Annotated in this window: 28 protein-coding genes and 1 pseudogene; 9 read left to right on the top strand and 20 right to left on the bottom strand. The window is 60.8% G+C overall.

Going from position 1 to position 40901, the window contains the following annotated elements; all coding sequences use genetic code 11:
• Positions 1–83: 83 nt before the first annotated feature.
• Positions 84–779: a hypothetical protein gene (locus J2751_RS13150; protein ID WP_209486666.1), complete on the bottom strand. Its 696-nt coding sequence runs from the start codon at positions 777–779 to the stop codon at positions 84–86.
• Positions 780–1138: 359 nt separating this feature from the next.
• Complete coding sequence (locus J2751_RS13145; protein ID WP_209486670.1) at positions 1139–4177, bottom strand: BGTF surface domain-containing protein; 3039 nt, start codon at positions 4175–4177, stop codon at positions 1139–1141.
• Positions 4178–4521: 344 nt separating this feature from the next.
• Here J2751_RS13145 and J2751_RS13140 point away from each other — a divergent pair, with 344 nt between their 5' ends.
• Positions 4522–5991, top strand: a complete 1470-nt coding sequence (locus tag J2751_RS13140) for a hypothetical protein (RefSeq protein ID WP_209486664.1) — start codon at positions 4522–4524, stop codon at positions 5989–5991.
• A gap of 57 nt (positions 5992–6048) precedes the next feature.
• On the opposite strand, the gene J2751_RS13135 is transcribed toward J2751_RS13140, so the two are convergent.
• A complete protein-coding gene (locus J2751_RS13135) occupies positions 6049–7710 on the bottom strand; it encodes a PKD domain-containing protein (RefSeq protein ID WP_209486661.1) in 1662 nt (553 codons plus the stop codon).
• Positions 7711–8384: 674 nt separating this feature from the next.
• On the opposite strand from J2751_RS13135, the gene J2751_RS13130 reads away from it, so the two are divergent.
• Both J2751_RS13130 and J2751_RS13125 read left to right on the top strand, forming a co-directional pair.
• The gene (locus J2751_RS13130; RefSeq protein WP_209486660.1) at positions 8385–12584 is read left to right on the top strand and encodes an InlB B-repeat-containing protein; all 4200 of its coding nucleotides are present in this window, start codon (positions 8385–8387) and stop codon (positions 12582–12584) included.
• 175 nt (positions 12585–12759) lie between these two features.
• Positions 12760–13419: a hypothetical protein gene (locus J2751_RS13125; RefSeq protein ID WP_209486658.1), complete on the top strand. Its 660-nt coding sequence runs from the start codon at positions 12760–12762 to the stop codon at positions 13417–13419.
• On the opposite strand, the gene J2751_RS13120 is transcribed toward J2751_RS13125, so the two are convergent.
• The 5 genes from J2751_RS13120 to J2751_RS13100 form a co-directional block, all read right to left on the bottom strand.
• A complete protein-coding gene (locus J2751_RS13120) occupies positions 13412–16288 on the bottom strand; it encodes a S8 family serine peptidase (protein ID WP_209486657.1) in 2877 nt (958 codons plus the stop codon). The genes J2751_RS13125 and J2751_RS13120 overlap by 8 nt on opposite strands.
• A 237-nt stretch (positions 16289–16525) precedes the next feature.
• Positions 16526–17515 (bottom strand): COG1361 family protein, encoded by a 990-nt coding sequence (locus tag J2751_RS13115; RefSeq protein WP_209486656.1) that lies wholly within the window; start codon positions 17513–17515, stop codon positions 16526–16528.
• 234 nt (positions 17516–17749) lie between these two features.
• Positions 17750–22747, bottom strand: coding sequence for a right-handed parallel beta-helix repeat-containing protein (locus J2751_RS13110; protein ID WP_209486655.1), 4998 nt, complete (start codon positions 22745–22747; stop codon positions 17750–17752).
• A gap of 113 nt (positions 22748–22860) precedes the next feature.
• The gene (locus tag J2751_RS13105) at positions 22861–23019 is read right to left on the bottom strand and encodes a hypothetical protein (RefSeq protein ID WP_209486654.1); all 159 of its coding nucleotides are present in this window, start codon (positions 23017–23019) and stop codon (positions 22861–22863) included.
• Between the two features lie 388 nt (positions 23020–23407).
• Positions 23408–24124, bottom strand: a complete 717-nt coding sequence (locus J2751_RS13100) for a helix-turn-helix domain-containing protein (protein ID WP_209486652.1) — start codon at positions 24122–24124, stop codon at positions 23408–23410.
• A 246-nt stretch (positions 24125–24370) separates the two neighbouring features.
• On the opposite strand from J2751_RS13100, the gene J2751_RS13095 reads away from it, so the two are divergent.
• The 3 genes from J2751_RS13095 to J2751_RS13085 all read left to right on the top strand — a co-directional run bounded on the left by J2751_RS13095 (position 24371) and on the right by J2751_RS13085 (position 26861).
• Positions 24371–24520: a hypothetical protein gene (locus J2751_RS13095; RefSeq protein WP_209486651.1), complete on the top strand. Its 150-nt coding sequence runs from the start codon at positions 24371–24373 to the stop codon at positions 24518–24520.
• Between the two features lie 229 nt (positions 24521–24749).
• A complete protein-coding gene (locus J2751_RS13090) occupies positions 24750–25259 on the top strand; it encodes a TRAM domain-containing protein (RefSeq protein ID WP_209486650.1) in 510 nt (169 codons plus the stop codon).
• 327 nt (positions 25260–25586) lie between these two features.
• The gene (locus tag J2751_RS13085; RefSeq protein ID WP_209486649.1) at positions 25587–26861 is read left to right on the top strand and encodes an RNA-guided endonuclease InsQ/TnpB family protein; all 1275 of its coding nucleotides are present in this window, start codon (positions 25587–25589) and stop codon (positions 26859–26861) included.
• 626 nt (positions 26862–27487) lie between these two features.
• Here the strand turns inward: J2751_RS13085 and J2751_RS13080 are convergent.
• Positions 27488–27820: a ribbon-helix-helix domain-containing protein gene (locus J2751_RS13080; protein ID WP_209486648.1), complete on the bottom strand. Its 333-nt coding sequence runs from the start codon at positions 27818–27820 to the stop codon at positions 27488–27490.
• A gap of 219 nt (positions 27821–28039) precedes the next feature.
• Between J2751_RS13080 and J2751_RS13075 the strand changes: the two genes are divergently transcribed.
• On the top strand, positions 28040–29320 hold the full coding sequence (locus J2751_RS13075; RefSeq protein ID WP_209486646.1) for an RNA-guided endonuclease InsQ/TnpB family protein: 1281 nt from the start codon (positions 28040–28042) through the stop codon (positions 29318–29320).
• A 66-nt stretch (positions 29321–29386) separates the two neighbouring features.
• On the opposite strand, the gene J2751_RS13070 is transcribed toward J2751_RS13075, so the two are convergent.
• The 9 genes from J2751_RS13070 to J2751_RS13030 all read right to left on the bottom strand — a co-directional run bounded on the left by J2751_RS13070 (position 29387) and on the right by J2751_RS13030 (position 36824).
• Positions 29387–29554, bottom strand: coding sequence for a hypothetical protein (locus J2751_RS13070; protein ID WP_209486644.1), 168 nt, complete (start codon positions 29552–29554; stop codon positions 29387–29389).
• Positions 29555–30097: 543 nt separating this feature from the next.
• Positions 30098–30625, bottom strand: coding sequence for a hypothetical protein (locus J2751_RS13065; RefSeq protein WP_209486642.1), 528 nt, complete (start codon positions 30623–30625; stop codon positions 30098–30100).
• Positions 30622–30924 carry a UPF0175 family protein gene (locus tag J2751_RS13060; RefSeq protein ID WP_209486641.1) on the bottom strand — a complete coding sequence of 101 codons (303 nt, stop codon included), beginning with the start codon at positions 30922–30924 and terminating at the stop codon, positions 30622–30624. Before J2751_RS13060 ends, J2751_RS13065 begins: the two co-directional genes overlap by 4 nt.
• A gap of 88 nt (positions 30925–31012) precedes the next feature.
• Positions 31013–31300 carry a hypothetical protein gene (locus J2751_RS13055; RefSeq protein WP_209486640.1) on the bottom strand — a complete coding sequence of 96 codons (288 nt, stop codon included), beginning with the start codon at positions 31298–31300 and terminating at the stop codon, positions 31013–31015.
• A 597-nt stretch (positions 31301–31897) separates the two neighbouring features.
• Positions 31898–32518: a DUF7342 family protein gene (locus J2751_RS15610; RefSeq protein WP_245202793.1), complete on the bottom strand. Its 621-nt coding sequence runs from the start codon at positions 32516–32518 to the stop codon at positions 31898–31900.
• Between the two features lie 50 nt (positions 32519–32568).
• Positions 32569–33231 carry a restriction endonuclease gene (locus tag J2751_RS13045; protein ID WP_209486639.1) on the bottom strand — a complete coding sequence of 221 codons (663 nt, stop codon included), beginning with the start codon at positions 33229–33231 and terminating at the stop codon, positions 32569–32571.
• Entirely contained in the window at positions 33224–33463 is a 240-nt protein-coding gene (locus J2751_RS13040) for a hypothetical protein (RefSeq protein ID WP_209486638.1), read from the bottom strand. Before J2751_RS13040 ends, J2751_RS13045 begins: the two co-directional genes overlap by 8 nt.
• Positions 33460–36300: a plasmid replication protein RepH gene (locus J2751_RS13035; protein ID WP_209486637.1), complete on the bottom strand. Its 2841-nt coding sequence runs from the start codon at positions 36298–36300 to the stop codon at positions 33460–33462. The genes J2751_RS13040 and J2751_RS13035 overlap by 4 nt, the downstream gene beginning before the upstream one ends.
• 44 nt (positions 36301–36344) lie before the next feature.
• Positions 36345–36824, bottom strand: a complete 480-nt coding sequence (locus tag J2751_RS13030; protein ID WP_209486635.1) for a hypothetical protein — start codon at positions 36822–36824, stop codon at positions 36345–36347.
• Positions 36825–37547: 723 nt separating this feature from the next.
• Here J2751_RS13030 and J2751_RS15600 point away from each other — a divergent pair.
• Both J2751_RS15600 and J2751_RS13025 read left to right on the top strand, forming a co-directional pair.
• Entirely contained in the window at positions 37548–37868 is a 321-nt protein-coding gene (locus tag J2751_RS15600) for a MarR family transcriptional regulator (protein ID WP_245202790.1), read from the top strand.
• A gap of 153 nt (positions 37869–38021) precedes the next feature.
• Positions 38022–39134 carry a glycosyltransferase family 4 protein gene (locus tag J2751_RS13025; RefSeq protein ID WP_209486633.1) on the top strand — a complete coding sequence of 371 codons (1113 nt, stop codon included), beginning with the start codon at positions 38022–38024 and terminating at the stop codon, positions 39132–39134.
• Positions 39135–39301: 167 nt separating this feature from the next.
• Here J2751_RS13025 and J2751_RS13020 read toward each other — a convergent pair whose 3' ends face one another.
• Together J2751_RS13020 and J2751_RS13015 are read right to left on the bottom strand one after the other, a co-directional pair.
• Positions 39302–40279, bottom strand: coding sequence for a hypothetical protein (locus J2751_RS13020; protein ID WP_209486631.1), 978 nt, complete (start codon positions 40277–40279; stop codon positions 39302–39304).
• Positions 40280–40616: 337 nt separating this feature from the next.
• A pseudogene (locus J2751_RS13015) lies at positions 40617–40901 on the bottom strand (ISH3 family transposase); the annotation flags it as partial.

Genomic DNA, 40901 nt, shown 5'->3' with positions numbered 1-40901 from the left:
AGAAGGCATTCCCGATTCCTGCTGACGGACCATGTGTCCCCCGCGTGTCTCTATCTACGAGACAGTGACGAAATCAGCCCGGGCTAAACACGTACCTCATAAGTAACAAAGAGAGTAGTATTAGTGTTTGCGTGAACGTCCTCAACGGTCACGGATTGTCGCATAAATCCAGATGGATTACTGGATATCGTGGCCTGCGTTCGGAACTGAAGGGAGCCATCCACGATATCAAACGGCTTTGAAACCGTAGTTTCGGCCTCATTTATAAATGGCTCATCAGCTGCAGTTTTGTGCTCTCCAGTAACAGCAAGTTGATATCGGACATCGGAGTGTGGTCCCGTCTTCTCCGTGGAGATGTCTCCGAGCTCGATCTGTTCGATGCGGAGTAGATCATCCGATCCGGTCTTCTCAACCACGAGTTGAATACTTATATCCCCATCCGTCGATTCCTGCCTTTCTACGCGATCCACGGCTCCATTATCAATAGAGATGTCCGTAATGTCGGTTTGAGATGTATTAACACCTCTATCCGAAAGTGGAGAGAGATCGATGCTCAGTCGGAGTTTGTTATCGGAGAGTGTTGAGTTAGAGGTATTTATATACAGATCGGAGATCGTGTGACTGCGATCTCCTGAAACGAGGTCTGTCGGAGTACCGGGTTGTTGGATATAAATTGTATCGTCCGTATCACCCCCCACCGAAACGGAACCCAACCCGATCAGGAGGGTCACGAGCACGAGGGCGACGACGATCGGGGCGAGAGCGCGAGCGGGGGTCATGATCGAGTGCGGCGGAGCCGTCGCTGGGCGCGGGGCCGCCGTCGACGCCGACGAGCCCCGCAACCACGTGCGGATCACGCGCCGCGGAACGTGTGAATTCTGTCGGAGAAGTATATAAAGAAATTACGGAGCGTGACGTTTCGCGAGCGTGAAACCACCGGACTACGACGACATCGAGCCAGTACCGCGCTCGAACGAGAGTATATAAACCACGGCGCTATCGCTTCGCGGACGAGGGGAACACCCCAGCGCCGCCGCTGGTCGGTGTGAACGCGAGCGCAGCGGCTCGGCGGTCGAGCGCGCGATAAAGAAAGCGAGGCGGGAAAGCCGGCTGAAAGCCGGTGGTTGCGAGTTAGCCGTTAGTTGCTGCGGCGACGGGTCGCGAGCAGCGCGGCGGCGATGAGCGCGACGAGGGCGACGACAGCGCCGAAGCCGGGCGTGTCGTCCTCCGCGTCGTCGTCGACGGCGTCGTCGTCGTCAGCTGCGTCGTCGTCGTCAGCTGCGTCGTCGTCATCAGCTGCGTCGTCGTCGTCAGCTGCGTCGTCGTCGTCGTCGGCGTCGTCGTCATCGACGTTGACAGTCAGCGTTGCCGTCTGGCTGTCGTCGTCGGTGAAGACGCCGTGCTCGTACTCGCCGTCGAGGCCGTCAGTTTCGATGTCGGAGAACTCGACTTCCGTGTCGTCTCCAGCATCGAGGCCGACGTCCTCGTCGGCAACTGCGTCACCGCCGACGCGGAACTCGACCGTCTGGTCGCCGTCCTCGTCGCCGGTGTTCGTGATGGTCGCGGTGACGCTGATCAGGTCGCCCTGGTCAACGGTCACGTCCATCGGGTCGAGATCCGAGACCTCGAAGAACGCGGGTTCGAGGTCGGATTCGACGATCTCGCCGTCAACTTCCGGACGCTCGTCTGCGCCGGTGTTGCGGAGCGAGAGCGTGTACGTGTCGCCCACGCTCGCCTCGCTCAGGTCGAACTCTTCGGTCTCGAAGACGCGGTCCTCGTCAACGGAGAACTCCTCGTTGATGTTGAACCGCGGGCTGGTGTCGCCGGTCGACCGGACACGCGCGTCGAACTCACTGCCGGGCGCGACCGTCGTCTCGCCGCTGAAGGTCGCGTCGTCAGTGTTCGTCGCGTTGTACGGGTCCTGGTCGAAGTCGAACGTACGCTCGAGCAGGTCGTACTCAGTGTCGAGCTGCTCGCGGACGTCCGAGAGCTCCTCGTCTTCGTCCTCAGCGGGGTCGAAGTCGAGCAGGCGGTAGTCGTTGTTGCGGAAGCGGACCTCGAACTCGTAGTCCTCGGTCTCGTCGAACTCCTCACCGGCGAGTTCGCCAGTAGCGCCCATAACGTCGCTCATCTCCTGAACGACGTAGACGCTGTTGGCGTCCTCGTCGACGATGACCGTGTCGATGTTAACGGTCTGAACGGTGCGCTCAACGTTCGGGCCGGCGCTGTCGCGAGTCTCGCGAACGCGCAGGTCGAAGGAGTTCACACCGCTCTCCTGGTGGCTGAAGTCATCGCTGAAGACGGAAACGAACTGGTCCACAGCGTCGTCCTCACCGGTTGCGGCGAGGATACCTGCCACGCCGGTCGCGTCGAGTTCGTGGACGAGGTAGTCGTCGTGTGCGACCTGGTCGGTCTCGGTGAGGATGCCGTCCTCGACCGCGTCGACCACGTCGTCGCCGTCCTCGAGGTCGTCGACCTCGTCAGCACCGCCGGGGGCGGTCCAGAGGTTCCACGCGTCGGTGGAGCGGTCGTCGAGGAACAGCGAACCGAGGTCGTCGGCGTCGTCGAAGACGTCCTCGAAGTCGCTCACGTCGTCCGCACCGGCGCGGACGTTGATCTCGTAGTCGCCGGAGTCGAGGATGCCCTCGATGTCAGTGTTCTGCTCGTACTCCATGACTTCGGCGTCGTTGTCGCCGTCCTCGACGAGGACGGGTCCGTCGAACTCGTCGGAGCCGGCAGCGTACGTGTTGAACAGCAGCGTGACGCTGTCCTCACCGTCGAAGTCGACGGTGGCGTTGAGCTGGTAGCCGATGTCGTCCTCGTCGCCGATGGCGATCGAGGCCTCGTCAGCGCCGCCAACGGTTTCCAGTTCGATCTCAGCGACGGAGCCGACCTCCTCGTCGAGCGTCGCGTCAACGAGGTTCACTTGACCCTCGTCACCCTCGACGACTTCGATCGAGTCGGAGTCCTCCGCGGTGGAGTCGTAGACCTCGAACTCGAACTCGTACTCGTCCTGGTCGATGTCGGTGAAGTTCAGGACGTGCTCGTCACCCTCGGCGTTGAGGAGGATGATCGACTCATCGTCCTCGTCGAGGAAGTACTGTCCGTCACCGGCCGAGCCGCGGTCAGCGTGCAGCTCGCTGCGGTCGAGACCGTCAGTGCGCTCGGTGTTCCACGTGGACTCGGGGTCCTGCGTGAAGACGTCCTCGAGTTCCTCCTCGTCGAGACCGTCGGCGGTCACCTCGACGATGTAGCTGTTACGGATGTCGGATTCGATGTCCAGTTCGACCTCGGAGTCGCCTTCGACGTCACCGACCTCGTCCTCGTCGAACTCGACGCTGAGGTCCTGCACGGCGACCTCGAAGGTGAGGAGACCGGAGACATCGGTGTTGCGCGACTCGGTCGTCAGCACGTAGCGGTCCGCGTCACGGTTCTCGGTGTCGAGGATGTAGTACTGGTCACCGTCCTCCTCGATCACGCTCGGGGTGGAGACGAGTCCAGCGACCTCGCCGTCGTCGACGCGGCGGAGCTCGACTTCGTCGTCACCGAACGGACCACCAGCGTCGATCTGGTCGGCGCTGACCTGAACGAGCTGACCCTGGAAGACAGTGTCGCCTTCCTGGAGCATGCGGTCGTAGTCGTCGGCGTCGACGGCGCCGTTGCCGTTGCCGTTGCCGTTGCCGTTGTCAGCTTCGGCGACGGTGATGGTGGTGTCACCCTCGATGTCGATGACGTTACCCTCATCGTTGTCGCGGTCTTCCGCGGTGCCGGAGAGGGTGAACTCGTCACCTTCCTCGGCGTCCTCGGAGACCTCGACCTCGTAGGTGAGCGTCACGTCCTCAACGCCACCCCACGAGGCGGCGAGCTCGTCGTTGGCGTCGGTGACTTCGGAGATCGTCGCGTCGCTGTCGTCGATAACCGTGACGTCAGCGAACGCGGGATCGAAGTTCTCGATCACGCGAAGGTCGTTGCTTTCTTCAGTTGCCGATACGCTTACTGTGACCTCGGTTGTTTCACCGGGCTCAAGTTCCACTTCGTCGATGGTACGATCGGTCGTGTCCACTGCGGCGGCCGCGCTGCCCGCGAAGGCCGCGCCCGCAGCAACCATGGATACGACCATGATCGCAGCAAGGAACACTGCACGTCCCTTGGTTCGATATGATGTGTCGTCTGTCATTGTTGTAGTTTCCAGTAGCACGGACTTTCACACGGTGTTACTCGCCGATGCCAACGGGTATGACGCACTCGTTTATTGAGTAAGGCTTGTTAAATACTTTGTGTGATATGGTCGATACACCGTGCTACGTCGAGCCCCGGCAGGTCCGGAAGACCGACGCAAGCGACCGATTCGTTCGGGCGTCGAGAGATACGCTCTTCGGAACGGTGGCGGGGAACTCGTAGACTGGACACCCGGGGAACGGCGAGCGCGCAACAGACCCGATCTTGTTCTCGATCGCGTGGACACGCAAGTCGCTGATAGCAAGGAAATGATTATATTATTAGAAGACAATTCACAGTCGAATGTCACGCGACAGTAACTGGCGAAGTAACTCGAAGGGAGCGCATTTCAGTCGTCGTCGAGTGATGTCGACGACGGCTGGCCTTGCGCTTGCCGGGGCGGTCGGGAGTGCGAGCACGGTATCGGCGGCCGCACACGACGTCGAAATCGAGTACACGGGTTTGGGCGTCGGTGCTACGAGCACGGGCGATAACAACGTCCGCAGTTCGATGAGCATCGACATCGCCGTCTCCGGTGAACTCGACCTCGGCGGCGACACGGAGACGGCCATCCGTGTGCACAATCTCACCGCGGGAACCGATCTCACCGTCGTTCCAGAAGGTGACCGTCTGGAGAACGTGGAGAGCATCGACCTCCAAAACCTGTACAACCGCGGCGGAGAGCTGTATCCCGACGGCGACAGAGACCTCCAGATCCGGGTCGCTGGCGAGGAAGCGCCGATCGAAGAGGTCCCACACGAGGTCGATGGTGACGAGGACACGTTCATTGGAGAGGAGACGTTCTCCTCGTACCGAGTCGAGCTCATCGAGAGCGTCGATGACCCGACGACTATCGCCGCCACCGACGACCAGACCTTCGCGATCGGGTTCGATCGACCACCGATAGAACAGAGCGGAACCACCGGCGAAGTCGAACTGACGCTCACGCTGCCGGACCCGGTCGACGAGTCGTGGTACGTCGAGTTCGGGCCCAGTCTTGGCGCCGACGAGGGATTCGACGTCGACACGGCCGAGGTCCCGAACGACGGCGGCTCCGTCCTCGAGTGGACCGTGGATCTGACCGACTCGGAGCCGGGGGAGTACGATGGATGGCAAGTCGATATCTACCCGAGCGAATCGGAAACGAGCACATCCGACGGGATCCTGCGAATGTTTGGGTACTTCGCCATCGACGACGACTACATCGTCGTCGAGGAGGGACCCGTCGACGAACCCGGCCAAGAGATCCGGACTGCCGAGCGAGAGATCGACGCGACGACGGTCCCAGCAGGCGAATCCACTGAGGTGACGGTGACGGCCGAGCTGAACGAGGAAACGGAGGATCTGCGCATCGTGGAGACGTTCGAGCCGGCGGAGTTCGCCGAGATCTCCATTCTCGACGATTCCGGCGCCACGATCTCGCAGGTCACGGATGACAGCGACGAGCTCGCCGCCTCGTGGGGCGGCGTTGAGGACGTGACGATCACCTACGAGGTCGCGATCCCCGAGGACGCCGAGGACGGCGAGACGGTGGAGCTTTCCGGCACGGTCGAGGACGAAGTCGCCGGGCTCGAGGAGACGATCGGCGGCGACGACACGATCGAGGTCGGCGAGGTCGACGACCCGGTCGCCGAGTACGCCGACCCGGACACCGGCGAGGTCGACGCCAACGGCATGCTCGAAGCGGCCGCCGACTTCCGTGACGGCGAGGCGGACACCAACACGCTGCTCGACGTCGCGGCTGCGTTCCGCTCCGGAGCACCCGTTTTCTGAACGACTGGCTCCGTTGCGCGTCGCCCGTACCGTCACCGGCTCCGAAAGCCGTTCCAGTCAGGTAACCGGCTCGCCGGTGCGGAACGCGGCAGCGACTTCGAGCAACACGCCGGAATCGATCTCGTCGCTCCGGAAGTCCGATGTCGCATCCAGTAGCCCGCCGGACCGAACGATCCCTTCGTCACCAGCGTAGTCCGCAACCGATGGTTCGTCACTGACGGTAAGGGTGGTAGTTACCGTTTCAGTTACTCCCTCTACATCAGTAACAGTCAGCGAAACGTTATACTCTCCCGGATCGGACACCGTGTGTGAGATGACTGGCTCGGAGGTGTCAACCGGTTCGTCGGACGATATCTCCCAGTCGTACCCCTCGAGGAGGAATCGGGGCTCGGATTCGGATGCGTCGAGACGGAACTCTTCACCGACGCGTGGTACCGGCGGGTCGATGTCGAAGGTGGGCTGCGGCTCGTCGATAACACGGATCTCACGACCGCTATCAGTAAATGTGATCGTGTTGTCGAGCTGATCGTCCGGGTCGCCGTCCTCATCGACCGTATAGATGTTGATCGTGTTCGGCGGACTACCGATGTCTCTAGGGCGATCGAGTTCGATACGTTGTCGGTAACTGATCTCCCCGGCAGGGATCGGACCGAGTACGTCCAGCGTGTCATCGAAGAGCTCATACGTAACGATCAGCTCATGCGGAGTGCCTATTTGACCGATGGTGAGGTGCGTATCATACGTTTTTTGGGAAGGAACGTGGATCATTACGTCCTCAAACTCGAACTCATAGTGGCGGTCGAACGGCTCCGGAACGTCCGGAACGTCCGGAAATTCAGTACCGAACACGTACCGGTCGAAAAACGACTCGAACCGATGGTCCGTGGCTGCCTCGACCGCATTGAGGAACTCCTCGTGAGTAGCAATGTCCTGAGCATTCATCTCCGCGAAAACCGCATCGAACGTCACGTCCCCGCTGGTACGCTCACGGATCAATCGGTCTAACTCGAAGATCACGAAGCTACCCTTGAGATAGTCAGGCGTCGCGTAGGTCTGGTGAGAACCCCACGTCGACGGGTCCGCAAGGATCGCGTCCGGGTAGTGCTCGCGTGCGCGGTCGACATCTCGAACGATGGGTCGAAACGAGGTGTATCCTCGGCGATAAGAGAACAGCCGCTGGTAGAACCTCGCTACGGCCTCGATCAACCACTGGGTCTCGAAGGTGCGCGAATGCACCTGTTGCGTGTGGACGTACTCGTGACCGATCGTGTTATGCTCAAGCGTCGCACACACGCCATCCCCGATCTGATACCGTCCATGTCGAGCGATTCCACACGGACCATCGAGTTCACTGCGTGGTTCAAGCGTTCCAGGAACGGTATCAAACGCGGCAAGCCCGAGCTCAGTCGCCTGCCATGCTAAAAACTCGAGCAGCACTTCGGGGTCGTCGTCGGGATCGGAATCTGGATTGACCAGAAGAATCAAGTCGGAATACGGGGTTTCACGTTCGTACTCCTCGTACTCGACTTCGTCAAGAGGTTCAGCGTCTTCAACCGATCCGCTGCAGCATTTCGAGAACTCATCAACGGGTGTGGGATCGGTTCCGGAGCCGTTCGAATCGCTCGCACTTCCTCTACTCGATGCGGCGGCGGCCAGAGTAAGCGCAGAACTGACCAAGACGGTTCTGCGACGAACCGTAGCGACAGGGTCATTTGACATGATACTCGAAGAGATGAGTTTCAATTGTATTGAACATTTCTCTTGGCTAATCATTCGTGTGCGGGTAGTCTGAAACGGCCGAATTACTACGATACAAACACTGAATACGACAGCGCAGTTGTCGATTTCAGGCTCGACACGGGGAGTTCGGACAAGCTTCCAGCCGCCTTAGGCAAATCATCGCAGAATCGGCCAGCATTGAACGACTTCACGAGATCCGTTCCCCTGATCTGTTCCGCACGACCAGAACCGGGTTGGCCGTCGCCTTCCGTCCGTCGTCAGAGATAGCGGTTACCGTTAACTTTTCAACTGAAGACCACGAGATTCAGTTTAAAATGTCAGATGGGCCTAACATAGGTCGACGGAAGATACTACAGGGGGGGATCGCAGCAGCGATCGGACTTGCCCCATCTGTGGAGCACGAGGCGACTGATCGGACAGTCGCATACTACGCTAATGACGACGGGTATATCGACGCTAACGGACTTGCTGACGCTGCTAGGGATTTTCGACGAAGCATTATCGATGCAGACGTACTCATCGATGTTGCCAACTACTGGCGGACCGGTGAACGAGTCACCGATCCCGGAAGTATCAATCCTGCGAGGTTGATCGATGCCCACGTCTCGACACTCGGTGCCACGGATTATACGCTCGGACTCGAAGAGTTCGAGGTGGCTGATCGAGATGAGATCGTGGATCTATCCGATGAAACGCCGGTGAAGGAGATCGAGTTCCAGTGGGATGACCAGCAGGAACAGTCGGTGCTCGACGAACGGACCCACAGTGAACTGTCGGCAAGCGTCTCTCAGAGCTTCACGCCGGAATCACACCACGTCGAGGTCGACATCGGTGGTGAACGTACGAACGACGCGCTCCTTCCGGTCGACGAGGGACCACTGTATGTCGATGGGAGAACGCTGCTGGACCGCTTGCTGATCGGTGCGGCGCTGTCATATGATCGCGACGTAACCAGGGACGGTCGGAGTCTGCCCCGCTACGTGATCGACTCTCACCGACGGCTCGAGGACGCGACCGGACACGTGGTGGGTAGTCAAGAAACCTACGTGGCGGAACTCGAGATCGAATGGCGGGAGGACGAAGGGAAGACCCGGGCGCTCAGCCTGTGGACCGAACCCGCCGTGACAAGCGTGGACGCCGAGATCACCCCACAAAGCGCCTCGATCAGTTGGGACAACGCTCCGCCGTTCGTCGTGGAGCATGGCGAGACGATACACGTGTCAGTTAGCGGCTCGATCGGCGACGCCGGGTCGCTCGTCCTGGAAGACGTCTCGGGATTTCTGTTCGACAGTACGGTCGTCAGCGAAAGCATCGGTTCGTGGTGGACACGCTCCTCCTGGGATGTCGAAATCGGGTCGGATATCGACGTCGACCCGGGAGACGAGATCGAGCTTCGGGCCGAGATCGAAGAGGACGGATTCTTCGGAGCCTCCGATACGACGATAGCCCGTCGTGTTACCGTACAGGAACCGACACACGTGCTCGAGGTCACGTCGGAGGCGAACGGATCGATCGGCGTCGACCCCCCGGGTGTCAGCACGAACGACTGGACGGACACGTACGACGAGGGAACGACGGTCGAACTGACAGCGTTCCCGGACTCCGACTACGAGTTCGACCGATGGACCGGCGACGTGCCGTTTGGCTCCGAGACGGATCGAACGATGACGGTGACGATGAGCCGAGCCCATTCACTGTCAGCGACGTTCGAGCTGGAGGAGGATATCGACGGTGCGGTCCGCTGGAGCAGTCCCGCGTCGGGAACCTACCACGAGGATGAGACCGTCACCACGACCGCGCGCGTCGAGAACACGGGAACCGTCGAACACACCTTCTTCGTCGGGTACTCGGTGTACGACCCGTCCGACACCGAATACACCAACGACGACCGAACGGGAAGACCGGTAACGTTGGGTGCCGGGGAGTCGACGACTATCGATCTGAACTGGACCGTCGAGACGGCCGCTCCTGCGGGACGTTACGACGCCGTCGTTGCGATCTGGGAGGAGTCCGATCGCGACACGCTGCATACGCGGCTGGACGACGAACGGACGACGGACGCCTTCGAGGTAGCCGAAGAACCGGTGGAACACGAGTTGTCAATAGAGACGACCGTCGGTGGTGCAGTCCACGTGACGCCGCCGGGAACGGTGACGACCGGGATCACCGAGAGTTACGATGAAGGGATGGAGGTCGAGATCGCCGCTGAATCCGACGACGATCACGAGTTCGACCGGTGGCATGGAGACGTTCCGTCGGGACGCGCGAGCGACGAGAGGATCACGGTGACGATGGACGGCGACAGGAGCCTCACGGCCGAGTACACCGAGTCGGACTTCCCGGACCTCACCGTCGATGATATCGAATGGACGCCGTCGTCGCCAACCGGTGGTGACGACGTGAGCTTTACCATCACCATCAGCAACGAGGGGGCTGCTGCGGCGGCCGATTTCGGCGTGCAACTCGAGGCTGGAGCGGAAACGTTCCGTGAGTGGGACGTGGGGCGACTAGCACCCGACGAAACGCGATCCATCTCTCTCGGCGACTGGTCGGCAGTGACTGGAAGCACACCCGTCGAGGCCGTCGTCGATTTCACTGACGTGATCGAAGAGCGTGGACGCCACTCGAACAGTCGTTCGGAGACGATACACGTTACCGACATCGCTGCCGTCGAGTTCGGATCGATATCCGCCGAGGAGTACACGTACCGACCGGGAGACACCGCGACGGTCACCGCCGAGCTCGAGAACGGTGCCGATGACCGTACCACGGCAGTGGTTGAGTACGAGATCATCGGTCCTTCCGGCGGAGTACGCCAGAAAACCGATAACGTACCGCTCGACGGGGGAGAGATCGCCTCCTCGAACGTGGACCTGGCGATCGATGAAACCGATCCTACCGGAGAGTACGACGTCATCGCAGTGGCCGCCACTGAACGCGATCCGGACACCGTAGTGGATCGGAAAGACGTCTCAGGGGTGTTCGCGGTCAGCGACCGTGACCGAACGGGATCTCTCACCGTCCGGACGCTCGATGCACGAGGTGTACCGATCGACGGAGTGGAGGTCGTCGTCGCGGCGGACGAAGGAGGGTATCGGTCGTCGAACGTTTCGGTCGACGGAGCGGTCCAGTTCCGGAACCTCGATGTCGGAAGGTACGCCGTGATTGCGACGTCGGACCGGCTCCATCAGGAGGTCGAGCGAGCGGCGTTCGTCGACGGAGCCGACGACGCGACCGTCGAGGTACGGTTCGGTCCTGCGGAGCCGGTTCGCGGCGTCGTGCTGGATGCGGATGACGAACACGTCGTCCCGGAGACGACCGTGTCGCTGCCGGAACTACACCGGAGCGCCCGCACCGACGAGGCCGGCCGGTTCGAGCTCGACGAACGGATACCCGACGGCGAGTACGAGGTTCGCATCTCTCCTGACGACGGGACTGAGACCACGGAAACCGTGGAACTGGGACTGAACCGCGACGTGCGTCTGAACACGTCCGAACCCACTGACCAGGGGGACGACGAGGCACCCGAGGTGCTTTCCGAGGAGAATCTGTTCGTCACCCTGATCGTCAGGAACCTGGAACGGACGGCGATTCCAGATCACGCCGGAGTTCCACTCGTTCACAAGTACGGCCTCGTCAAAGGAGCCTCGACCGCACTGTTGGACTTCCTGGAGGGACTTCGAGACCTGTTCGATATCAACATCGCGGAGTTTGTCGAGGCGATGAAGGAGCTCTACGGGCTGTTGGCGGAGGATCTCGGAGTGATAAAACAGCTCGTGGTGATGATGGTCGAGGAGTTCCACGCGAAACAGCAGGCGGACAATCCGTTCGAGCCGGGGACGGTGAACTACCGCACGTTCCAGGCCGGCTGGATCGCTGGATTCGGCGTGACGACGATCGTCGTCGGGTTCCTCATCGGCAAAGGCGTCGGCCACGCAGGCCGGATCGCCGGGAGTAGTACCCGGGTGAAGAACGGTATCAGCGATCTGAGATCGCGGATCAGTTCGTCACGGAACGTACCCGACGAGTTCGTCGTGTCCTCGCGTGCGGGAGACATACTGCGGGACAGAGAGGGGATCCCTCCGCGCCCGCTCGCTTCCACGACGGCTGCCGGCGTCGTGAACGCGGCCCCCGACGCCGCGTTTTTCGACCGACTTCTCCGGTCGTACTACCACTTCAACCACAGACAGAGCGGGGCGAGTGACATCGAGAACCCGTTCGAGAGACAACGAGGCGGGACGACGGGTGAAATCGCGAACGTCGCGGGCGAGTTCGCCGAGGTGTACCACCTGCAGCGGGTCATGAACCGAAACGAGGACGTGATCGGCGTGGTGAAATCGCTCCGTTCGGGAAGCGGATCGCCGATCACGAGAGACGATCTGCCGGTCGGCCGGACCGTCGCAGTGAAACAGTGGGAGATGAGCATCGACGGCGATCAGTTCGAGTTCGACAACGTGCTCGTCACGAAGGAGGTGATCGACGGCGAGGAAGTCCTGAACGTCCGGACGATCTGGTCCGTGACAAAAAGCCGGAGCCAGGGACCGGACAGCAAAGTCAACGAGAAGCAGAACAAGATCGACGATCTCCAGCGAAAGCTGGATCAGGGGGATGTACATCCCTCCAACGAGCAGTCGGGGATTCCAGTCGGGGCGTTCGTTCGAGGCAGCGACGCTGACGGCCACGCGACGGTGAAAGGAATAGCGCCGAGAGACAACACGAGAACCGACGACGACGGAAACGGGTTCGACGAACACTTCGAGGAAACGTCCCACGACTTCGAGGATGCCGCCGGACACGCACTCGAGCACGAGTCCGAGTTGGATCTCTTTTTCGATCCGGAGTCGGCGTCGTAAGCCGGCAGTCCGTCTTCGTATCGAGCGAGCGGGCCGCCTCGAGCCGTCGACGGGCGGCATCAGAACGGCGACCCGCTCCGCCCGCGGCTCGAGAGCGGTGTCGACGCTGCCCCGGGAGACGAGTCCATCACGGATGGGACAATTCCTTTACCGGTGGGACGACCGTCTATGACTGATGGATATCGAGGAACGAATACGGGAGGCACAACGGGCCGTCACGCGTGGCGAGTTGACCCCCGAGGAATTCGCCGAACGACTGGGTGAGATCGAAACGGAAGCGAACCGTGCGGAGGAGGAGACGACGGCGGAATCCGATGCGACGACCACGTCGTCGAGCGATCGGGGCCCCGACGCCGACGACGGTACGCAGGAGCAGTCGGTGTCGGATTGGACCATCGAGAGCGTCGAGCGTCCCGACGATATCGGGCCGACACAGGAGCGGATCGAGCTGACGGTGACGGTCGTCCCGGAGGCTGCGGCGTCCGAGACGGCCACCGTCGGGGCCGGGGAGGCGACGACGACGGTCGAGCGAGGCGGTCCCACGACGGCGGCGTTGACGGTCGAGGCTCCGAAGCCCGGCGGCGAACGGACGTACGACGTCTTCGTCGAGACGCCGACCGGACGCGAGGAGCGTTCCGTGACCGTGGCGAACGACGGGATCGCTCCCGACGACCTGATCGGCGAGCGGATCACGGCCGACCTCCTGGGGCTCGCGGCGCGATGGAGTCGGGAGGGACGGATCAGCGACGAGCGGCGTGAGGCGTTCGAGGCAGCGTACGGTTCCGGCGAGCCGCTTTCCCCGGACGAGGGGCGGAACTCGGACGACCTCAGCTGACGGGGAAGGGGTCGCCGGATCGGAACAGCGCGGCGAGGTCGAGGAGCAGTCCCGACCGGATCTCGCCGCCGCGGAAGTCGGCGGCCGCGTTGAGGAGTTCGTTCGCTCGAACGTGGCCGTCGTCGGTCACGTACTCGGAGAGGTCGACGTACACCGGGTCCTCGCGGCTGTCGGTGCTGGTTCCGACGCGGTGGGCGTAGCCGCCACGGTCGGCGGGAGCGACGCCGGACAGCGTCACCGTCGTGGACTCGCCCGGTGAGAGTTCGACGCGCTCGGCCGCGTACACCGACCCGTCTATCTCGGCCCACACGAGGTCGTCGAACGGCTCACCGCCGGCGTTTTCGACGGTCACGTCGGTGGTCAGCGTCTCGCCCGCCGCCACGTGTGTGGACGCGTTCGTCTCCGTGACGTCGAGACCGGCGGGCGCGTCGACGAGCTCGGTCGTCGGCGTCGCGACGACCGTCCGGTCGGTCGTGCCCGGCTCCGTCACCGCGACCCGATGCGTCATCGTTCCGGGCGGTTCGTCGTGGGCGACGCGCTCCCGGACGGTCAGCCGCTCGCCGGGAGCGAGTTCCGTGCCCCCGCCGATCGTCGTCCAGTCATCGCCGTCGCTCGACCACTCGACGACCGGCGTTCGCGGCACGTCGTCGTCGTTCCGGATCGTCGTCTCGACGAGCGGGGTGCCGCCAACGGGGATCCGGTCGGGGACCCGGGTGTCGGTCGCGGAGAACGCCTCCGTGTCCGGAGCGACCACCGTCGTCGGGCCCGTCGTCCGAACGACGGGGTCGGGCGAGCCGTCGAAGACGTGTTCGAGCGACAGCTCCCCCTCGCCGTCGACGGTCACCGTCACCGAGAACGTGCCGGAGAACCGGTCGAACTCACGCGTCTCGCCGACCGGGAGCGGCTCGTCGTCGACCGTCACCGACACGTTCGCGGCGGCGACCGTCGAGTCGTCGGTCGGCGTCACCGTGTAGCCGTCGAGGTGGTCGACGTCGACGGTGAGCGTCATGGCGTCGCCGCTGGAGAGCGTGTCCGGCTGGTCGGTCGTGACCGTGGCGGTCACGGTCCGGTCGAGGTCGAGCTCGACGGACGTGCGGTCGCCCGCCGTCGCCTCGACCGACTCCGTGACGGTGCCGAACGTCGCGGTGTCCGCGGAGAGGGTTCGCGTCCCGGGTTCGACCGGAAGCGCGAACGAGCCGTCGGCGGCGGTGGTCACCGTCGTCCCGCTGTCGCTGTCGATCCGGACGCCGCCGGCGGGGTCGCCGTCGAACGTCGCCGTCCCCTCGATCCACGTCCCGTGTTCGGCGGCGAGCGCGGCGGCGTGGACGTCGACGACGCCGGTGCCGTGTCGGGGGTCGGGGTCGGTGGTGTAGCCGTCCGGATGGACGGCAGTCTCGCGGAGCACGGCGGTCGCCGCGGGCTCCGTCAGGTCGGGGTCGTCGGCACGGAGCAGCGCGAGCGCGCCGGCGACGTGCGGGGCCGCCATGCTCGTGCCGCTGGCCTCGCGGGTGCCCCCGCCGACCGCGGCGCTCTCGACGTCAACGCCGGGCGCGGAGACGCCGGGAACGACGTACTCGTCGGGCCAGTCGGCGGGAGCCTCCGAGCCCCACGCGTCGTCGGTGTCGACGCGCTCGCCGCTGGAGAAGGCGGCGACCTCGCGGTCGGGGTCGACCGCGCCGACGGAGACGGCCGACCGGACGTTGCCGGGCGAGGTGGTGACGTTCTCGCCGTCGTTGCCGGCGGCGGCGACGACGATCGTGCCCGCCTGGCGCGCGTTCTCGATCGGCTCGACGAACGCCGGTTCGTACACCGACTCGTCGTCGGTCGCGAGGCCGAGGCTCATCGAGACGACGTCCGCGTCGTTGGCGACGGCCCACTCGATCCCCGCGATCACGCTCGCGGTCGAGGCCGACCCGTCGGGGAACACGAGCCCGTGCATCAGTTCGGCCTCGGGCGCGACGCCGATCGCCGTGCCGCTGGCGTCGCCACCGGCGACGGTGCCGCTGACGTGCGTGCCGTGCCCGTTGCTGTCCCGGGGCTCCGAGCCCTCGACCTCGGAGCCGTCGAGGTCGAACTCGGCCCAGCCGCCGGGGTACGTCGGATCGTCGGGGTCGTCGCTCCGGAGCGTGATGTCCGGGTGGTCCGCGTCGACGCCCGTGTCGAGGACGGCGACGCGCGCGCCCGAACCGCGCGTGCGAGACTCCCACACGGTCGGCGCGTTCACCATCGAGACGCCGTACGTCGCGTCGACGCCATCGGCGTCGAGCGTGGGGCCCGCGGTGTCGACAGCAGGGCTCGCGGCGCCGATCACGGGGCTCGTGGCGTGAGTCGTGACGCCGTCGGTTCCGTGGCCGTCGACTGCGGGCAGGTCGTCGAGGGTCGCGAGCTCGTGGTTCGGGTGGATCGCCTCGGCGTTCGGCGTGGCTTCGAGGGCGGCGTCGACGGCGTCGGTGTCGGCGTCCGCGTCGACCGTGACGACGAGCGCGTTGGTGATCCAGAACGCGTGGTCGACGGTCACGTGTGGCGTCGCTTCGAGGTGGTCGACCGCGGCTCGCTGCGAGTCCGCGACGGCGGCGCGACGGATCTCGGGGGTCGTCGCCGCCGGGCCACTCGCCGTGGCGGCCGCCTCGATCGCCGCGTCGTCGGGCTCGGCGAGCCGGACGAACAGCGTCGTGGGGCCGTCGAGGTCGTGGTCGTCGACGGTGACGTTCACCGCGACGTCACCGGTTCCAGCGGCTCCGGCTCCAGCGGCTCCGGTTCCAGCGGCTCCGGTGTCGGCGGCACTCACAGCGACGGGGGCGAGCGCTCCAACGATCAGCAACAGGAGAAGCGCACCGACGATCGAAGCGACTCGGATACGGGATGACACGATCCGTGGAACGAGATCGGAACGCATAGCCTTTATGTTCCGGACGACGTCCCGGCACGTCCGACCACACGGTCCGTCGGGCGGCTCGATCGGACGGGGGAGAACCCGGTGTGGACGGGAGGAACCCGGTGTGGACGGGAGGAACCCGGCGTGGACGGGAGGAACCCGGCGTGGACGGATGGAGGACCGGAAACGGGAGGACGGGTGCGGAGTGGGGGCGAGCGGGTCCGGTGGCGGTTAGAACACGGGGTCGTCCGAGCGGAACCCGGCGGCGGCGTCGAGCAGGGTGTTGGCGTCGACGTCGTCGCGTTCGCGGAAGTCGGAGGCGGCGTCGAGCATCCCGTTCGCGTCGACTTCGCCGGTGTCGGGGTCGGCGTACTCGACCGCGCCGGGGACGTCGGAGATGACGATCTCGTGGCTCTCCGTCGTGGTCTCCGCGTCGGCGGCCACCGTGGTGGTGATCGCGTAGCTGTCGCCCGCCTCGACGTCGTCCTCGGGGAGGGTGAGTTCGTAGACGAGCGTGACGTTCCGGACGTCGCCCCACGAGGCGGCCAGTTCGTCGTTGGCGTCGGTGGCTTCGGAGACGGTCGCGTTATCGTCGTCGACGATCGTCAGGTCAGCGACCGGGGTCTCGAACTGGTCGGTGATCGAGACGTTGGTCGTCGGCTCGTCGAGCTCGGCGGTGGTCGTCACTTCGACGGTGTCGCCGGCGGTCGCGCCCGCGGGCACGTCTCGGGTGACGTTCTCGATCGTCTCGTCGACGACGGTGATCGTGTCGGTGGCCTCGCGCTCGAACGCCTCGTCGGCCTCGACGTCGGCGACGAGCTCGACGGTGTCGTCCTCGGCGGCGTCCTCGGCGATCGCGACCTCGTACTCCAGGGTCACCTCGTCGACGTCGCCGTACGAGGCGACGAGTTCGTCGTTGGCGTCGGTGACCTCGGAGACGGTCGCGCCGTCGTCGTCGATCACGGTGACGTCGGCGACCGCGGGCTCGAAGGTCGTGACGACGTCGAGGCGCTCGATGTCGCCGTCGATGGCGATCGTCAGTTCGACGGTGACGGTGTCACCGGGGTCGGCGGTGTCGGGGACAGACTGGGTGACGGATTCGATCGGGTCCTCGTCGGACGGGGCAGCGTCGGCGGCGGCCGGTGCGGCCAGGCCGACGGCGGCGGCCAGCAGCACACAGGCGACCACCAGCGCAACACGCGTGCGTGTCCAGGATGACATGGCCGGACTCACGGCGTGGGTCTACTTAACTCACCGGGGCGCGTGGCGCGGGCGGGCGGCAGTCGCCGGTGCGGTCGCCGGAGCGGTCGCCGGAGCAGTCGCCGGAGCGGTCGCTCGTCGGATGAGCGCGATAAAAAAAGCCCGCAAAGCGGGTGGGCCGCACGGGAGTGCGGTGGTTCGAATCGAGCGGTCGGTGAGCGCGGTCACCCGGGCGGTGACCGGGGGCTCACGCGACTACTGGATGACTTCGTCGGTGCGGAACGCGGCAGCGACGTCCAGGAGGAGGTCGCTGTCGATGTCGTCCTGGCGGAAGTCGGCGGCGGCGTCGAGGAGGCCGTCACCGTCGACCACACCGTCCTCGTTGGTGTAGGCGGCGCGCGGGTCGTCGAGCTCCTCGACGACGCTGACGTTCTCGATCGTGAGCGTGTCGTCGTCGGTCTCGAAGACGTGTGCGTAGTCGTCACCGAGTTCGAGCGCGTCGGTGTCCTCGGCAGCGACCTCGAAGGTCACTTCCGTGGAGTTGCCAGCGTCGAGTTCGACGTCCGCTTCGGTGGCGTCGATCTCGACCGTGTCGTCGGTGGCGTTCTGGAGCTCGTACACGACGTCCTGCGTACCGACACCGTCACCCTCGTTGGTGACGTTCACGCTGACCTCGTAGGACTCGTTCTGGACGATCTGATCCGGTGCGTCCAGATCCGAGAGCGTGAAGTTCGCCTCGGTGGGCTCGACGGAGGTCACAGTGACACTGTCCTGAGAGTTCACCGCGATTGCGCGAACGGTGATGTCGAATCCAGCTTCCTCAGCCGTCAGACCAGTTACAGCCTGACCATCCGAGTCAGTGTCGACGCTGGTTTCTGTGAGGGCTGCACCAGCATCCTCATCAGTATTGATGATCTGGAAGGTGACTTCCTCACCGCCTTGCGCAACAGGTTCTCCATCTGCCGTGAGCTGAGCCGTAATGTTAGTCGTCGTCTCGCCGTCAGCGACGACCTCATCGGACTCGGCCGTGACTTCAACACCATCAGCAGTGGCGATGAACGTCTGGACGCCGAATCCATCACTAACTGCCGCATCTCCGGTGTTTAGCACCTCAATGTCGTAGTCACCGGGTGCGTCATCATCAACATTAGCGTCGAGTTCCAGCAGCGGGTTGTCCGCACTGACTTCGTCATCTTCGAGATATTCTGGATCATCATCGAAGTCGACATCATCGATATCGGTCAGGGTAGTTAGATCCTCACTGACATCGATGTCACCCGCGAGGTCATCGTCAAGCACAGCCACAACGAGCTGCGCCCTATCATCTTCCGGGAAGTCATAACCATTGTCCTCAGCGAAGATGTTCCGCTCGTCAGTCACCACGATCAGTTCGTCTTCGGGTAGCTCAGTGACGGACTGGTTGAGCCACGGGACGAAGTACTCAGCATTGACATCAGCATCTACTTCGTCACCGCTACCGGTGAACTCATCACCGCTAGCTTCGCCGGATGGACCAGTCTCGTCGCCGTACCAGTTGGCGAGAGCACCTTGGTCGTCAAGGCCGTCGTTGTCTTCGATGCCAACTTCGTTGTCGACGATGTCGTTGAAGTTGACTCGGGTCTCACCCCCAACACTACCGTCTATGTACACACCAGTTTCCGTGCTGTTCAGGATCTGGTTGCGGACGAGAACGTGGTTGTCACCGTCGTCCAGTTGCACAGCAACGTCGTTGTCGTAGACGACGCTGTCAGACACGTCGAGGTTGTTGTGGTCACCGTTGACGTGCACGCCGAGACCATCAATTGCCTCGGTCGTGATTTCCGCATTCTCTACGTCAAGGTCAGCCCCGTCCATCTGGACACCTACATCCTCAACCTCGATCACTGTCCCGTTCACCGTGATCTGGTCGTCATCAGCGGCGACGATGCCAGTGTCTGTGTACGTGACACTGCCATCGACGATTTCGAGCGCTTCGTCAACGTCTACGTCAGTCACATCGACGCCGGTATCAGTGCCGTTGATATCGGTATCGACGATCAGTAGATCGCTACTGCCGTCGTGGCCATCAACGAGAATACCGGTCTCGTACTGGTCAATAGCCGAATTATTGAGCTGGGTATCACTCCCGTCACCTTTGAACTCGACAGCTGTCCGGTCCGCGTCATCGCCCGGACCGATGAATTCCGAGTTCAGGATCTGCGCATCGGATACGCTCGTATCTTCGACGAGAATGTCGACCTCGTCACCAGCGTCCTGAGAGTCAAAGGTGAATCCATCTATGACAACCTCGTCGGCTCCCGAGGAGAGGACGATCGTGTCCTGTTCGTGTTCATTCACGATCCCCGTTTCCTCTGCGCCTTCGAGGCTCTCGAATGTGACCTCAGATTCAGTTACGTCGATAACTTCTGCACCATCGTCAGCTTCGACGTACTCACCTGCACCGACGAAGACGTAGTCGCCGTCACCAGTTGACGGGACACCCTCGACACCAGCGAGGAGGCCGAAGATCGTGTCCTCTCGAAGGTCGCCGTCTTCGACGGCATCATCGAAGTCGTCAACCTCCTCGGTGACGATCAGCATCGTCTCAAACGTGTTGTCTTCGAGTAGGTCGTCGACCTCGTTTTCAGCAGACGTGAAGTCGATATGTTCCTCGTTGTTGTCGAAGACGTTATCCTCGACAGTCGGCGCGGGCTCGGCTTCATCATCGTCCAGTACCAACGCAGTACCTTCATCAAGACCAACGACGGTGTTGGCCGAGACATCGACGTCCTCACTCTGATCGTCGAGAGCAAGGTCGATACCCGTCGCATCACTGCCGTCCTCGTCGCCAGCGATATGGTTGTTCGAGACCTCTAGACTATCGATCCCATCTTCGACGTCGAACTGGATACCGTCTCCGGATGCAGCAGTCACGTTGAGCAGGGAGTTGCCGCTAACTTCAATCGAGAGGTCATCAGCGTCAATTGCGCCCGTGGTGAGTCCGTTATCCGCAGACTCAATCACGTTGTTCGTGATGTCAGCACTCGCTGAACCATCGTCTTCAAGCACGTCGATGTTGATCGCGTCATATTCGTCACCCTCATCTTCGGGCTCGAAGGTGTTACTGTCAATTTCAACGTCGATGACATCGTTACTCTGATCAAGGTCAATGGCAGCAACGTCATCGTCGCCTTCAAGCACGAACACGTTATCCGAGATGACAAGATCGCGGATCTCGTTGGTGCCACCATCCGTGATTGCACGAGCGTCGGATCCACCGTCATCAGCCAGAATCGTAAGCCCGGACACTTCAAGATCATCAACACCGTCGTCAATCACGATAACATCCGTATCACTATCACCGATGATTTCGACGTCTTCAGCGTCGACATCAGTGGGTGAAGTGATAACTACATCGTCTGCGCTACCCGCAATGTTGATGGTCGAGCCGTCGAGCTCGTGCTCACCAGTAATGGTGACGGTCTCTTCATCGAGATCGTCTGCCGTGTCCTCGTCAACGGCGGTATCAAGGTCGCCGTAGATACCGTCGATTATTTCATCAGCGATATCTTCGACGATGACGTACTGATCGAACGTGTTGTCGTCGAAGGCAGCATCGAGGTCGATGTTGTCACCGTCGTCATCGATATGGAAGTCGTTTGCGTTGAACTCGTTGTTCTCGACGGTAATAGCGTCAATGTCACTGAGATCTTCGGACAGATCGAGTGCAGTATCAGTCTCGTTCAGCGTGCTGTCAGTGACACTCAGAGAGCCCTCATCGCCGGTTGTACCGACGGAGACTGCGGATTCAGCTTCATCCTCGCCCTCAAAAGTACTCCCATCAATGTCAAGATCAGCACCTTCCTGGGACACGATGTAGTCTTCGCTGCCATCCATACCCTCGAAGGTGCTGTCCTCAACGCTTAGATCAGCCTCGTCAAGGAGGTTGAGCGCGATCTCGGTTTCCTCGTTCTGGTCGAATGTGACGTTGAAGATTGTTACATCTTCAGCATCAACGTCGAACGTCGTATCAGGCGCTCCCTCATCGGTGAGGAACGTCACGTCGTCATTCTCAACCGGACGGATTTCGAGTTGATCGTTGTCAGCACCGATCGTTTCACCACTGAACTCGTAGGTACCGCCCGCGAAGCGTATGACGACGTCCTCGTCGTTATCGTGCAGGTTGCTCGTGAGTGCATCATTCACATTCGTGAAGACTTCACGATCCTCTTGAGCAAGGTTTTCAACCTCGATGAACGCGAGGTTGAACGTACCAGTCCGAGCGACGTCATCAGTGTCGAAGTCTGCGAAGACGTCAAGGTTCTGGTAGTCGATCGTGACACGGTAATCGAGTCCAGTCTGAGTGCTCACGTCACTCGTGTCAAGACCGTCCAGTTCGAGCTGTGAGAACTCTATTTCGCTACCATCCTGTTCGACAACGAAACGGAGTGTCTCGTCGTCCTCGTCAACGTTCGAGTCGATGATCGTGTCACCGGTAGCAGAGTAGTCACCAAGCTCGGCCTCGCTGATATCTACACCGAGGTCAGTGAGCGTGTTGAGGTCGTACCGAACCTGCGTGCGGTCGCCATCTTCGGGAACGGTGATCTCAATATCTTCCTCCGCAGCGAGGTCTTGAGTCACATCATCGTCACCAGCTGCAATGTCCGCAGGAGTGCCTGCGTTATCGATCGACACACCATCATTGGCTAAGACATTAATAGCACCGACAAATACCTGGTCGGATGGACCATCATTATCTTCGTATGAGACGGTGATGTCAACGTCATCGGTGTTATCTGCGTGATCTATATCTACAGAGTCAACAGTCAGAGTGATGTCCTCGGAGCCGCCAGTAATGTCACCACCGCTTACATCGGAGTCATAATCAACGCGGAGTGTACTTTCACCGGCCTGTAGGCTAATGTCGTCAACTGCAGCATCGGTGCCTTCTACAGTATCTCCCCCACTTGTCAGCGTAACATCTTCCTCGGCAGGCGCTGAGTCGAATTCTCCATCACTAAGTGTAACTTCAATTCTTACGTCAATACTACTGGCGACCTCACCGGTATCAACATCAATCTCATCTGCAAAGGTTTCAATTTCGTGATCAACTGTTTGATCCTGGACAACCTCATCAGGATCAACATCAACAAGATCAACATTTTGTGGTGTCGCAGCAGCACTTCCAGCAAATGCTCCTGCCATGGCAACTACAGACAGTACCATGATCATCGAGAGGAAAGCTGCACGAATCTTCTGCTTCCGACCACTCATGCTCTCACCTCCTGCGGGCTGGCCGCTCCCGCATCACTGTTACCTGTCATAACTCTACGCCTCCGTCGTACCGGTCGTTCCGGTCGTGTGTTTTCGATTGCATCTGTGTGATCTCAGGCATCGTCCTCGAAGTACTCGCGGAGTATCTCCTCGAGCTTCTCCGAGATGTTCTTGCCCTCGCCGACTGCCTCTGCACGGACCTTCCGCCAGACCTCGCGGTCTACCTCGATCGTGGTCCGGGCAGTGTCGTCTGTACTGTTGTTCTCTGTCATCGCCTGACTCATAACGGTCTCATGGTGTCTCGTGATCCGTGGGTGTCACCGCGTAGCACTTACTCACGCTACGTTTCCCCTATTCAAAGGTCCATTACTTATAGGTAACGGTAGACTATTACCGATCGTTCTGCAACCCACTGCAACTCCTGTGCCGTTCATGAGTCGTTAAGAACAACACACGCATGCACGTGTGTGTCAGATCGATCCTCACGAGTCCATATTAATCCTTGGTTACTCGACAGTATTCGGAAATATCGCCCGACCCCGACCCCGACGATCCGCGAGCCGATCCCGCCCGACGCACATCACCAGCCGAACACGTCCACCAGATAAACAACTCCATACGTCCGCCCCCCACGGAGTAGTTGCCGACTAAAACCCCGACTCAGACCGCCTTCCCGCCCCGCGAGCCGACCCCGTCGTCCTCGACCGACGGATCCCGACCGGGAGTACCCAGATCCCGACCGAAACTACCCAGTGACCCCGCACGCGCCTCGCGCGCGACCCCCGTGCCCGCGGCCCCCACGCCCGCGAGCCGCGCGCTCGCGACCCCCGCGCTCGCGCGCCGCACGCGCCCCGCGTCCGTCACGCGCCAGCGATGGGTCCGCCCCTCGGCGTCCCGCTCGACCAGCCCCGCCGCGCGCAACGCCAGCAGCCGCCGCCGGATCGCCCCCGCCGAGTACGGCAGCGCCGCGTACACCGCACTCGACCGCACCCAGCCGCCCCGCTCCGCCGACGCACCGCCCAGCTCCGCCTCCGCACCGCCCAGCTCCGCGACCGCCGCGAGCACCGTCCGCGGGTCGATCGTCGCCTCCCGCCCCGCGAACCGCGCGTCCAGATCCGTCTCCGCGACCGGCGGCAGCCCCGCCTCCGCGACCAGCCCCCGCCCGCGCTCCGTGACCGACCACCTCGCCGCCACCGGCCCGCGCGACGCCGACCGCGTCGCGTACCCCCGGCGCTCCAGGCTCCGCAGGCGCACGCCCACCGACGTCGGCGCCAGCGGCAGCAGCTCGGCCAGCGCCGACGCCGTCGCCCGCCGCTCGCGCCCGAACGACTCCAGCACCCACAGAAGCTCCGCGTCCGTCACGAGCGTTCGCACCATCTCGACCCCCGTACGCGCGGTGACGAGATAACCGTATCGGCCGTCCACGCGACCGCCCGGGCCACTCCCATCGACGGACTGACGAATCGACGAACTGACGAATCGACGGACCGACGCGTCGGCGGCCCGCCGACGCTCCGGCGTCGGACGCACGTCGGATGTGAGTCGGACGAAGCGGGAGAATCGGGGGCAGTTGCGACGTCGTTAACCACAAAGTGTTTATCACATCGGAAAAACCCATCTTCCATGAAGCGACGAGACCTCCTCGCCATCGCGGGCGCGTCTCTGCTGGCTGCGCCCGCGAGCGCGGCGAGTGATGCCGACGAGCCCTCGGCCGACGCGGAGCGCGAGGACTCCGACGCCGACACCGTCAAGATAGACGTAGTGACCACCTGACCGGACCACGGACCCTTCTCACGAAACCGTACTACCCACCGACTCCCGATCACATCGACCACCGACCACACCGATCCCCGAGTGCCGACTCCCGATCACACCGACCACGGACGCCACCGACGACCCACGCCACCGACGACCCACGCCACCGACGACCCACCAACGGCGGCGGGCAGGCGCGTTTCGAAGGTATTAGGAGCGGACCGCCGGTACGTGCAGGCGGATTATAATGACTGCTGATTCACCGTCGTGTAAGTACACGGCGCGTCTCGAACGTGTTGGTGACCGCTACGTTGTTGAGATACCGTCCCGCGAGATCGAACTCGGATCGCTGTCCCCCGGCGACGTCTGCCAGGTGACCGTCGACCTGCTCGAGGAGGGCTCGCCCGACGAGTCGACGACCGGCTCCGCCGACGCGACCGGCTCCGCCGACGCCGCCGGCTCCGGCCGGACCGACGGGCCCGACCAGACGGACCAGCCGGTGTCGGTCGGCGAGCGTCTCACCGTCCGGATCGACGACATGGGCCAGCAGGGCGACGGGATCGCCCGCGTCGGCGAGGGGTACGTCCTCATCGTCCCCGGCTCCGACGTCGACGACGAGGTCGAGGTGGAGGTCCAGCACACGAACCCCACCTACGGCTTCGCCGAGATCCTCGACGACCGGAGCGACGAGGGCGCGACAGAGGAGAGCGCGGCCGAGGAGAGCGCGGCCAAAGCGGACCCATCCGACGCGGTCTGAGCGTCGCAGTCGAGTGATGATCGGATCGTCGTCCGCGGCTTCCTGAAGCTCTCGACGGCGTCGTTCGACCTTTGCTATGGTGTTCGTTCCATGAATTCATACTCGAATCAGCCGTGAGACGCTGCTTGCTTCGTGATCGATGGCGGGCGTACGTCTCGTATGTGGGTGACTGGGTTATGGAAGTTACAAGGCTAAAACCCCGCCCTTCAGGGCGGGGATACAGCCGACAACTCCTACACAATCCACCGTCGGTAGCAAGGCGGGATATTCCACGCTAACCGACACTATTAACAGAACATCGTTCATAACCAGTTATGAAGCCAGAAAATGAGTCGAACCATCCGAACCTTCGAGGCCACGATCACGAACCAGCGACAGGTTCGTGGCGACCTCGATCAGCTCGGATGGGCCGCCTCAAAACTCTGGAACGTCGGTCGCTACTACGCACAAGAACAGTGGGACGAAACGGGCGAGATACCCGATGACGGGGAACTCAAAGCCGAACTCAAAAGCCACGAACGCTATACGGACTTGCATTCTCAATCCAGTCAGCGCGTTCTCGAAGAACTCGCTGAAGCGTTCAACGGCTGGTTCGGTAAGCGTCGGAACGGCGACGACCGTGCCCGACCGCCCGGCTACCGGAAAAACGGAGACTCCCACCCGCGTTCAACTGTGTCGTTCAAAGCGGCTGGCTTCAAGCACGACGCACAGTTCACCCGCGTCCGCCTCTCAAAAGGCCGGAACCTCAAAGAACACCGGTCAGACTTCATCCTATGCGAGTACCAGACTCGCCCGGATGTTGATCTGACCGAGTGGGACATTCAGCAGGTTCGCGCCGTCTACAAACGCGACGAGTGGCGACTACAATTCGTCTGTCGCACCACCATCGACCCGGAACCGCCGGGAGACGAGGTGGCTGGTGTTGACCTCGGGATATGCAACTTTGCGGCCGTCTCCTTCGGCGGTGAATCCGTGTTGTATCCCGGTGGCGCACTCAAAGAGGACGAATACTACTTCACGAAGAAGAAAGCAAAGTGCGACGATTCTTCGTCCCGTGAAGCCACTCGCCTCGACCGCAAACGAACGGGCCGTCGGACGCACTTCTTGCACGCACTCTCGAAAGCACTCGTGGAGGAGTGTGTCGAACGAGGCGTCGGAACGCTTGTCGTTGGCGATCTCGACGGCATCCGAGAAGACGACGAGAACGGTGATTCTCGGAATTGGGGCGACCACGGCAATCTCGACTTGCACGGGTGGGCTTTCGACCGCTTCACAACGCTACTCGAGTACAAGGCGGAAGCCGAAGGCATCGACGTGGAGTTGGTGTCGGAACGCGATACATCGAAGTCGTGTTCGGCGTGCGACCATACAGATGACAGTCAGCGTGTCGAACGTGGCCTGTATGTCTGCGATGAGTGTGGTACAGTAGCGAACGCGGACGTGAATGGTGCTGAGAACATTCGACAAAAGGTACTCCCGAGTCTCGCCACGGATGGCGGAGATAGGGATAACGGCTGGTTGGCACAGCCAGCGGTTCACCTGTTCGACCGTAGTGAGGGCGTTTTCGCCCCACGAGAACAGGTCGTGAACCGCGAACCGTAATATCCCAACGCGGTCGGGAATCCTCGCCCTTCAGGGCGGGGAGGATGTCAATCATAAGAGCACGCCATATCGTCACAAAAGAATTCCGCCGATATCGATGCTTTCGCGGACGATAACGAGAACGACTCGTAGTAGCCCTTCTCTGATTATGTGACCCGACCGTTACGAAACGTGCGTGATCGTGATCTCAGGAAGCGAGTGTGCTGCCGGCTCAAATTCTGCGAAGGACTCGTCGTTCGTCAAAATAGTTGGTTGGCGGTCACGATGCTCAAACGCTAACACAAGGATTGGAACGTCTTTCGGCTGGACCCCACAGACGCAAGCCAGTGTTCGTACTGTGGGCGCCGACCGTTGCTCTCGAAGGAGCGCATCGCTCGCATCACGACTTGATGGCGCTTCGATGAGGCCCGTCATCCGGGTGAGTCGTGTCACAAAACTGGTTTTGACAGCGTCTCGTTCTGTCGCAGAGAGGCCCTTCGTGCGATCGAATGCGACTAACGCCTCTTGGAGCATGTACGCGCTAATCGCCGATGTTGTCTCACCGCGATCGATTGCGGTGAGCAATTCGGTTGCCCGTTCGTTGGTTCGTAGTGTCCCGAATACCCACAGATTCGTGTCAAGGATCTTCACGAATCAGATCCGTACACTTGTGTGGCCGTCTCCTCACGGGCCTCTTCGACGGCCCGTTCAAGCTCGTCTGCATCGACTTTCTCGCCGAGTGCTGTGAGATCGGCGTCGATCTCGGTATCTGATTGGTGGCTCTGCTCAGCCTGTGCGAGTAGTTGCTCTAGCCGAAGCGCGGTGATTGCTGCGTCGTCATTAAGTTCGCGAAGATGCGACCGGCAGGCTTCCTTGATGAACTCGCTTTTATTGGTGTAAATACCCGTCTCATCAAGGAACCGCTCAATCTCAGTGTCCAGCTCAACCGGGAATTTGACACTGACACTTGCGTACTTCATAGTAGTACGATAGTATTACAATTAAATAAGTCTATGGCACCGATGAGGTGTGACCTCCCCAGCGTCCGCTCTTACGGAGAATCGAGGAGAAAGCCTCGCGCTTTAGCGCGGGGATGAATCCGACACTACCCTTCACAGTCCACCGTTCGATGGCACGGCTGGATATTCCACGCTGAGCAAATACACAGCTTCAAGATAATTGGTCTACATAGGTTACGTATGGCGAAACAGGTCGTTACCCGCACCTATACTGCTTCCATACGGAACCAGTCTCGGGTACAAGACGACCTTGATTCGCTCGGGTTCGCAGCCAGTAAGCTCTGGAACGTCGGACGGTGGACATGCAGTCGGATCTGGGATGAAATCGATCACATCCCGAACCACAACGAACTCACCACGTACCTCAAAACCCACGAACGCTATGCTGACCTGCATTCGCAGTCAAGTCAGCGAGTCCTTCAAGAACTCGCTGAGGCGTTCAACGGCTGGTACGGCAAACGACGTAACGGAGACACGAGAGCGAACCCGCCCGGCTACCGTAAACACGTCGACGAACACCCGCGTTCCACAGTCACGTTCAAAGCCGCTGGCTTCAAACTCGACACCCAGTACAACCGCGTCCGACTCTCAAAAGGATCGAACCTGAAAGAGTACTGGTCGGATTTTGTCCTGTGTAAGTACCAAACTCGCCCCGACGTTGACCTCTCCGCCGTGGAGAACGTCCAACAAGCCAAGATCGTGTGGACGGGCGACGAATGGGAACTACACTTCGTCTGTAAGGTCGAGATCGACGTGGATGAAGCCCCCGGTGAGAAGACGGTGGGTGTTGATCTCGGTATTAACAACTTTGCCGCGCTCGCGTATGAAGACGGTCACAGCGAGCTGTACCCGCTGAACTGCTTGAAACAGGACGACTACTACTTCAGCAAGCGAATCGCTCGGTGTGACGACTCGAATTCCGATCAGGCCACCCGGCTGAACCAGAAGAAGTCGGCTCGCCGTACCCACTACTTCCACACACTCTCGAAACATATCGTCCAGCGGTGTGTTGACGAGGAAGTTGGAACTATCATGGTGGGAGATCTCTCCGGCATCCGTGAGGATGAGGAGAACGCCGAGTCAAAGGACTGGGGCATACACGGGAATCTTGACCTGCACTCGTGGGCGTTCGACCGTTTCACAGACCTTCTCGAATACAAAGCCGAAATGGAAGGTATCACGGTTGAACAAGTGTCTGAGCGGGATACCTCGAAGTCGTGTTCGTGCTGTGGTCGGAAGCGTGACGCAAACCGTGTTGAACGCGGACTGTATGTCTGCGATGAGTGCGGGACAGTGGCGAACGCGGACGTGAACGGTGCTGAGAACATTCGGCAGAAAGTATCTCCGAGTCCCGCCACGGATGGCGGTGATAGGAGTAACGGCTGGTTGGCACAGCCATCGACGTTCTTGTTTGACAAGGAAACTGGTGTGTTTGCACCTCAAGAACAGGTAACGTCGTAAACCACAATATCCCAACCCAGCGGTGCGGTGCCGTGGGAATCCTCGCGCTTCAGCGCGGGGAGGATGTCAACCGAGCTCGTAGTCAGTGTCGAGAGCGTCGACGTACTCGTGGTTGCCCGCTCGATCCGGCACGTAACACGGACCTTCTCCACCAGCGTAGAACACCGGCGCCTCGATGTCGAGGTCACTCCGTCGTCTCAACAACTGCGGCATGTCACTCCGGAGTTCACTCACTCGTGGTTCTCGACGAGTGCGGAACGTTCCCCTGGGTGGTCGATGCTTCGTGAGTGGTGGGAGCGACTCTGTGGTGAGGTCGTCGATGGTGACGATCCGCACATCGAGCAGCTGGGCGAGAGACCACGCGGGAGTGGTCACGCCCCACGCCACAACAAGGACCGGCATTGCGCGAGCGAGTGCGGCCCGGTGGGAGATAGACGCGACGGCTTGACGTCCGACAAGGGTGGTGTGCCAGTCTTTACACTCGGCGGCGATGAAGTCGTCTGGCTCGCCACGCAGGGGAATTCGCCGCGCGATGACGTCGGTTTGTTGTGGGCGGTGAGGTACCCCCACTGTTCGAGTGCGTCTGCGAACTCTGCTTCGAGCCACCGTCCGTTTGTGGGGTCGTGATCGGTATCGACTTCGATAAGTCATGGCACCGATGGTGGTGTGACCCCTCGGTGTTCCCTGCCATTGTCGTTTCCCCTCTGTCGTCGACACACGGCACCACTGGGCTTTGACATCCTCCCCGTTCAGGGCGGTGAGGATGTCAACAAGTGTTCACGATGTCGATTCAGCGGCGTCATCAACGAGCGAGTAGGCTTTTTCCCGAAGGCTCGCAGTCATATGGAGACCGTGTGAGTCAATCCGCCTTACGAGATTATACGCTTCCTCCCGATCCAGTCCTTCCTCCACAGCCCGGATAATAACACCAACTGTCCCAGTGACTGTCGCGCCAAGCCCGCGGGCCGTGGTCCGAACACGCTGGTCATCTGAGACAACGCCGACCGGTCGGTCCTCAGCAGTATAGGCCAAGACAGCAGCAATCAGAGAGACATCTCCATTCTGTTCTTTTTCACCAAGGACTTCTTTGGCTTGCTGAACTCGGTCTTGAGCAGCTGGATCGGTCGTCTCAACCGCATACTGATCGATAAACCGGCTCAGATTTGTCTGAGCGGGTTCCGTTGTAATTTCAGATTGGACTGTGGGAAGGACAACAAGCTCACCAGTAAAGCCTGTAAGGTGTTCGAGTTCACCGACGGTACCGAGTGCGATGAGCGTTGTTGCATCGAGGAAAATTCGTGTCACAGTTCACGCGCAGCAGCAGCGTCAGATTCGATATCTTCTGGAGACAGTTGGGTTGTGAGATTGTGTTCACGGGCGATCTCGAGCCACTCTGCGAGACTTACACCGGCAAGTCGAGCCGCCTCGTTAACCGAGAGTTCACCACTTTGGTATCGTTCAATAGCGACACGTCGACGGATCGATGAGAGACCCTCCGAGAGTGCTTTGCGAATGACTGTACTCTTGTCTTCCTCTAATAGCTCACTCACCGCTTCAAGCTCGTCTTCATCATCATCGGGAACCCGGGCACTGATTGATGGCATGTATACACTATAATACAGTGTGACACATAACAGTTTCTCCCGGGAGAAACGATATCGACTGATGTCTGTGTGCAAGGAAGCGCCGGTCTCACACGAAGTCGTAATCGCTGTCGTAAGCACTGACGTACTCATCGTTGCCCGTTCGGTCCGGCACGTAACACGGGCCCTTCCCACCACTGCCGTAGAACACTGGCGCCTCGATATAGAGATCACTTCGTCGGTCCAACAGTAGCGGAACGTCATCCTGGAGTTCGCTCACGCGCGGCTCTCGACGGGTGCGGAACGTTCCCCTTGGCGGTCGATGCTCCGTGAGTGGACGGAGCGACTCTGTGGTGAGGTCGTCGATGGTGATGATCCGCGCGTTGAGCAGTTGCACGAGGTATCACATGCGGTGGTCACGCCTCATGCGACGACAAGCACGGGCATCGCTCGGACGAATGATGCTCGGTGAGGGGCAACCGCCGCGGCATGGAGTGGCAGATCGACGAGCGATCCGCGGCAACCGTTCGGGAGAATCTTAGGGCGGATTTTCCGCTTCGTTCAATTGTGTAAGCGAACTCTCCTCGTATGCACGCCGCCAGAGAAAATGTACTGCACGGGTCACCAGTCTGGGCTCTATTGTAGTGATACAGGAGCGTTGCGGACGCTCTGACAGTGCTTCGGGTGGAGCATGAAAATGCTTGTTCGGAGCGTCCGGTTTGGGATGGTAGTCAAATCGGAAATTAACATCCTGCTCGTCGGTATGGTGAAAATTGTAGTATCCTGTTTGGTACCATCGAAGATCAAATCGACATGAGTCCGCACCTCCGATGCCGTCATCGAGTCGTACGACGAGTTTCGTCGGGTCCAGTAGACTGTCGAACCCCGCTTCGATGACAAGCCCGTCCAGCGTTGTGAACTCGTCTCGAATCTGCTCTAACGCGGTCTCATCTAGTGGTCTGACTTCTCCCTCGACATCTGTATCAGGCTCCATCTACGCCGTGGATTGCTCGCTTTCATCGCCGAGTGCTCCGTACTCATCCGATCCGATAACACGCCTGGTGTCAGCAACACGAGCCGCAGCAGCGTGGCTGTCGTCAGGATCGAAGTCGTAGAGTGAGAGCGCCGCCTGTGCAATCTCGAGATTTTGTTCGATCTGTTGCCAGCGGGTGACATCTCGCCAGCCATTGTCGCCGGGTTCCAACTTAAGAGAGAGTTCGTCGACGTCTACAACGCCGTACTGCTCTCGAAAGCTGTTCAGTTCCGTCTTGAGGTCTCGAATCGAGTCTCGGATTTCGCTTTTGGTATGTTCGCGATGAATCGCTGCGATACGCTTCATTGCCAGCATCTGGGGAGCGCGCATATACCGAGTTCCAGACTCTGTGTTGATTATTTTGACCCGGCCAGTTTCCGCCAGTATAGAGAGGTATTTTCGCGCAGTTGGTTCACTCACATGTGCTCGTTCGGCTATTGTACTGACGGCTTGTGGCTCGGTGGTGACGTCACTGACGTGGCGAATGCGGTCGAACGTGGTTGTATCCGCCTTCCACTCTTCAATGGCAGCCTCATTCACGTCTCCCTCCCACAGATCGTGGGGAGCGTCAGTTGTGGTCATGTGTATCAGCGACTACAGGCTCCACCGATAAAATACTTTCTTAGAAATAACTAATATTTGCTATCTTTGCCGAAGTCATAGTCGCTGCCGTAGGCGTCGACGTACTCGTCGTTGCCCGACCGATCAGGGACGTAACACGGACCACTGCCCCCAGCGTAGAATACCGGTGCCTCGATGTCGAGGTCGCTTCGTCGTCTCAACAACTGCGGCATGTCACTCCGGAGTTCACTCACACAGGGCTCTCGACGGGTGCGGAACGTGCCTCTCGGCGGCCGGTGCTCGGTCAGTGGTGGAAGTGACTCCTTGGTGAGGTCGTCGATGGTGACGATCCGGACATCAAGTCGTTGGGCGAGAGACCACGCGGCGGTGGTCACGCCCCACGACACGACGAGCACGGGCATTGCGCGAGCGAGAGCGGCCCGGTGGGAGATGGATGCTACCGCGCTGCGGCCGACAAGGGTCGTGTGCCAGTCTTTACACTCGGCGACGATGAAGTCGTCCGGCCTATTACGTAGCGGATTTCGCCGCGCGACCACGTCGGTTTCGAGCCCGAAGACGTGTTGGTTGCGTGCCGTGCGGTATCCCCACTGTTTGAGCGCGGCTGCGAACTCCTTCTCCAGCCACCGTCCGTTTGTTGGATCGTGATCGACGGTGGGTTCCTCGTCGGTGTCGCCTACACCGGGAATCTGCTGGAGTTCGTCTCGGTCACTCATCGGCGTTCTCCTCCTGTTGGGCTCTGTTGGCTGTGTCTTCGAGGGCGGTCGCGATCGCTTGGGCCTCTTCAGGTGTGAGATCCGCGTACGTCGTCCCCCACGGCCCACCAAAACTGAGCGTGATGACGGAGTCATCGAGTTCGTCTTGGCCCACCTGGATGGAGCCCTCCTGTTGGCTGGCGGGGCGATCGCGTGTGATGTCCGTTTCGAGGGTGACTGTGGGAGCCGTCATTGTGTCTCACCTTTTTGGTTCGTGTGGAGCGTCGGTGTCACGGATGATGCTAGCGTTTCGTGGTGGTGTGGATCTGGCATTCGGGAGTCGATGAGGTGGTGTGCGGGCGGTACGTCGCGGTGGTCGTCTCTTGGTGGCTGTCTTCGATGCGTCTTCACGGGAAGTGTGGTGTCTCGAATCATGGTGTTCTGCGTGGCTATCGGCGTGAACAGGTCCGTGTCGGCGTGGGCGGTGCGTTGTCGCGTCCACACGTCTGGGTGACTGCTCACGACGCGGTGGGATGGATTCGTCTGTCGATGCGCCAACAGCGGCGTTGGTGTCTTTGTCATGTCTGCCGGCGGTCTAGTTGCGCTTTCGTGATCGGTGATCCACCGTCGGTGACCATCCACCTGGACGGCATGTACTCGGGGGAGCTCGCGAACATCGCTCAGCCGGCGGTCATAGCTGCTTGCGGAGATACCGGCTCTGTCGATCAACTCTGAGCGACCAAGCGGTTGATCTGCCTGGAGGAGCGTCGCGTACAGTTTGGTGGCTGTCGGCGTGAGATCGGGCCGAAAGCGTGTGGCTGGGAGGGTGGCCGCTGCACGTTCAACGTCGGCAGGGGTCGGACAGTGGGACTCGTTCAGCGCTTGTCGGAGGCTCTCCACGACGTCGTACGGACACGCTCTTGGGGTGTCCGCCGGGCCGAACGAGCGCAGACACAGCCGCACGAGCCGCTGTCGCTCGTGGGATGTCCACTGTACGTCGTGGGTCATCGCTATCTCGTCGATCACCCGCCGGATGGCGGGGTAGGTCGTCGCGTCGACGACGGGGATTTCGAGCGTCGGTGCGGCTTCGGTTCCCTCAGCGATCGCTTTACGCACCTCGGAGAGTTCTGTCGACAGGGCGGTGGTGATGTCGTCGTGGAGCGCGGTGATCGTCGGGCCGGCTAGTACCCACGACATGGTGAGATCGAGCGTTGTGTTGGACTCGACCTCGTAGGGGAGCCGGCGGCACAGCTTTGCGGGCCGGTCTTCGAACAGCATGCGGTAGCCTGAGTGGACCCCGTAGACGGACTGTTTAGGTACAGTCTTGCCGAGGAACTCACAGAGGTCATGGAGTTGTGTAGTGTTGCGCGCGAGTGCGTCTGTATCGGGAATTCTGATGGTAGTCGTGAGATCGATTCCAACTGCGTGATACAGTTGGGTTGCTGAGGCGATCAGTCCGTGAAGATCGGCGAAGAGGTCGCTTCGGGCGGCTGTGTCGTCGCTGCCTGTGAGCGTGGCGACTTGTGCGAGGAGTCGGTCTCGAACGGTCGTGATCCGGTCTCTCCAAGCTTGGTAGGTGGTTTCTGTCTCGCTGTACCAGCCCACTTGGTGGCCACGGCGGAGGATACGGGCGGTGTCGTGATCACGATGATCGTCGATCGTTTCGAAGTTGTGGCCGAGTCGTGTGGGGGTGAGGATTGTCGAGAGTGCTTTGTCACTGAGTAAGGCGCCCGCGAGACGTCCTAGGGTGGCTAAGGGCCCGCCCCACTGGAGGACGACGAGCGTTTCAGTATCGGTGTGACTGAGATACGTAACCCGACCGTCCTCGAACGATTGTGGTTGGTCGTCGACGAGCGTGATGGCATCGTCATGGGCGACGGTGCTGAATCGCTCGTGGAACTGGTCTGGGCTGGTCTCAGGGCCAGTGAGCCACTGGACGTAATCAGTTTCCCTGTCTGGGTCGCCGGTTGTCGCCACCCGTTCGTCGATGGTGGGTTCCGGTGGTGACCCCACCCGGCGGGGCGACACTGTACTTGTAGATTCCTGAGGGGTCCCAGTAAGACGCCCATCGAGCCGGCGCTGGTCCGGGTGGACGAGGGCGTTAGTGTCGTCGAGACACTGCTTGACGGCGAGTTGCCCCAGGTCAGTGAGCTGGACGGTGTTGTGCTGGCCGCGACGGTCGATCGTAACCAGACCGCGTGTTTCGAGATCGAGGACGTACCGGCTGACGGTCCCGTCGGCGATATCGATCGTGTGATCGTGGGTGAGATCACGGTAGCTCCGTGTGTCGTCGGCGTTGAGGTGTCCGAGCAAGCGTCGCTTTCCTGGTTCGGTATCGAGATCACGGATGGCCTCCCACGCGGCCTCGGCAGTCTGCGTAGAGTGGTCGGTGTGGGGGGACCGATCCCGGCTGGCAGTAAGATCCAGGTGACACTCGGTCCAGTGGGGATACCGTTTCGAGAGGTGTCGTTGGACTGTCGGGGACGCGACGAGTCTGACGTCGAACCCGTCGGCAAGCACTGCGATCGCCGCGAGTGCGCGGACGCCCGTGCGACGGTCTGTGAGGCTGGTCCACGTGTCACCGTCCAACAGAAGTGTGAGGACTTCGGGTTGATCCTCGAGTTCACGATGGAGCGCGACCGGGCCTTTTGCGAGCGCGCCGAGGTCGGCGTTGACTGGGCCACGCCCCGTGCCGATGGTGGTGACCGTGTCGGTTAGGCCGTCGTATCGCTGGTGGTGGTACGTACTCAGTGTGTCGACGTCGGTGTCCCTGTAGGTCAGCGCAAGCGCCGTGATCGCGCGGGTGTACGCGACGGCTTCAGCGATGTCGTCGGTCCATGGTTCATCGGTGTTCTGCCACTCAGGCAGAGTTTCTGTGAGGAGCTGTGTGCTTGCGCGCCACGGATCTGTGGTGGTGGAATCGCAGATGGCCCGTTCGGTGTGCGGTTTGAGCTTGTCGAGGAGGTCTGGAACCCACTCGGTTACCCGTGGTGAGATTTCAGTACAGACGATTCCCTCGGTGGAGAGGGTAGTCTCGTGGCTGACAAGCCGGATCCCTCGCTCACGGGTCGCAGGCTGGCGTGGTCCCACGAGCGATCACCGTAAGATGAGTCGATGGGTCACGACAACCCGGATCATTCTGTCCCCTCGGGTGGGGCGCCACCATCAGAGCGGGCGTATTCTCGAGCCGCAGTGAGAAGCGGCGTGGGCTCCTGTGGTGTCGGGTGGGTTGGGTCCCGTGGTGTTGTAGCGTCTGGGTGGACGTGTAGATTTGTAGTCGTCGCGGGACTCGTGACGACGATCGTTGGCTCCAGCAGGATGTACGTCGTCGATTGGGTCTGAGTGTTCGCACAGGTCCCGATATGGCCCGTGAGGACGTACTCACGAACCCCGCGGGTGAAGACGGTCGGGTGTTCGTGAGTATCTGATCCACACATGATGTAGCCGATCGCGTACGCGGGTTCGCCGGCCGCGCGGTAGGCGTAGGCGGTGATGTCGTCGCCTTCGTGGAGCGGTTGTCCGCAGATTTGGCAGATCGGGTGGTCCGTGTCGAGTGAGATGCGCGCAAGCTGGTGACGATCTACGGTTTGCGTGTCGCTGGTGGGTCGCGTCATCTGTGCCCTCCTTCAGCGTTGTGAGTGCCAGCTTGCCACGCCTGGCGCGCAGAGAGAGCGCGGCGGGCCGACTCAGTGAGTCGGTACTTGGAGGTGTTGTCAGTATGTTTAGCGACAAGGTCGCGTTCGATGAGGTCTTCAAGGGTGTCACAGACTCGGCTGTGATCGATGGCCTCTGTGTAGTAGTCGGCGAGTGCGTGGTGGAGTGAACGGCTCTCGCTGGGACCCGTCTGTGAGAGTAGCCAGAGGAGATCGCGATGGGTGGCTGAGAAATCGGCCAGTGAGTGGATGGCGTCGGTTTCGGGACGGGGGCTAGACATTGTGGCCCTCCCCGATACTCTCGTTGACGTTGCGTGTCTCAGCACACGTACTACAGAGTGGACCGTCGAAGGTAGCGTCGTGGCCGTCGGCTGCGTTTTCACACAAACTACAGTCGGTGGTCTCTCCGTCCGATCCGTCAGTCGTCTCGCAGGGCTTAAGCCCCGCAGTTGCCAGCATTAGCATGGTTCTGTGGTACCGCACAGAACCCGTCCCGGCCGGGTGTTCCAGCACCGCGGTCGGGGTTTCTATAAATTCTCACGAGCCGAGGGTTCGTCACTTGGGTTCTGTAACTAAACTCACACGCTATTGTCTTATTAATATTACGGAGACTATCTGAGTGGCTGCGAGACTTTTGAAATGCGATCCGACCGTAATATAGACCTGGGAATAGCAGTGTGTCCTATGAGATATGCGGGTAGTTGGATGACTGCGGCAGATGACCGCATCCTAGAGTATCTATCTGAGCATAAATCCGGGTCTCCCACCAAAATGAAGCGAGAAGGTCCGATCCGATACTCACGTCAACAAGTGGATCGGCGATGTAAGAAATTAGCCGAAAAGGGACTAGTTGATCATCTTGGAAACGGAGTCTATGTTATTACAGAAGACGGTGAGGCATATCTCAAGGGTCGTTTAGACACCGAAGATTGGCAGTATATTGACGAAAAAGGAACTGATGACACGCACGATAATTCGACCGAAGACGCTGTTACTGACAGTTGAACGGTGACTTTCTGAACCGGTGTGAATAACACCATACAAGCAGAGCACACTTAACCAACAATAAACCCATTTGTGAGCGGCTGTTGGTTAAACAAGATGTGTGACTAACCTGAACCGGTACGTTTGTTTGCTGGCGCCGGGTACAAGTGCGTAATGCGAATTCTCCGAGTCGCGCCGTGGACCTATCCCGACACGAAAGGCGGTGGGGATTACCACGTTCACGCGATGTCGAGAGACCAAGCCGCGATGGGTCACGACGTGACCGTGCTCACGACACGGGAGGATCAGTCTCTACCGCGGATCGAGGAGACGCACGGGTACACGATACTGCGAGTCTCACCGGGCGTGACGCTGCTCGGCAACGACGTGTCGCCTGCGGTGGCTCGGTACCTCTGGCACGCGGACGGCGACGACTTCGACGTGATACACGCGCACTCGCACTGCTATTTCGTGACGAACCTCGCGGCGCTGAAGGGACGGTTCGGCGATATTCCGCTGGCGATCACGAACCACGGGCTGTACAGTCAGAACGCGCCGGAGCGACTGTTCTCGCTGTACCTGAAGACGCTCGGGCGGTGGACGTTCAACCAGGCGGACGTGGTGTTCTGTTACACCGACGTGGACAAAAAGCGCGTGCGGGAGCTGGGCGTGCGTTCGCGGATCGAGGTCGTCCCCAACGGGATCGACACGGAACGGTTCACGCCCGAGGGACCCGAGAGCGAGTTGATCGACGCCGAGGGACCAGTCGTGCTGTTCGTCGGGCGCTTCGCAGAAGGAAAGCGGCCGTGGCTCGCGATCGAGGCGTTCGCGGAGGTGCTCGAAGAGTATCCGGATGCGGAGCTGTACCTGTGTGGCGACGGCGCGTTACGAGAGGATCTGGAAGCGCAAGTGGAGGAATTGGGGATCGGGGAGGCGGTGACGTTCCTCGGACACGTGCCGTACGACGAGATGCCGAAAGTGTACCGGAGTGGGAAGGTGTTGGTGTTACCGAGCCGGGCGGAGGGGGTGCCGCGGACGGTGTTGGAAGCGATGGCGAGTGGACTGGAGATCGTGATGAGCGATCTGGAGCAAGTTACGCCGACGCTTGGGGAGCGAGGCCACGTAGTCGCGGATGACGGGAACACAACGTTCGCAGACGGCCTCTTCGAAGCGATCGAAGATTCTGGTGAAGCGTCGGAACAAATCGCAGTGGACGATCATCGATGGGCCGATACGGTCGAACGCACGACGTGTACTCTCGAATCGATCACCGAGAACAACTCATAAGTAACCGCTCCTCCTGCCAACGCCTAATGAAGCCGAGTCCGGTAGAGATAATCAAAAATTCTCTCCTGTATCGCGTCTCAGCGCAGGTCGTCGAGTGGGCCGAGCACAGCCTGTTGGTTCGGGCACTGAACGACGAGCGCGTGTTGGTGGGGCTTCTCGGTCTGGGGTTACTCGCGAGCCTCGTTCGAATACTCTCTTCGGGCCTCCACGTGACTATCCAATTCTTGAGTTTCGCGCTGCTGTTCGTCGTGCTCGTCGCGGTGATGTGGAACTACACCGAGCCACTCACGGACGAGTAGCTCCCAGCGGGCGATCACGGGCGCGGCGACGATGACGAGAATGAACTCGAAGATTATTCGGTGGCGAACACCGGTCCCGAAGTTGGAGTTGATCGCGCCGTAGCCGGCAGATCCGGCGAGGAACACGACGATCAGAAGGACCGCGACCGTCTCATCGAACTCACACTCGTACAGCGACCGGATCGCGCCGACGAACAGAACGATCACTATCGGGACTGCGGTGAAGGCGAGCAGGTGAAACACCGATTCGACGTGGAGGGGAAACGGCGTGAATACGAAGTAGAGCACGCGCCCCGGGGCCGCAAGCAGGAAATCGAACCAAGAGCTGTACTGCATCCCGTCGAGGTAGACTGCCCCGCCCTGTGCGCGGTAGGCGAGTTCTCGGTTTGCACGCTCAAAGGAATACAGTACTTCCGCGAACAGACCAAACCCGAGCGCGCCGAGACCACCTAAGACGACCGCCAATGAGGGAATTGATAGCTCTATGTCGAGTACCCGGATGAGATCGACGCTCCCTGCGGCACCGAATCCGAGGAGACCGACGAGGCCGAGTTCGGGCCGTAACAGGAAAACCATCGCCCACAAGGGGACTATCGTTAGCCCCATCGCAACGTCACGTTCTTGAAGTGCGTACACTCCGAGCGCGAGGAACGAGAGGAAACTGAACGCCGAGAGCGCGTCTCGCATCGGGAGACTGAAAAAGAGGAACGGGAGCGGGAGATAGAGAATCAGTGCCATCACTCCGTAGTTGTGTTCTGACATCCACGGGTAGAGCGACCGATAGAGATAGGCGACCGGGATGTACACCAGCACGGCGAAGAGACCGTTGAACACCGCTGCGGTCACCGGTTCTGCCGGGAAGAAGACGTAGAGTAATCCCTGAAATGTGCCGTAGGTGGTAACTGTGGAGGACGCTGAGACTAGTTCACCACTGATCAAGCTGATAGCAACATCATGATACTGTCCGATGTCCCAGACATATGGGAGTCGAGGAAGTATCAGTCGATCACATCGACAGGCGCGTGATCTGGTCTGATGGCGGCGGATCAGATCGAACTGGTCTTGGAGTGTCTTCGAAGCGCTGGTAAGCGTAATCTTCGGGATGGACCGTCGCTGTCGGCGGCGGACCGCCGCTGACGCGACAGCGTCGCCACTCACGACTGCTGTCCGGACCGGTGGACAGCTACCGGAAGAACCGGTCGTCGAGTGGTTGGTTCGCTGGAACAGTCCTACGCACACCAAGCGCTGTCCAAGCGGCCCGCAACACCATCTCACAGAACTCCGTGAACGACCACTGCCAGAGGCGGCGCCCCCCGCGGCGGGGCGCCGCCACGTACCGCCAGTGTAGATACCGCCAGCTATTCTGGAGCAGTAGGCTCACCACAAACATCACCAGCCGTAGCCCAGCGTCCTGAGAACTGGTGAATGCGAGGCTCTGCTTGGCTAATCGGTAGCTCGACTCGATGCC

The sequence above is a fragment of the Halorubrum alkaliphilum genome (assembly GCF_017873815.1).
In the GTDB taxonomy this organism is placed as follows: Archaea; Halobacteriota; Halobacteria; order Halobacteriales; family Haloferacaceae; genus Halorubrum; species Halorubrum alkaliphilum.
The sequence above is the reverse complement of the archived record's forward strand: the minus strand, read 5'-3'. Positions and strand labels throughout refer to the sequence as shown.

Excerpts from the sequence above, each read along its gene's own strand:
- J2751_RS13150 (WP_209486666.1), bottom strand. The coding sequence starts at position 779 with ATGACCCCCGCTCGCGCTCTCGCCCCGATCGTCGTCGCCCTCGTGCTC.
- J2751_RS13145 (WP_209486670.1), bottom strand. The coding sequence starts at position 4,177 with ATGACAGACGACACATCATATCGAACCAAGGGACGTGCAGTGTTCCTT.
- J2751_RS13140 (WP_209486664.1), top strand. The coding sequence starts at position 4,522 with ATGTCACGCGACAGTAACTGGCGAAGTAACTCGAAGGGAGCGCATTTC.
- J2751_RS13135 (WP_209486661.1), bottom strand. The coding sequence starts at position 7,710 with ATGTCAAATGACCCTGTCGCTACGGTTCGTCGCAGAACCGTCTTGGTC.
- J2751_RS13125 (WP_209486658.1), top strand. The coding sequence starts at position 12,760 with ATGGATATCGAGGAACGAATACGGGAGGCACAACGGGCCGTCACGCGT.
- J2751_RS13115 (WP_209486656.1), bottom strand. The coding sequence starts at position 17,515 with ATGTCATCCTGGACACGCACGCGTGTTGCGCTGGTGGTCGCCTGTGTG.
- J2751_RS13110 (WP_209486655.1), bottom strand. The coding sequence starts at position 22,747 with ATGAGTGGTCGGAAGCAGAAGATTCGTGCAGCTTTCCTCTCGATGATC.
- J2751_RS13105 (WP_209486654.1), bottom strand. The coding sequence starts at position 23,019 with ATGACAGAGAACAACAGTACAGACGACACTGCCCGGACCACGATCGAG.
- J2751_RS13100 (WP_209486652.1), bottom strand. The coding sequence starts at position 24,124 with ATGGTGCGAACGCTCGTGACGGACGCGGAGCTTCTGTGGGTGCTGGAG.
- J2751_RS13095 (WP_209486651.1), top strand. The coding sequence starts at position 24,371 with ATGAAGCGACGAGACCTCCTCGCCATCGCGGGCGCGTCTCTGCTGGCT.
- J2751_RS13090 (WP_209486650.1), top strand. The coding sequence starts at position 24,750 with ATGACTGCTGATTCACCGTCGTGTAAGTACACGGCGCGTCTCGAACGT.
- J2751_RS13085 (WP_209486649.1), top strand. The coding sequence starts at position 25,587 with ATGAGTCGAACCATCCGAACCTTCGAGGCCACGATCACGAACCAGCGA.
- J2751_RS13080 (WP_209486648.1), bottom strand. The coding sequence starts at position 27,820 with ATGAAGTACGCAAGTGTCAGTGTCAAATTCCCGGTTGAGCTGGACACT.
- J2751_RS13075 (WP_209486646.1), top strand. The coding sequence starts at position 28,040 with ATGGCGAAACAGGTCGTTACCCGCACCTATACTGCTTCCATACGGAAC.
- J2751_RS13060 (WP_209486641.1), bottom strand. The coding sequence starts at position 30,924 with ATGCCATCAATCAGTGCCCGGGTTCCCGATGATGATGAAGACGAGCTT.
- J2751_RS15610 (WP_245202793.1), bottom strand. The coding sequence starts at position 32,518 with ATGACCACAACTGACGCTCCCCACGATCTGTGGGAGGGAGACGTGAAT.
- J2751_RS13045 (WP_209486639.1), bottom strand. The coding sequence starts at position 33,231 with ATGAGTGACCGAGACGAACTCCAGCAGATTCCCGGTGTAGGCGACACC.
- J2751_RS13040 (WP_209486638.1), bottom strand. The coding sequence starts at position 33,463 with ATGACGGCTCCCACAGTCACCCTCGAAACGGACATCACACGCGATCGC.
- J2751_RS13030 (WP_209486635.1), bottom strand. The coding sequence starts at position 36,824 with ATGACGCGACCCACCAGCGACACGCAAACCGTAGATCGTCACCAGCTT.
- J2751_RS15600 (WP_245202790.1), top strand. The coding sequence starts at position 37,548 with ATGAGATATGCGGGTAGTTGGATGACTGCGGCAGATGACCGCATCCTA.
- J2751_RS13025 (WP_209486633.1), top strand. The coding sequence starts at position 38,022 with ATGCGAATTCTCCGAGTCGCGCCGTGGACCTATCCCGACACGAAAGGC.